The organism is Sphingomonas flavescens, assembly GCF_030866745.1.
Taxonomy (GTDB): Bacteria; Pseudomonadota; Alphaproteobacteria; order Sphingomonadales; family Sphingomonadaceae; genus Sphingomicrobium; species Sphingomicrobium flavescens.
The window spans coordinates 1,879,243-1,934,755 of sequence record NZ_CP133016.1; the positions used below are offsets into that span (position 1 = coordinate 1,879,243).

Here is a 55,513-nt window from a genome sequence, read left to right on the forward strand (position 1 = left end):
TGGCCCTGGCAAACGGCGGTCAAGGCCATGTTTCTCGAACGCGTTGACGTCGTCGCGCATTACGAGCGGGAGGTGCACAGCCCGAGCACGGCGCTGAAGCTGCCGAGCGTCATCGCTCTGCGGCAGTTCGTGCGGCCGAACGAGTATCCAGCGTTCACCCGCTTCAACCTGTTCCTGCGCGACAAATTCCAGTGCGTGTACTGTGGGACACGGAAGGAGCTGACCTTCGATCACGTCATCCCGCGCGCTTATGGCGGGCGCACGACGTGGGAGAATGTCGCGACCGCCTGCGCCCCGTGCAACCTGCGGAAGGGCGGCCGCACTCCGGTGGAAGCGCATATGCACATCATGCGCGAACCGATCCGCCCGACCAGCTGGCAGCTGCAGGAACATGGCCGCGCCTTCCCGCCCAATTACCTGCACCAGAGTTGGCGGGATTATCTCTATTGGGACGTCGAGCTCGAGGCATAGGCGCTTGCGCGGGAATGACCGGAACTGACTTGTTCTTTGGAGCCGTGGCACTGTTTGCTGCGCTAAAGCTCGTGTTCGGGCTCCGGAGTGGAGTCACGTGGTACTCGACCGGGTGGGTATTCCGCGAAAAAGAACCGTCAAAATTTTGGACGAGCACCACGGGTGCGGCCGCGGCGTTGCTCGCATCGTTGACAGCACTATACTTCTTAGCGCGCCGTTAACCATCTTTGCGTAGCGCTATTCCCGATGGACATTCGTTATCCTGAGCCTGACGAGCGACGGCGCATTCTGGTGGTGGAACCCAATCGGACCAACCTCGGCGTGATCGCCCGCCGGCTGGCTGAGGCCGGCTATCGGGTGACGACTGCCGACAGCGGCGCGACAGCCATTGCGGAGCTGTACCGCCTGCCGATCGATCTGGTCCTTGCCGAGTTGAACATGCCGCGGATGAGCGGAGCGGAATTAGCTCGCGCGATCCGCGGCGAGGTTCAATGGAACGAGCTGCCGATCATGCTGATCACCGGCAAATCGGATCCCAAGGGCGCCGTTAACGCCTATGAGAGCGGCGCGGACGATGTGATCCTGAAGCCCTTCCACTTCGAAGTGCTGCTTGCGCGGATCGAGCGGCGCATCCAGCGCGCGCGGGCGGTCAGACGACTGCAGGAAGACAATGCGGCGCTGGATGCGCGCGTGGTCGAACGCGCGATCCAGATCGGCGAGCTGAAGGACGCGCTGGCTAACGCCCGGCGATGAACTCGCGCACGGCCGGCGCCACATCGCCGCGCTCCAGCGCCATGGCCAGATTGGCAATCACAAACCCCGCCGCGCTGCCGCAATCGTAACGCTGGCCTTCGAAACGGAAGGCATGGAACGGCTGCTGGCCGATCAGCTTGGCCATGGCGTCGGTCAGCTGGATCTCGCCGCCCGCGCCGCGCTCCTGCGCGTCCAGCGCGCGCATGACTTCGGGCTGCAAGATGTAGCGTCCGGGGAGCATCAGTCTCGACGGCGCCGTGCCGGGCGCGGGCTTTTCGACGAGTCCACGGATTTCGGTCAGCGGTCCATCGGTCGCGCCCGGATTGACGACGCCATATTGGTGGGTCTGATCCTCGGGCACTTCGAGCGCGGCAACAAGATTGCCGCCGACGCGATCATACGCCTCGACCATCTGCGCGAGGCAATTGGGCGTGCCGTACATCAGCTCGTCGGGCAGCAGCACCGCGAACGGCTCGTCGCCGATAATGTGCCGCGCGCACCACACCGCGTGGCCAAGGCCGAGCGGCTGCTGCTGGCGGACCGTCACCACCTCGCCGAAGCTGGCGTTGCTGGGCTCCAAAATGTCGAGGCTCTTGTTCTTGCCCTTGAGCGTCGCCTCCAGCTCGAAGGCCTGGTCGAAATAGTCGACTAGCGAGGACTTGCCGCGGCCGGTGACGAAGATCAGCTGCTCGATCCCCGCCTCGCGCGCTTCGTCGACCGCATATTGAATGAGCGGACGGTCGACGACCGTGATCATTTCCTTGGGAATGCTCTTGGTGGCGGGCAGGAGACGCGTGCCGAGGCCAGCGACCGGGAAGACGGCCTTGCGAACTTTGGTCATTTCGGTGTGCTTTGTCCCATCTGATTGGACGTCGGGTCGGCACCGGCGGGAAGCGAGGGCGCCATCCCGCCGGCGGGTGGCGGCAGGTCGAACGGGTCGGATTGGCGTGGCTGCGAACGCTTGACCAGCTCATCGACGCGCTCGGGCCGGGCATAGGCCGGTGCGGTCAGGAGCTGTTCGGGTGTCGGCGTCGTGCGGGCCATCAATGGCTTGACCGGAAGCGCATGGCCAGGCGCCGGCTTCAGGCTGGCTTCGCGACCGCATCCGGCCATTGCCAGCAGGCTCCCGATCACCACAATCCGCTTCGCCGTCATGGGGTCCGAGTAGCCGCTCGCCGCTCGATGCGCTAGCGCATGCAGATGCGCATACTTCCAATCGCCGCCGCTGCCCTCCTGATCACCGCATGCCAGCAAAAAGCGGAAGCGCCGACTGCCGCGAACGAAACTGCCAATGCCGCCGACGACACGGGCGGGGTCAAAGGCGTCCACCGCGACAATGCCGGAAAGCTGCCGCCCGACGCGCCGTTCACGGATGGCGCGGGGAAGACGGTGCGGATTGCCGACTTCAAGGGCAAGCCCGTGCTGGTGAACCTATGGGCCAGCTGGTGCGCGCCGTGCGTCAAGGAACTGCCGACGCTCGACAAGCTGGCGTCCAGCGGGAAGATCGAGGTGCTCGCAGTCAGCCAGGACACGGGTCCGCAGGCGTCGGTCGTGGCGTTCCTCAAGGAGCACAAGATCGCGACGCTCAAGCCCTATCATGATGAGAAAATGGGGCTGTCGGGCGCGCTCGGGCCGGATGTCGTTCTGCCGACGTCGATCCTGTTCGATGGCAACGGAAAGGAAGTCTGGCGCTACGTCGGCGACCTCGACTGGACGAGCGCCGAGGCCGCTAAGCTTCTCGCGGAAGCGGGCGCGGCGCCGTCAGCCGGCTAATTAGTCGTCCGTCGATCGCGGCGAGGCCTAGCGCAATCAGGCCGAGGCCGAGGAAGTCCTGCGGCGCCAGCGTTTCGCCGAGGAACAGGGCTCCGAGCAGGATCGCGACCGGCGGCACGAGCAGGGTGACCAGCAGCGCATTGGTCGCGCCCGAGGTTTCGATAAGCCGGAAATAGAGCACGTAGCCGAAGGCCGTGCACAACAAAGCGAGCGCGGTAATCGCGGCCCAGGCGCTGAGCGGCGGTAACGGCTGCGTCCAAGGCTGATCGAAGAACATCGATATCGGCAGCATGATGACCGCCGCGGCAGTCATCTGACCGGTCGTCACGCTGAGGGGCGAGATGCCCTGACGGCGGAAGCGGCGTGCCCAGACTGCGGCTAGCGCATAGCTCAGCGAGGCGGCGACGCAGGCGACCTGTGCAAGGCCGCTGGTGCCGAGGTTGGACAGCAGGGCCGGCCCGATCATCGTCGCAACGCCACCGAAGCCGAGCAGGACACCCGCGATCTTGCGCGGCGTCATGCGCTCGTCGCTGGTCAGGAAATGGGCCACGACGACACCCCAGATCGGCGTCGTTGCGTTGAGGATCGACGCCAAACCGCTGGCGATATGCGTCTGGCCCCAGCCGAACAGGGTGAAGGGCAGCGCATTGTTGAGCAGCGCGAGAAGGAAAATCGAGCCCCAGGCGCTTGCCGGCAGGCCGAGGCGCTGGCCCTTGAAGCGCAGGAACAGCCACATCGCCGCGGCCGCGATCGTCACGCGGAGCCAGACATAGGTCAGCGGATGCACGTGCTTCACGGCGACGCCGATGAAGAAGAAGGCGCCGCCCCAGATCACTGCCAGCACGGCGAGAATCAGCCAGTCGGTGCGATTCATCTGCGTGCGGATCATGTGCCGGTCTTGCGGCACGATGGGCGCGGTGGCTTCCGCCTGCTTGCGGTCAAACGCGTGAGGATCGATGGGCTTCATGGCCCGTCCAAACTACGGTGCGTAGCCATAAGGCCGCCAACAAATGCGCGGCGGCGGGCAATAAGCTGAGCTTATCTAGTCGCGGAGCAGTTCGTTGATGCTGGTCTTGGATCGCGTCCGCTCGTCCACGCGCTTGACGATGACCGCGCAGGCGAGGCTCGGTCCGCCGTCCTTGCCCGGCAGTGACCCCGGGACGACCACCGAATATTCGGGCACGCGGCCGTAATGGACCTCGCCCGAAGCGCGGTCGACGATCTTGGTCGAGGCGCCGAGGAACACGCCCATCGAAAGTACTGCGCCGCGCTCGACGATCACGCCTTCGGCGACCTCCGAGCGTGCACCGATGAAGCAATCGTCCTCGATGATCACCGGCCCGGCCTGCAGCGGCTCGAGCACGCCGCCGATCCCGGCGCCGCCGGAGATGTGGACGTTGCGGCCGATCTGGGCGCAGCTGCCCACCGTCGCCCAGGTGTCGACCATCGTCCCCTCGCCGACGCGGGCGCCGATGTTGACGAAGCTCGGCATCAGTACTGCACCCGGCGCGATGAAGGCGCCGCGGCGGACTATCGCACCGGGCACGGCGCGGAAAGCGGCCGTCTGAAAATCGCTTTCACCCCATCCCGCGAACTTCGAGGGCACTTTGTCCCACCAGTTTGCGCCGCCGGGCCCGCCGGAAATTGCTTCCATCGGGTTAAGCCGGAATGAGAGCAGCACGGCCTTCTTCAGCCATTGCTGGACGACCCACTGACCGCCACTCTTCTCCGCAATCCGCGCGTCGCCGCTGTCAAGCGCGGCAATAGCGGCATCGACGGCCGTACGAACGGTACCCTTGGTATCGCTACCTAGTGATTCGCGATCTTCCCAAGCTTGATCGATGACTGCCTGCAGATCGCTCATTCGCTCGTCTCCAAAATGCTGTGCAGCCATTCGCCCACATCGGTCACCCGAACGTCGACGATGGCATCTTCGTAGCCGTGGCTACCGCGCTCCGACCCATTGTCCACCCAAACGGTGGTCATGCCGAGCTGCTTCGCGGGCGCGAGGTTGCGCACCATGTCTTCCGCCATCAGCGCCCTAGTCGGCTCGATCCCGAATTGCTCAAGGAGCTTGCGATAGCCGTGGAGCTCCGGCTTGGGCGCCAGATCGGCGGCGAAGATGTCGTGCAGATGGTCGACCTCCGCCGCCACGCCCAGCCGGTCCAGCACCTTCCACGCGTAGTCGGCGCTGCCGTTGGTGTGGATGAACTTCCGTCCCGGCAAGCGCGCCATGGCGGCGATCAGGCGGTCGTCGCGAGCGACGCGGTCTAGCGGGATGTCATGAACATCGACCATGAAGTGGTGCGGGTCGACGTCGTGATGTTTCATGAGCCCCGCGAGCGTGGTGCCCGATCCGTGGAAGTGCATCTTCTGGACCCGGCGCGCCTCGACCGGATCGACGCCTAGCAGCCGCTCGATGTAGGCCGTCATTCGCTGATCGATCAGCTCGAACAGCCGGCAGTCGTGCGGGTACAGGCAGTTATCGAGATCGAAGATCCAGTCGCGGATGTGGGCGAAACGCGGGTCCATCGCGGCGCCCTAGCGGCGCACGAGGCGGAGGCCTAGCGCCCGCGCGAATTCCGATAGTCGGTCATGGTCAGCGGGGCGGGGCAGCCCGAGATCCGGCGATCGACGGCCATGAAGATCTGGCCCGGCGGTAGCTTGTTCAGCGGCACCGCGTGCGGCGTCGAGCCCATCTTGCGAGCGAGCGACATCGGCGTTTCGGGGCAATTCTTCGCTTCAGGCGACGGGTTGATAACGGGCGTGTCCCGCACTGGTTGGGCAGCGCCGGACGCGGCGAACAGGGCGGTTACCAGCAGGAGCATGATGTTTCTCCTCGTCCATGCCGCCTTACCAATTTTTGCCTAGACGGTGAAGCTCTCGCCGCAGCCGCAGGCGCCCTTCGCGTTCGGGTTTTCGAACACGAAGCCCGCAGCGAAATCGTCCTCGCGCCAGTCCATGGTCGAACCGATCAGGTAGAGGACGCTAGCGCCGTCGACGTAGAAAGTGCCGCCAGGCGTTTCGATCTTCTCATCAAACTTCTGCTCCTCGGTCACATAATCGACCGAGTAAGCGAGGCCCGAGCAGCCGCGGCGGGGCGTCGACAGCTTGACGCCGATCGCGCCGTCGGGTGCGCGGCTCATCAGTTCGGCGATCCGTGCTTCCGCCGACGGCGTCAGCGTGATCGCGGCCGGGCGCGCGCGGACTTTGGTTTCCTGGTTCATAGCATTCCCAATTCGAGCCGCGCCTCGTCGCTCATCTTCGACGGGTCCCACGGCGGATCCCAGACGAGATTGACCACCGCATCGCGGATGCCGGGTACCGCCATGGCGCGCAGCTCCACTTCCTGCGGCAGCGATTCGGCCACCGGGCAGTGCGGCGTGGTCAGCGTCATGGTAATGGTCGCGTCGCCGTCCTCGCTGACCTCCACATTGTAGATGAGGCCGAGCTCGTAGATGTCGACCGGGATTTCCGGGTCATAGATCGACTTCAGCACCTCGACGACCGCAGCCTGCAGGTCGCCGCCAGGCCCTCCAGCAGTCTCGTCCTTCTCGCCCGAAAGGAACCCGGCGAGATAGTCGCGCTTGCGCTCGAAGGTCTCGGTGACCGTCTCGGGCACGCGGCCGCGCGGCGGCGGGGTCACCGCGTCGACTTGCTCGGTCTCAATCTTGCGTTCTTCGTTCACCGCGAAAAAATCCGTTTCACCTGTTCGATCCCGCGCACCAGCGCCGCGACGTCGCTGCTGTCGCTATGCGCCGCGAAGCTTGCCCGCGCGGTCGCCTCGACGCCCAGCCAGCGCATCAGCGGCTGCGCGCAGTGGTGGCCGGCGCGAACCGCGACGCCCGCATCATCCAATATGGTGGCGGTGTCGTGCGGATGCACCCCGTCCACGTTGAAGCTGACAATGCCGGCGCTGTCCTCCGGCCCGTAGACGGTGACGCCGCCGATCTTCGCCAGCGCAGCGCGCGTCTCCGCGACCAGCGCGGCTTCGTGCGCGTGGATTGCGTCGAGCGACAGGTGCGACACCCAATCGATCGCCGCGTGCAGCCCGACTGCGCCAACGATGTGTGGCGTGCCCGCTTCGAATCGCGCCGGCGCGTCAAGAAAGGTCGTTTCCTCGAAAGTCACGCGGTCGACCATAGCGCCGCCGCCCTGCCAGGGCGGAAGGACGTCGAGCAGCTCGGCGCGCCCCCACAGGCAACCGATGCCGGTCGGCCCGTAAAGTTTATGTCCGGAGAAGGCGTAGAAATTGGCATCGATCGCCGCGACGTCGATCCCGATGCGCGGCGCAGCCTGGCAGCCGTCAAGCAGCAGCAACGCGCCCTTGGCATGCGCGATCTCCGCCGCGCGCCCCGCGTCGAGGATAGACCCCAGCACATTCGACACGTGCGCGAAGGCGACGACGCGATGGCGCTCAGTCAGCATCGCCTCGGCAGCGTCCAGATCGATGCGGCCGTCGGCGGTCAGCGGAACGGCATCGACCTGGTAACCGGCCAGCTGCCACGGGACGATGTTGCTGTGATGCTCCAGCTGCGAGACGAGCACGCGGTTGCGACCGTCCTTGGGCAAGGTGCGCGCCACGAAGTTGATCGCTTCGGTCGCTCCCCGCATGAAGGTGATCTCGTTCGGCTGCCCGCCGATTAGCGCGGCGGCGGCAGCGCGCGCCGCCTCATAACGGCCGGTCATTTCCGACGAGCGCTGATACACGCCGCGGTGCACCGTCGCGTAATCGCGCGCATAGGCTTCGGTGATCGCGTCGATCACCGCTTGCGGCTTCTGCGCGGTCGCCGCGCTGTCGAGATAATGCCAGTTCTCGATCGCCGGGAACTGGTCGCGCACGTTGAGCGCGCTGTTGATGCGGCTGGGCGCGTTCACACGACTCTCCGCAATGCCGCGCGCGCAGCCTCGCAGATTGCGTCGCTGTCGTCGGCGCTGTCCCACAAGCCCATGACGAAACCTTCGAGCAGCAAGGCGCGCGCGCTCGCCGGGTCCATCCCGCGGCTTTCGGCGTAGAACAATTGCATCGGGTCGAGCTCGCCGACGGTCGCGCCGTGCGCGCACTTCACGTCGTCGGCGTAAATCTCCAGCTCGGGCTTGCAATTGGCCGTCGCGCCGCGGTCGAGCAGCATGGCTTTGACCGACTGCTCACCGTCGGTCTGTTGCGCGTTGCGCGCGACTGCGACCTTGCCAAGATACGAGCCGACCGCGTTCCCATTGAGCACGCTGCGGATGACCTGGCGCGACGTCGCCGCCGGTTCCTGGTGGCGAACGGTGGTGACGATTTCCAGCGTCGCCGTGCCGGTGCCAATGTTCGCCGCGTTGAGGTTGAACGCCGCGCCTTCGTGCAACGTCACATCCAGTTCGACGCGTCCATATTCCTGCGCGGTGTTGAGCGCGAACAGCGAATATTCCGCGCCAGCCCTAATCGTAATTTGCGCGCGCCGGACCTCGATGTTTTCGCCATTTGGAAGCCAGATTTGCTGCAGCTTTTGCTGCGCAGCAATTTGCAGCGTTTCTGGCGGCGAAAGATCGCGCCAGACGGACGCGAGCGCGTCGATATCGGCGTAGCGAAATGCTTCGTCGCGGCGGGTTGGCAGCGCAGTCATGCGCGCCTCTTCATCAGCCGGCGCAGCTTCTTGTCGCGCTGCTTTTGGCGATCTGGCGCCATCAATCCGTACAGCGCATCGAGCGCCAAACCGGCGGCGATGGCGACCGCCACGATGCTCGCAATTTTACCGGTGTCGGTGAATTGCTCGAACACGAAATCCACAAGCGCGATCGCGCCGACCATCATCACCAGCAGCGCCGTGTCCGCGACCGCGCGACCGGGATTCCCGCGCACGGCATAGATCGCGAACATGAAAGCAATGCAGCCGAGGATGATGACGAACGTCGTCACGCCGCAGCCTCCGCATAGCCTTCGCGCTCGAGCTCAAGCGCCAGCTCGGGGCCACCGCTGCGCTCGATGCGACCGGCGCGCAGCACGTGCACGCGGTCGGGCCGGACGTAGTCGAGCAGCCGCTGATAGTGTGTGATCAGCAGCACGCCCTTGTCGGGCGCGCGCATGATCTGGTTGATGCCCGCGCCGACCGCCTTCAGCGCGTCGATATCGAGGCCGCTGTCGGTCTCGTCGAGCAGCGCGAACCTGGGCTGCATGATGCCCATCTGCACCATCTCGGCACGCTTCTTCTCGCCGCCCGAAAAGCCGACATTGACCGGCCGCTTGAGCATCTCCGTGTCCATGCCCAGCAGCGCCGCCTGTGCGCGCGCAAGCTTGATGAACTCGCCGCCCGAAAGCTCCGGCTCACCGCGCGAACGGCGCTGCGAATTGAGGCTCTCGCGCAGGAACTGAAGATAGCTGACGCCCGGGATTTCGACCGGATATTGGAAGCCGAGAAAGAGCCCCGCCGCCGCGCGCTCATAGGGTTCGAGAGCAAGCAAGTCCTGTCCGTCGAACGTCGCGGTGCCGCCGGTCACCTCGTAGCCGGGACGTCCGGACAGCACGTAGGCAAGCGTCGACTTGCCGGAGCCGTTCGGCCCCATGATCGCGTGCACTTCGCCCGCGGGCACTTCGAGCGATACGCCTTTGAGGATCGGCTTGTCGGCGACGCTCGCCTGAAGATTGGAAATGTTCAGCACTATTTGTCGGACCTTCCGGCCGGGCAATTGGAAAGGAAATAGCGGCGCATCGTGTCGGTCGCGTCCTGCCGGATCGCCTCCAGCATGCGCTGATCGTTGAGCGCCTTCTGGCGGTCATCGAGCGCGGCCTGTTGCAGATCGAGCTGGCGTTCGGCCTGCTTCTGCTCCGCGGTTTTGGCGGACGCTGATTCGCGCAGTGCGCGGCGTTGATCGTTAAGCGCCAACCGCGCATTCACGATGGCCTCCTGCTCCTTGTAGGTCGCAAGCAAAGCCGAACTGCGCCGCGCGGCTTCGGACGCAAACGCCGGATTGGCGGTGACGCGGTCGCAGCGGGTGACCGCCTGATCGAGCGCATCCAGGTCGGCCGAAACTGCAGCGAGGACAAGGAGGGGCATCATCCCACGCTCCCTTCGAGACTGATGCCGAGCAGCTTCTGCGCCTCCACCGCGAATTCCATCGGCAGCTGCTTCAGCACCTCGCGGGCGAAGCCATTGACGATCAGCGCCACCGCCGCTTCCTGGTCGAGACCGCGGCTCATCGCGTAGAAGAGTTGGTCCTCGCTGATCTTCGACGTCGTCGCTTCATGCTCGATCGTCGCGGTCGGGTTCTTGACCTCGATATAGGGCACGGTGTGTGCGCCGCAGTCGCTGCCGAGCAGCAAGGAATCGCACTGGGTGAAGTTGCGCACGTTTTCGGCGCGCGGGAGCACGCGGACGAGGCCGCGATAGGTGTTGTTCGAACGGCCCGCGCTGATGCCCTTCGAGACAATCGTCGACCGCGTGTCGGCGCCGATGTGGATCATCTTGGTGCCGGTGTCCGCCTGCTGACGGTTGTTGGTCAGCGCCACCGAATAGAATTCGCCGACGCTGCCATCGCCCTTCAGGATGCAGCTCGGATATTTCCAGGTGATCGCGCTGCCGGTTTCGACCTGCGTCCAGGACACTTTCGAGCGGTCGCCGCTGCAAAGCGCGCGCTTGGTGACGAAATTGAAGATGCCGCCCTTGCCCTCGGCGTCACCGGGATACCAGTTCTGGACCGTGGAGTATTTCACCTCCGCGTCCTCATGCGCAAAAATTTCGACCACCGCGGCGTGAAGCTGGTTCTCGTCGCGCATCGGCGCGGTGCAGCCTTCGAGATAGCTGACGTAGCTGCCCTTGTCGGCGACGATCAGGGTGCGCTCGAACTGGCCCGTATTCTCGGCATTGATGCGGAAATAGGTCGACAGCTCCATCGGGCAGCGGACGCCCTCGGGAATGTAGACGAAGGTTCCGTCGGAAAAGACCGCGCTGTTGAGGCAGGCGAAGTAATTGTCGCGCTGCGGAACGACGCTGCCGAGGTATTTGCGGATCAGTTCGGGATGCTCGCGGATCGCCTCGGAAATCGAGAGGAAGATGACGCCCGCCTTGAACAATTCCTCGCGGAAGGTGGTGGCAACGCTGACGCTATCGAACACCGCGTCGACCGCGACCTTGCGCGCGCCTTCGACGCCGGCGAGCACCTTCTGCTCCTCGATCGGAATACCGAGCTTCTCGTAAGTCCGGCGGATCTCCGGATCGAGCTCGTCGAGCGAGGCGAGCTTCGGCTTTGCCTTGGGCGCCGCGTAATAATAAGCGTCCTGATAATCGATCGCCGGGATGTCGAGCTTGGCCCAGTCGACCTCCTCCATCTCCAGCCACGCGCGGTAGGCCTTGAGCCGCCAGTCGAGCATCCATTCGGGCTCGTTCTTCTTGGCGGAAATGAAGCGGACGGTATCTTCGTTCAGGCCCTTGGGCGCGAATTCCTGCTCGAGGTCGGACGCGAAGCCCCACTCATAATCCTGAGCGATCTTTTCCTTGAGCTCGCGGTTCTTCACGGCCTCGTTCATCGCGCGAGCTCCGTAAGAGACACCGCATCGAGGGCGCCGCGGACGGCGTTCGAAACCACGCCCATGTGCGGCTTGACCCTGCACTGCGCGTCGAGCGCACAGCCGGACACGTCCTCGTGGCCACTGCACTGGGTCATCGCGATCGGACCTTCGACCGCTTCGACGATATCGGCGAGGCTGATCTCCGTAGCGGGACGTGCGAGCGTGAAGCCACCACCGGCGCCGCGGACGCTGCTCAGCAGGCCGTGGCCTCCAAGCTGCCCCATCAGCTTTTGCGCGGTCGGCAAGGGCACGCCGGTCTCGCCAGACAGCTCGGTCGCGCTGAGGCGCGCGCCCACGGGACGGCGGGCGGCGGCGGTCATCAGCACGACCGCGTAATCGGCGAGGTGGGAGAGTCGCATGGTGAATTCGGAGCTTTCCAGTCCGATTTAGTGGGTTGCGCCGTGAAACTCAACCGCGCAGACGAGCGGCGTGGCTCTTTATCCGCTCCTCAGCCCGCTGATCTTCCGCCTCGATGCGGAGCGGGCGCATCGTGCGACGATCTCGCTGCTCAAGCGGCGCGGCGGCAAGGGCGAGCCGCCAGCCACGCCGGAGCTGGAAACGAGCGTGTCTGGCCTCACCTTTTCCAATCCGGTCGGACTGGCGGCGGGATTCGACAAGGACGCCGAGGTCTTCGGCCCGATGCTCGGACTCGGCTTCGGATCGGTCGAGGTCGGCACGCTAACGCCGCGGCCGCAGCCGGGAAACCCGAAGCCGCGGCTGTTTCGGCTGGTCGAGGACCAAGCGGTGATCAATCGAATGGGCTTCAACAGCGGCGGGCAGGACGCGGCACTTGCGCTGCTCCGCAAGCGATATCGGACTCGCGGCATCGTCGGCGTGAATGTCGGCGCCAACAAGGATAGCGCGGATCGCATTGCCGACTACGCTCAGGGCGTCCGCGCAATGTCTCCCGTCGCGGACTATCTGACGGTGAACATCAGCTCGCCGAACACGCCGGGGTTGCGGCAGCTGCAGGACGAGGGTGCGCTGCGCGAGTTGCTGGCGGCAGTCCGCGAAGGCCGCCAACCGGGCGGCCCGCCGCTGTTTCTGAAAGTTGCGCCGGACCTTGAGGAAGGCGACCCGATCCGCATTGTTCGCGCGGCGCTCGATCACGGCGTCGATGCGCTGATCGTCGCCAATACTACGGTGTCGCGTCCGAAGAGTTTGCGCTCGCGTTTTGCGGCCGAAAGCGGGGGGCTGTCCGGGGCGCCGCTGGCGGCGCTCGCGCACCGACAGTTGGAGGCTTTCTACAGCGTGGCGGGCAAGGAACTGCCGCTGATTTCGGCGGGCGGGATCAGCGATGCCAACGATGTCTGGTGGCGTATCCGCTCGGGCGCGAGTCTGGTGCAGCTCTACAGCGCGATGGTTTATCGCGGGCCGGGAATTGCGCGCCGCATCACGAAAGACTTGCAGCGCATCCTCGCGAGCAGCCCGTTTGCCAACATTGCCGAGGCGGTCGGGACAGGGTAGCGCTCCTGCCCATGCGTACACTGCCGATTGCCGCCGGACTGCTCGCCCTCACCATCGCCAACGTTCTTCCGGCCCAGCCGGCGGTAATTACTCCCGGGCCGGTGACGGCGCCGAAGGGCATGGTCAGCGCTGCCGACCCGCGCGCGGCATGGGCTGGTGCGCAGATCTTGCAGCAGGGCGGCTCGGCACTGGATGCTGCATTCGCGACGTTGATCGCGCTGACCGTCGTCGAGCCGCAGAGCTCGGGCATCGGCGGCGGCGGCTACATGGTCTATTCGCCACGCGGCGGACCGGCAGTGACATTCGACGGCCGCGAGACAGCGCCGCACGCGGCGACCAACACCTGGTTCTTCAAGAATGGGCAGCCGATGCCGACGCGGGAAGCGATTCCGGGCGGCAAGAGCGTCGGCGTGCCTGGCAATCTGCGCATGATGGCGCTGGCGCACAGCCGCTTCGGCAAGCTGCCGTGGGCCGCATTGTTCCAGCCGGCAATCAAGCTTGCCCGCGACGGCTTCGTCATGACGCCGCGCATGAATCGCGCGCTCGCCTCCTCCATCGAAACCGGTGCGATGTCGGCCGAAGCGCGTGCGCTTTACTACGCCGCTGACGGGACGCCGAAACCTGCGGGAACACTCATCCAGAACCCCGCACTTGCGAAGTTTCTGGGCGAGGTTGCGGCACGCGGCGCTGACAGCTTCTACGTCGGCCCCAACGCGCAAGCCATTGTCGCCACGGTCAACGGCTCGCCGCGCAATCCTTCGCAAATGACGACGGGTGATATCGCCACCTACGATGCGAAAACCCGTGCTCCAGTCTGCGGCATGTACAGGGGCTATAAGATCTGCGGGATGGGCCCGTCGTCGTCCGGCGGCACGACCGTTTTCACCATCCTCAAGCAGCTCGAGCGCTTCGATATGACCGCGCTCGGTCCCAACTCTCCGACCGCATGGCACCTCATCGCGGAGTCGATGCGCCTCGCTTACGCCGACCGCGATCAGTTCATCGGTGACCCCGGCTTCGTGTCCGTGCCGGTCGCGGGGTTGATCGAAGCCAAATACCTCGCTCGCCGATCTGCGCTGATTTCACCGGATCGCACGATGACGAGCGTCACCGCAGGCTCGCCGCTGGGCGCGCCGAAGTTCGTCTGCAAAGCGGTGCAGCCCGTTGAGCGCGGCACGTCGCACTTCGTTGCCGTCGACAGTCAGGGCAACGTCGCATCGGATACTTCGACCATCGAAAGTCCGTTCGGGTCGGGGCTCATGGTCAACGGCTACTACCTCAACAACGAACTGACCGACTTCAATATCGAGCCGATGAAGGACGGCTGCCTCACCGCCAACCGTGTCGAAGGCGGCAAGCGCCCCCGCAGCTCGATGAGCCCGACAATCGTTTGGGGGCCGGATGGCAAAATCCGGCTCGCTGTGGGCGCAGCCGGCGGCGCGACGATCCCGGCGCAGGTCGCGAAAGCGATCATCGGCGTGCTCGACTGGCACCTGACCGCGCAGCAGGCGATTGCGCTGCCGACCATTTTCGCGCCTGGTGGCGACACCGTGTACGTCGAAAAGGGCACGTTCCTCGAAACGATGGTGCCGCAGCTGCAGGCGCTGGGTCACACGAAGATCGATTACCGCCAGCCGATTTCCTTCAAGGCGAACGCGATCGAATGGGCTAACGGCCGCTGGGCCGGCGCGGCCGATCCGCGCAGCGAGGGTGTCGCGGTTTCGCAATAAGGGGGCGCATGGCTCGACAACTCGAACGGTTCGACAATCTTGTCTCGCTCTTTCTGACGCGGGCGGCTGAGAAAGGCGATGCGCCTTTTCTGTGGGCGAAGCGCGACAAGATCTGGTCGTCGACCAGCTGGGGCGAGGCCGCGCGGCAAGTCGCGGCGCTGGCCGAACATCTGAAGAGCATCGGTTTGCAGCCGGGCGACCGCGTGGCCCTCGTAAGCGAAAACCGGCCCGAATGGCTGATCGCCGACCTCGGCATCATGGCCGCCAGTTGCGTGACGGTGCCGACCTACACCACCAACACCACGCGCGACCATGCGCATATCCTGGGAAACAGCGGCGCGCGCGCGGTTATCGTTTCGAATCAGAAGCTTGCCAAGAACCTGATCCCCGCGGTGCTGACGTCGAGCGAATGCCACCACGTGATCGGCATCGAGGACATCCGATCAGGCCAGGTGCCCGACTGGGTGAACATCCACCAGTGGAGCGAGCTGACCGCCGGCAGCGCCGACGTGGAAGGACTGCGCGAGCGGGAGAAAGCGGTCGGGCGCGATGACCTCGCGTGTATCATCTACACCAGCGGCACCGGCGGCGCGCCGCGCGGCGTGCGCATCCATCACGGCTCGATCCTGCACAATCTGGAGGGATGCACCGACATCATCTCCACAGACTTCGGCTGGGATGATGAGGTGTTCCTGTCCTTCCTGCCGGCTAGCCACGCTTACGAGCACACCGGCGGGCAGATGTTCCCGATCGCGCTGGGTGCGCAGATCTATTACGCCGAGAGCCTCGAAAAGCTCGCTGCCAATATCGAGGAAGTGCAGCCGACGATCATGGTCGTGGTTCCGCGGCTGTTCGAGATGCTACGCGCGCGCATCCTGAAGTCGATCCAGTCGCAGGGCGGACTGTCCAACTATCTGCTTCATCGCGCGCTAAAGATCGGCGCGGACAAGGCGAATGGCGGGTTGAAACCATGGGACTGGCCGATGGACGGCATCCTGTCGCTCACCCTCCGCCGCAAGATTCGCGAGCGCATGGGTAAGCGCACCAAGGCCTGGGTGTCGGGCGGCGCGCCGCTCAATCCCGAGGTTGGAATCTTCTTTCAGTCGCTCGGGATCACGTTTCTGCAGGGCTATGGGCAGACGGAAGCAGGGCCGCTGATCAGCTGCAACCGGCCCAGAGCCGGCATCAAGCTCGATACGGTCGGCCCGCCCGCAATGAACACTGAAGTGCGCATTGCCGAGGACGGCGAGATCATGGTGCGCGGCGAGAACGTCATGCACGGTTACTGGCGCAACGAGGAAGAGACCGCGCGCGTCCTGAAGGACGGGTGGCTCGCGACCGGGGACGTCGGCCACCTAGACGCCAAGGGCCGCATCGTCATCACCGACCGCAAGAAGGACCTGATCGTCAACGACAAGGGCGACAACGTTTCGCCGCAGCGGATCGAAGGGATGCTGACGCTACAGCCCGAAATCGCGCAGGCGATGGTCTACGGCGACCGCCGTCCCCATTTGGTCGCTTTGCTCGTTCCGGAGCCGGACTTCGCCGGCAAGCCCGATCTCCAGGCGCGGCTGCAGAAAGCGGTCGACCGCGTCAACGCCGATCTGTCGGTGATTGAGCGCATCCGCCGCTTCATCATCGCCGACGAAGGCTTCACGATCGAGAACGAACAATTGACGCCGTCGCTGAAGATCCGGCGCCATATCATCGGCAATGTGTACGGCGAGCGGCTGGACGCGCTCTACAAGCGTTAGCTGCCCGGCCGGGTGTAGGGGATGAAGTCGCCCCACACGCAGCTGCCGACCATCATTCCGCTAGTAAGATCGACGACCTGCGCGATGTCTCCGCGGCACGGATCGGAACTGCCGACCTGGCGAGTCACCAGTGTATAGTGCCCGCTCGCCAGTCCGTTGCATGACCCCTGCGGGTGATTGACGTACGTCCGGCTCGCGCCGTCACGGAACAGGATCGTATTGTCGTCGATCGGCCGCATGTCCGTCGCGCGATAGCGCGGCAGGCACGACATCGGCTTGCCGGGAACCTTGCCGAGCAGAAGTTGCTCGTATTCATGCTGTTTGGCTGCCGTACGCGTCGGGCCTGGGCCGAACCCCGCGGAGCAGGACGCCAACAGGCTGCTGGCGACAAGAGCAGAGATCACACGCATTCTCGACCTCCTCTGAACCGCCCTCATGCGGTTCGACATCCGTTACAGCGCCGGCCCCTATGAACGGAAGCTGTCTTTGTCCTTCCGCAACGCAGCGAACGCTTGCACGTCCTTGGCCCGAACGAAGGGATTGGTTGCACGTTCCTGTGCAACCGTCGTCGGGACCGTCATTTCCGCATTTGCGCGCAGGGCCTGGACCTCGGCGAGGCGAGCCGCAATCTTGGCGTTTCCGGGTTCCGCATAAGCCGCGAAGAGTGCGTTCGACAACGTATATTCATGCGCGCAATATAGCCTCGTCCCGTCGGGTAATGCGGAAAGCCGCCGCAGCGATTCGAACATCTGCGCCGGCGTTCCCTCGAACAACCGACCGCAACCCATCGCGAACAATGTGTCACCTACGAAGGCGATGCCGTCGGCATCGAAAATGATCGCTATGTGACCGAGCGTGTGGCCTGGAACGGCGACCACGCGGCCGACGTGGCCTCCGAGACGGACCTCGTCACCCTCCGACAGTTCGATATCTCGACCCGGGATATTTTCCGTCGCGGGCCCGGCGATGCGGGCATCCGTCGCTTCTTTAACAGCCAGGTTGCCGCCCGTGTGATCGGGGTGCCAGTGTGTGTTCCACACCTGGCCGATCGACCATCCGCGGCGATCCGCTTCGGCCAGAACCGGGGTCGCGTCGCCAGGATCGACGACTGCGGTCTCGCCGCTTTCATCGTCGTGGACGAGCCAGAGATAGTTGTCGCTAAAGGCCGGGACGGGGACGACCTTTAGCATCACCAGCTGCCGGTGTTCGGCATCGAAGCCCACGGCTCCGCTGCGGGCAGCGCGCCGCCCTTCTGAAGCAGTTCGATCGAGATGTTGTCCGGCGTGCGAACAAAGGCCATGTGACCATCGCGCGGCGGCCGGTTGATCGTCACCCCGGCGTCGGCGAGTCGCTGGCAAGTGTCGTAAATGTCGTCGACCTGGTAGGCGAGATGGCCGAAGTTGCGGCCGCCGCCATAGTCTTCGCGGTCCCAATTGTGGGTCAACTCGACTTCACCGCCATCGTCCCCCGGGGCGCCCAGGAAAATCAAGGTGAAACGACCACCCTCATTGTCCATTCGCCGGCGCTCTTCGAGGCCAAGCAAGTTGAAAAAACGGATGGTGGCTTCGGGGTCGGTGACCCGCAACATAGTATGGAGAAAGCGCATGCATCCTATTTAGGCGAAGGCGACTCGATTTTCACCGTCGGAGTCACACCCAGCATTTCGATCGCCTTCGCCGCAGCTTTGCCCGCCGGGCCATTGGGATCCCCGGCCGCGGCCTGCGCCCAATAGCGGCGCGCACCTTCGTCGTCGCCGGTGAAGTCGGCGACATGCCCCGCTTCGAACAGGATTGTCGGATCGGAGGGAGCCAGCGCAAGCGCGCGGCCAACGGCCAGTTTCGCGGTCGTGGCATCGCCTTCGCGGATCGCGAGGCCCGCTGAAAAATACCACAAGAACGGGTCGCCTGAGATGGTTGCCGCTGCCTCGCTAGTCCGGGCGCGCGCAGTCTTTAGATCGTTTTGCGCTTCGGCCGCGCGGGCGCGGTCGAGCAGCGCTTCCCCACGCTGTTCGGCTTCTAGGCCCGGAAGCGCCAGCGCCTTGTCGAGATCGAAGGCCGCCTTCCCCGGCTGGCCGGCGGCGATCCAGAGGTTGCCTGCCGCAGCGTACAAACGCGCAGTCTTCGGATCCTTGTCGATGGACGCCTTCGCCGCTTCTTCAAACCCTTGGGCGGCCCCCGCATCGTCGCCCGCCTTTTGCGCGGCGAGCGCCCGGCAAACGAGCGCTTCGGGCGTCACGACGTCGGGACAGGGCGTGGCCGCGGCAGCGGCAACAGCGGCGAGGAAGAGGATCAAGAATTGGACTCCAGCAGTTCGGCCACGGTACGCAGGATCGCGTCGATCTCGTGCGGTTCCGACAGGCGGTGACCGCCGCCTTTGATGATCGTCAACTGGACGTCTGCTGAACGAAGGGCGGCAAGCGTTCGCATGGCAATCTCGACCGGGACATCCCGGTCATGCTCGCCGTGGATCAGCCGCACCGGGCATTCAACGTTGATAGCATCCTTAAGCAGGCGCAACCGCTGGCCGGATTCCCAGAATCCCGGCGCGATACCGGCCGCCTCTGCGGCAACAGCGTCGGTGAAACCCCAATCTGTGAAGTCGGGCGCCGCGGCAATGCCGACCAGCGCCTTGATTCGGTTGGGCCGGTCAAGCGTCGCATGTAACGCCAGCCACCCGCCCATGGACGAGCCGATAATTATGAGCGGACCGCTGGTTAGCGCGTCGATAGCGGCCAACACCTCCGCCAGCCATCGGTCGAGCGTGCCGTCCTCGAACCGTCCGGCGCTTGAGCCGGTCCCCGAATAGTCCAGACGCAGCATGGCCAGACCGCGTCGGTCGGCGAAAGCGTCCAAGGCCAGCGCCTTGGCCCCCTCCATGTCGGACGCATAGCCGGGAAGAAACAGAAGCGTTGGCGACGCGCCCTTGCGCAACCGATAAGCGATCGATCGGTTGGCGACTTGGATATAGGCAGGCTCGTCAGCGTCCATGAGTCGGCTCGTAGCGGAGGTGCAAGTCTCGATGAAATACCGGAAACTCGGCAGCAGCGATCTCGAAGTCTCGGAAATTTCGCTGGGGTCGTGGCTGACCTACGGCGTCGGGGTCGAAGCCGACAAGGCGCGGGCATGCCTGGAAGAGGCGTTCGAGCAGGGCATCAACTTCATCGACACGGCTAATGTCTACGGCCGCGGCGCTGCGGAGACCTTTCTCGGCAACGCGCTGCAGGGTCGGGCGCGCGACAGCTATGTGCTTGCGACCAAGGTCTATTTTCCGATGAGCGACACGGATCGCGGCCTGTCTCGCGCGCAGATCGAAAAGCAGCTGGACGCGTCACTGCAGCGACTGCGGACTGACTATGTCGATCTCTATCAATGTCATCGGTACGACAGCGAGACGCCGCTTGAGGAGACGATGGAAGCGCTCACCCGCGCGGTGGACAGCGGCAAGGTGCGGTACATCGGCTTTTCAGAATGGCCCGCTGACAGGATCCAGGCCTCGCTCGAGATGGCGGGCGTCGCCAAGTTCGTCTCCTCACAGCCGCAATATTCGCTTCTCTGGCGTGACCCTGAGGATGAGGTAATTCCCGTCTGCGCGGCAAACGGCATTTCGCAGATCGTCTGGTCCCCCCTCGCGCAGGGCGTCCTCAGCGGAAAATATGACCCTGACCAGCCGCCACCCGAAGGAAGCCGCGCGACTAGCGATGAAATGGGCGGCTTCATCAGCTGGTTGATGAAGCCGGAAATCCTCCGCGCCGTGCAGCGGCTAAAGCCGATCGCCGAGGAAGCGGGATTAAGCCTACCGCAGTTCGCGCTGGCCTGGATCCTTCGTGAGCCCAACGTGGCCTCGGCGATCATCGGCGCCTCTCGCCCCAGTCAAGTGCGAGAAAACGCAGGGGCGTCGGGCGTGGTCATCGACACGCAATTATTCATGCGCGCCGAGCAGATTGTCGAAGAAGCACGGGCCGGTGCCGGCGTCTAAAGCAGCAGTCGTGGGCGAACCGCCGAAGCTCGCCGAGCCCCCGTCGCAGCGCTCGCCCTACCGGCTCCCGGCGCAACGGGCGTTTCCTCGGTGGTGACGGCGTGAGGTCGACGCCACGGTCGACTACGTCGCGGTGGTAGAAACGGTCCGGGCGGATGCCGGATGGTCGGCGCACGTCGCCGTCATGACCCTGCTGTCTGCCGGCATCGCCGTTCTCGGCTTGCTTCTGTCCTCCCCGGCGGTGGTGATCGGCGCTATGCTTATTTCCCCGCTCATGGGGCCAATCATCGGGGTCGGCTTCGCCCTGGCGACGTTCGATACGGACGAGATCCGGCGCGCCCTGTGGGCGATCTTCCTTGGCTCGCTGCTGGCGGTTGCCATCTCCGCGGCCATCGTGCTGCTCTCCCCAATCCAAAGCGTAACGGCGGAAATTGCCGCCCGGACGCGGCCTAATCTGTTCGACCTGATGATCGCCTTGCTGTCCGGACTCGCGGGCACCTATGCCGTCATTCGCGGCCGTCACGGTGCGATTGTCGGCGTCGCGATCGCCACCGCGTTGATGCCGCCGCTGGCGGTGATGGGCTTTGGGCTCGCGACCGGCAATTGGCGGGTGCTGAGCGGTTCATCACTGCTATTCTTCACCAACTTGATGACCATCGCAGCCGCCGCAGCGGCGCTGGCGCGCCTTTATGGGTTCGCCACGAATCTTTCGCCGAGTCAGACGCGGCTGCAAGCAGTGATGCTCGTTGGAAGCCTGGTCCTGCTCTCTATCCCTCTCGGATTGTCTCTCCAGCGTATCGCTTGGGAAGCGCTTGCCACTCGCGAGGCGCGCGAAGCGGTGGCTAAGCCCTTCGGCGGTTCGGCGCGCGTCAGCGATCTTCAGGTCAAATTCGGCACAGCGCCCCTTAAGATCGAAGCCACTGTCCTCACGCCAACCTACATCCATGCCGCCGAACAGACGGTAAGTGCGGAGCTTCAACGCACATTGGGCGAGCGGGTGGATCTCATCATCGACCAGGTGCGCACATCTGACGGAGACGCTTCATCGGTGGAAATTGCGCAGGCGAACCATGCCGCGGAACAACGCGAAGCCAGCCGGCTGATGCGGGAAATGGCAATGCTCGCGGGCGTGGAGCCGGATCGGGTGCTGATCGACCAGACCCACAAGATGGTCGAAGTGCGTGCCGCGCCGCTGCCGGGGGCGAACCTTGAAACTTATCGAGAACTGGAACGGCGAATGGCTGCCGCGGAATCGGGCTGGCAGGTGCATCTCGTTCCCCCGTTCGCGTCTCTTCCAAACATCAACGATGGCCCCGATCGGGAGCAAAATGTCCAGACTGCCGCCTGGGCAGCATCGCGGCTGGGCTTGCCCGTGAGGCTGGGAGGATCAGGCGAAGACATCGACAAGATCGAGAAGCAGCTTCGCGACGCCAAGGTTGCTGTAGTTCGGGCAAGCGGGCGGAGCCCGGAACTCGCCTGGGCCGGGGAGACGATCGGCAGGCCTTAGTCCGCGCTTCCGAAGTCCCTTCGCTGCAGGCGCAACACCCAGCGCGCAACTTCTTGATCGAATTTGGCCAAGTCGAAATGCTGCGGATCGTCGTGGGCCAGCGGGATGCCGCGGTCGATGTTGGCGTGGAAGCCAGGCACCATCCATTGGCCTAATCGGGCGCTCGCCAGAACGTATAGCAGGCCGAGCGTGCGGTATTGCCGGTCGGTGAAACCGGGGTGGGGCCCGATTCGATCGTTCTTAGGCGGGCCGTCGGGGTCGGCGCGGCGCGGCTGCAGGTTTTCGATGTGCAGGAACCGCCCGCGCGCGGCCTCGCCGACCGCGCGTTCCAATTTGGTCGCCCGCCAGCCTACCTCGAAGTCATGGCCGACGGACACCCGTCCAAGGCGGTCGTTGAAGATGTGCGCAACGGCGTCCTTGCCGAGGAACTGATTGATGTCGTTGTACTTCACCGAACGGTCGAAGTTAGGCGCGAACGGCTCCGTGCCGATATACGGCGAGCTGGTGTCGTGAATGACGAAATAGGCGGCGCGGCGATGATCGGAGGTTTCCGACACCGGGCTCGCGGCGGGGAGCGGGATGCGTGCCGCTCGGAGCGCTGCGGCGAGTCTCACGAAATCGATCTGCGGCCGTTCACCGACAAGCCGCTCGAGAGTCGGTGGCAGCGCAGCTTCCGGCAGCGCTGCGCCGCCGGGTTCAACGTGGCGCAGCAGGCAGCGGGCCTGCTCCTTCGGCGTGCCCGCGAAGGTCAGAGTCACATGGTCGAAGCGGCAGTCGACCGGCGGTGCCGGTTTGGCGGGCGGTGCGAACAGCTGGGCGGCTGCAAGGAGGAGCGGGGCGAGCATCAGATGGCCTTCGAGCTGCGGCGGGACGGGGACACGAAAATCTCCTCGATGGGCAGGGAAAAGAGTTCGGAAATGCGGAAGGCGAGCGGCAGGGAGGGGTCGTACTTGCCGGTCTCGATCGAATTGATGCTCTGGCGCGAGACCTCGAGCCGGTCGGCCAGCTTCTGCTGACTCCAACCGCGTTCGGCGCGCAGCGGGCGGAGGCGATTTTCCATCTGTAAAGCTTACTTTACGTCTGCGTCGCGCTTGTCAAATGGCGCCGCTCTCACCGCGGTTGAGACAGGCCAGCCGCCTCGCTACATGGCCTGCACCATGACCAAGATGTTCAAGATCGCCCTTCCCGATGGCTCCGTCAGGGAAATGCCTGAAGGGTCGACGCCGGCGGACGTCGCGGCGGCGATCGGGCCGGGGCTCGCCAAGGCGGCGCTGGCGGCCAAGATCGACGGCGAGGTGCGCGACATCATGCGACCGTTCGAGGGCGACGCGAACCTCGCGCTGATCACTTCGCGCGACGAGAAAGACGCGCTGGAGCTGGTTCGGCACGACTTCGCACACGTGCTGGCCGAAGCGGTGCAGAACATCTTCCCGGGAACGCAGATCACCTTCGGTCCCGCGACTGACGACGGCTTCTACTACGACTTCGCGCCCGCTCCCGGCCGTGGCCCTTTCACCGAGGAAGATCTGCCGGTGATCGAAGAAGAGATGCGGCGCGTCATTGCGGCCGACAAGCCGCTGGTCCGCGAAGTGTGGGACCGCGAGCGAGTGCGGCAGTTCTTCATTGAGCACGGCGAGGCATTTAAGGCCGAGTGGGTGATGGAGCTACCCGAGGGCGAGCCGATCACGATGTATAAAACGGGTCATGGTCCGGCCGACTGGATCGACCTGTGCCGCGGCCCGCATTTGGCCTCGACCGGCAAGCTCGATCCGAACGCCTTCAAGCTGACCCGCGTGTCGGGCGCCTACTGGCGCGGCGATCCCAAGAACCCGATGCTGAGCCGGATCTACGGGACGGCCTGGCTGAACAAGAAACAGCTCGACGCCTATCTCGTCCGACTGGAGGAAGCGGCCAAGCGCGACCACCGCAAGATCGGGCAGGAGATGGACCTGTTCCACCTCCAGGCCGAAGCGCACGGCAGCGTGTTCTGGCACCCGCACGGGTTCACCATTTACCGAGCGCTGGAAGCGTACATGCGCCGCCGCATCGACGAGGCGGGCTATCGCGAGATCAAGACCCCGCAGCTGATGGACGCGCGGCAGTGGGAGAAGAGCGGCCACTGGGGCAAGTATCGCGAGAACATGTTCGTCGTGCCGGACGAGATTCCGAGCACCGACGAAGATGCGCCGATCCTGTCCGGCGATGCGGACCTGATGGCGCTGAAGCCGATGAACTGCCCGGGGCACATCCTCGTCTTCAAGCAGGGTATCACGAGCTACAAGGAACTGCCGATCCGCTTCTACGAGAACGGCAGCTGCCACCGGAACGAGCCGCACGGCGCGCTCCACGGGCTGATGCGCGTCCGCCAGTTCACGCAGGACGACGCCCACATCTTCTGCCGGGAGGATCAGGTCGTCAGCGAGGCGCAGGCGTTCTGCGAGCTCGCCGCGCGCGTCTACAAGGACTTCGACTTCACCTATGAAATCAAGCTCGCGCTGCGCCCGGACAACCGGTTCGGCAGCGACGAGGATTGGGACAAGGCCGAAGAGGAGCTGCGCCAGGCCGTGAAGGCTGCCGGCATGGCGACCGAGGAATTTGGCTGGGAAGAACTGCCCGGCGAGGGGGCCTTCTACGCGCCCAAGCTCGAATGGCACCTTAAGGACGCGATCGGCCGGACCTGGCAGGTCGGCACGCTGCAGTCGGACCGGGTGCTGCCCGAGCGGCTCGACGCGACCTACGTCGGTGAGGATGGCCAGAAGCATCGCCCGATGATGTTCCACCGCGCGATCTTTGGGTCCTACGAGCGGTTCATCGGCATCCTGATCGAACATTATGCGGGTAAGTTCCCGCTTTGGCTGGCGCCGGTGCAGGCGGTGGTCGCGACGATTGTCTCGGATGCCGACGGCTACGCGGAACAGGTCGCTTCGAAGTTGCGGGGGGCAGGGATTCGCGTCGAGACCGACCTCCGCAACGAGAAGATCAACTACAAGGTGCGCGAGCACAGCCTGGCCAAGGTCCCGCTCCTCCTGGTCGTCGGCAAGCGCGAGGCCGAGGAAGGCACGGTCGCGCTCCGGCGGCTGGGCAGCGACGAGCATCAGAAGATCATGAGCCTCGATGACGCGGTTGCGATGATGCGCGCCGAGGCCGTTCCGCCCGACTTGGCCTGACGCGCCTTCGCCACACATCGTGGCAAAATCGACTCGCTTTTGCGCGCCTGCACTTTTCATTGTGCGGCCGAGTGCATAAGTCGACAGTTCCACAAGCAGAACGGAGACTCGACTATACCACCGCCCTATCCGCGCCGAGGACCGGCGCCGCCGCAATTTACCGGCCCCCGCTACAATGAGTTCATCCAGTCCCAGAAGGTCCGGGTGATCGACGAAAACGGGGAAAACCTGGGCGTGATGTATACGCGCGAGGCATTTGAGCAGGCGCAGGGCGTCGGGCTCGACCTCGTCGAGATTTCTCCCAATTCCGACCCGCCGGTCGCCAAGTTCCTCGATATCGGCCGCTTCAAGTACGAAGCCCAGAAGAAGGCGAACGAGCAGCGCAAGAAGCAGAAGACGCAGGAGATCAAGGAGATCAAGATGCGTCCGAACATCGACGACCACGACTACGACACCAAAATGAAGAAGGTGTTCGAGTTCCTGGAGGATGGCGACAAGGTGAAGGTCACCATGCGCTTCCGCGGTCGCGAGATGGCGCATGGCGAGCTCGGCATGGCAGTTTTGCGCCGCGTGCAGGAGCAGACGGCTGAGACCGCCAAGGTTGAGGCCCACCCGCGCATGGAAGGCCGCCAGATGCTGATGGTGCTGGCACCGAAGTAACAGCGGGCGGCACGTCCGCCCCCTTACTTACACGGCTGTTGCTAAATTGCTTCACCGCTGCGGATTGTTGATTTCTCGCACGGCCCATCTTCCCTTGAAGCCGCGTTCAGGTTTAGCCTCATTCCACGACCGGGCGGCCCCGCCCGATTGGGGGAGAGAGATTGATGATCCGCAAGTCCGCCTTGCTGATGACGACCGCCATGGTCGCCGTCGCGACTCCGGCTTTTGCCCAGAATAACGATACCCGCGTTCAGCCGACGCAGGCTTCGCCGACCGAACAGGCGGCTGTGACACCGCAGGCGCAGGCTGCCGCCGACGCGCCGCAGGACGTCATCGTTATCACCGCCCAGGGCCGTAAGCAGGTTCTGCAGGACGTGCCGATCGCGGTCACGGCGGTCGGCGCGCAGGAAATGCGCAACTCTGGCGCAACCGATATCCGTCAACTCAACCAGCTCGCGCCATCGCTGCTCGTGTCATCGACCGGCAGTGAGGCGAACGGCTCGGCTCGTATCCGCGGTATCGGCACGGTCGGCGACAACCCGGGTCTCGAAAGCTCGGTCGCGGTATTCGTCGATGGCGTCTACCGCTCGCGTTCGGGCATCGGCCTCACCGAACTTGGCGAAATCGATCACGTCGAGGTTCTGCGCGGCCCACAGGGCACTTTGTTCGGCCGCAACGCTTCGGCCGGCCTCATCAACATCTTCAGCAAGCCGCCCTCGTTCACGTTCGGCGGCTACGGCGAAGTCACTGTCGGCAATTACAACCTTCGCCGCCTTGCCGGCGGCGTGACGGGGCCGCTGTCGAGCACGGTCGCGGCCCGTCTCGACGCCGTGTACGTGAAGCGCGACGGTTTCTACCGCGACCCGGCTAACGACACGCGCGTTAACGACCGCAATCGCTGGTTCACGCGCGGTCAGATCCTGTGGAATCCGACCGAAAACATGTCGATCAAGCTGATCGGCGACTACACGCATCGCGACGAAAAATGCTGCGGCGCGGTCTACGTCGACAACAGCGTTAATCCGAACATCGGCAACCTCAACGAGATTGCCAACCCGCTGATCCAGCCAGGGTCGAACCCGGCCAGAACCAACGACAGCGGCAACAATATCGTCAACGTCCTTCGCGACCTCGGGCAGAACCTCAATGCACTGCATTCGGGCTATGACCGCACTCTCTCCGTCACGCCGGGCCGCAGCTACGGCGGCAAAACCAAGGACTGGGGTCTGTCTGGCCAGATCGACTACGACATGGGCGGCGCCAAGCTGACCTCGATTACCGCTTATCGCGACTATGATGCATCGCAGGGCGGCGATCTCGACTACAGCACGGTGGACATCCTGTACCGCCCCGCCGACGGCAATGCCGCACGGCGCTTCAAGACCTTCAGCCAGGAACTCCGGCTGCAGGGCAAGACGTTGGGCGAAAAGCTCGACTGGCTCGTCGGCGGTTATTTCGCGGATGAGCGCCTGACCCTGACGGACAATTTGCGTTTCGGCAGCCAGTATGGCCGTTTCGCGACCTGCCGGATCGTGTCGCCCGGCGGTCTCGCCGCGCTCTATTCGCCGACATCGCCCGCCTGTCTCGCCGCGCGTCCGGCAGTCTTCGGTGCGGCGTCGCCGCTGATCTACGCGGCGTTCGACAATCTCGACCGCATGAACAATGTCGGCTCGACGCTTGACGTGTACAATCAGAAAAGCCGCAATTTCGCGCTCTTCACGCACAACATCTTCCACGTGACGCCGAAGCTCGATCTGACCGTCGGCCTGCGGTACACCACCGAGCGCAAGAAGCTGGACGCACTGTTCGGCAACAACAACACGGCTTGCCCGGCCAACCAGGCCCTGCTCGGCAACTTCATCAATCCGAACAGCCCGGGCTTCAGTGCAGCGCTGTTCTCCGTGTCGAACGCGCTGCTGTCGCTGTCTTGCCAAGGTAATGCGACGTCCGAACTGAACGGCGTGCGGATCTTTGACACGCGCAAGGAGCACAAGCTCACCGGGACCGGCGTCATTTCATACAAGCCGACCGAGGACAGCCTGATCTACGGCAGCTTCTCGCGCGGCTACAAGGCGGGTGGCTTCAACCTCGACCGTTCGGCGCTCAAGTTGCCCACCGTCTCGTTTGCGAGCGTCGGCGGTGCGCAGGCGCTAGTCGGCAACCTGCAGTTCGATCCGGAAATTGTCGATGCTTGGGAAATCGGCGGCAAGTTCTCCGCCCGTGGAATTCTCTTCAACGTCGCCGCCTTCCGGCAGCAGTTCAAGAACTTCCAGCTGAACACGTTCGACGGATCGGTCTTCATCGTTCAGAACGTCAACGGTTGCGGGACCAGCCTGAATGGCCTCGACCGCGACAACAGCACGGCGCCGGGTTCGGCCAATTTTGTCGCACCCGTGATTGCGCCGGGTTCGGCTTACAGCCTGAACCCTGCCGCACTGACCGGCACCTGTCCGTCTGGCGACGTCGGCTACGGCGTTCGCTCGCAAGGCGTCGAGCTGGAAGCAAGTTTCAGCCCGATGCGCGACCTGCGCGTCAACCTCGGCTTCACCTACGCCAATACCAAGTACCGCAATAATCTGGTCGGTACCGATAATGGCGCGCCGCTCAATCCGGCGCTTCGTGTCCTGCCGGGCAACAACATCTCGAACGCGCCCAAGAGCGTCGGAACGGGGGCGATCTCGTACACGCCGCGCATCGGCGGAAGCGGGCTGACCGGTCTGTTCTATGTCGATGCGCGCGTGACCAGCAGGTACAACACCGGCTCCGACTTGTTCCCGCAAAAGGGTCAGAAGGGCTATTCGCTGGTGAACGGACGCGTGGGTATCCGTGGCCCGAACGAGTCCTGGGCGATCGAGCTGTGGGCGCAGAACCTGTTCAACAAGGATTATGCGCAGGTCGCGTTCAACTCGCCGTTCCAGCAGGGTGGTTCGACTCAGCCACCGTACGCGGCCGGCTTCACGCACGCACCGTTCATCGATCCGCAATTCCCGGGCGGACGCCAGCTGTTTTCGATGTTCCTGTCGGAGCCGCGGACCTTCGGAATGACGCTGCGCGCCAAGTTCGGTGGCCGGAAGGTGGAGCCGTATGTTGCGCCTCCTCCACCTCCACCTCCGCCTCCGGCCCCCGCGACTCAGACGTGCCCTGACGGCTCGGTGATCGAGGCGACCGCGGCCTGCCCGGTTCCGCCACCCCCACCGCCCCCGCCGCCACCGGCGCCGGAGCGTGGCAACTAGGCTTCGTAAGTAAGCAGGAAGAAGGCCCCGTCTCGCGATGGGGCCTTTTTTTATGCGGCCTTGGCGCGCCCGGGCTGTGCAGCGGCTTCAATCAGGGCGTCGCGCAACCGCTCGCCTTGCGCCGCCGTCAGCTTCTTGCCCCCTGCCGTTAGATAGAACACGTCGACCGCGCGCTCCCCATAGGTCGCGATATGTGCCGAATGGATATCAAGTCTCTGCGCGTGAATGGCGGCGGCCAATCCGGCGAGAAGGGCGGGCCGGTCGCGCGCATGCACTTCGACGACCGTCGTCCGCGTCGATGCGCGGTCGGCAATCGTGACCGAGGGCGCGACATCAAACGTCACAGCGCCCCGGCGATGTCCGCCCGGCAACGGCGGTGGCGCTTCCTCGTCCAGCGCCGCCACGACCGACTTGACCAGCCGTGCCCTCAACCGCCCATCGGCATAGGGTTTTCCCCGGCCATCGAGCACGAGCAGATTGTCGAGCGCCATGCCGTCGCGCGTCGTGTGAATGCGCGCGTCGATAATGTCGGCGCCGGCCGCCGCCAGACCCGCGCAGATGCGATAGAAGAGTGCCTCGCGGTCCGGCGTGAAGATGCTGACCCGGGTCGCGCCCGTGCCTGGATCGTCCTCGACGACGACGTCAGGGCGCGTCGTGCCGATGTGAGCGGCGGCGGCCGCGATCTGGAGCGCATTGGCTACCTGCCAAGCCGCGGGTTCGGCCAGCCAGTAGCTGTCGGGCAGGCGCCGGGCATGCGCTCGCGCGGCGCCTGCGGTCCACCCTAGCTCGGCGGCGAGCTCCCGCTGACGCTGTTGGACCAGCTCCGACCGGCCATGCTGCTTGTGGCCAAGTCGCAAGCGCTCCTCGGCGGCCTCGAACAAGGTGCGCAGCAGTGTTCGCTTCCATTCGTTCCACACCCCCGGTCCCACGGCCCTGATATCAACGACCGTCAGGATCAGCAGCAGCCGCAGGCGTTCCGGACTTTGCACCTGATGGACGAAGTCCTCGATGGTCTGGGGGTCGGTCAAGTCGCGCTTGAACGCGGTCGAGGAGAGAAGCAGGTGATGCCTGACTAGCCAGGCGACGGTTTCCGTCTCGGCGCTGTCCAGGCCAAATCGCGGACATAGCTTTCGGGCAACCTCGGCGCCGATCACGCTGTGGTCGCCGCCACGGCCCTTCGCGATATCGTGCAGCAGGACGGCGACGTACAGGACGCGGCGCGAAGCGATCTGCTTGATGATCGCGGTAGATAGCGGATGATCGTGTTTCAGCTCACCCCGTTCGATCGCCGCGAGCAGGCCAAGCGCGCGGATGGAATGCTCGTCGACCGTATAATGGTGGTACATGTCGAACTGCATCTGCGCGACGACACGGCCGAAGTCGGGCACGAATTGGCCGAAGACCCCCGCCTCGTTCATCCAGCGAAGCACCAGTTCAGGCTGCACCCTGGACGTCAGCACCTCGAGGAATAGCTGGTTGGCGCGTGGGTCGTTGCGGACCTCCCGCTTGATCAGCTTTGCGTCACGGCTGGCGGCCCGCATCGCTGCCGGATGGATTTCTAGCTGCTCGCGCGACGCCAGTGCGAACAGTTCGAGCAACCGGATCGGATCATCTCGGAAGTATGAATCGCTCGGGATGCTGATCCTGCCTCGGTCGAGCACGAAGCCGCCAAGCCGCTTGGGCCGCCGGCGGATGGTGGGAAGGGCGAAGCGCAGCCCCTTCTTTCCCATTTGCTCGTCAAGCTGGGCGAGGAACACGCCGGTCAGGTCGCCAACCGTTTTGGCGTTGAGAAAATAGAATTGCATGAAGCGCTCGACCGCGGCTTTCCCCGGGCGGTCGGCGTAGTGCATGATTTCGGCAATGCGCGGCTGATAGTCGAAATTGAGCCGTTCCTCGGCGCGGCCGGCCAGCTCGTGCAGATGGCAGCGCACCGACCACAGGAACCGCTCCGCACGGTCGAACCGGCGAAATTCCGCCGCGCTGAGCAAACCGGCCTTCACAAGGTCCGCCGGACGCTGGACCCCATGCACGTATTTGCCGATCCAATAGAGCGTATGAAGGTCGCGCAGACCGCCTTTGCCGTCCTTGACGTTGGGCTCGACCACATAGCGGCTGTCGCCCATCCGGATGTGACGCGCGTCCCGCTCGGCAAGCTTTGCCGCGACAAAATCGGCTGCCGAGCCAGCCACGATTTCCTTCTGAAAACGCCGAACCGCAAGATCAAAGACCTTCTGATCGCCCCACAGCCAGCGCGCTTCCAGAAAAGCGGTCCGCACCGTGATGTCGTCCTTGGCCGAAGCGATGAGTTGGCTCACCGACCGCACGGAGTGACCGATTTTGAGCTTCAGGTCCCACAGCACGCGCAACAAGGCCCCGGCGATTTGCTGTTGCGCGGGTGACGCAGCCTTCGCCGTCATCAACATCATGTCGAGATCGCTGTACGGCGCCATCTCCCCACGGCCGGTTCCGCCTACCCCGACGACCGTAATCCCGCCTGCATCTGCACTGGCCATTCCCCGGCATATGAATTCGAATGCCAGACGAACGATTTGATCGTGCAAGAAACAGGTCGCGCGCGCGGCTGCTCGTCCGTTTCCGGGCTCTTCCCTCAAGCGCCGCGCAATTTCGGTTCGGCCGCCTGCCAGTGCTTCGGTCAAAATTTCCGAGGCGATCCCGGGATGCAATGCTTCGTCCGCATCAGCCAAGCGCGCGGCGATCGCGCGCCGATCGATGATCGCGCGGGGCGCAGTGACCGCCTCTAAGCCGTGGGACACCATGACTTCCCATGCCATGCAACGGTCGCAGGTCTCAACGGCTATCGACCGCCGGGAGATTTGGCCGTTAGACTGGCGGCATGACCAATGAGCAAGCGCAGGCGGTGTTGGCGGAGGTATTCGCGCCGTTAGCGGTGGAGCAATTCCTCGCGGCAATCGGACGGTCGTGGTTCGCGCTGAAGGGCAACGCGGATCACCCGCGAGCGCGTCTGTTTGGTTCCGATCCAAGCGACACGATGCTGAGCGGGGGCTATCGTTCTCATCCGCAAAAGCTCGATTTTCATTCGCCGGCGCCGAGCGGCGCCGCGCCGGTCTTGCGGCAAGCCGCCGATGCCGCAGACTTCCAGTCGATCATCGGCGAGTTTCACGAGCGCGGCTACACGGTGCGCATTCCCGATGTGGTCGAACTCGCGCCGGCATTGCAGCGCTTCGTGCGCGCACTCGAAGTAATCATTCGGCAGCCGGTCAAAGCCTCCATATTCTGGAGCGCGGCGGGCGCGCGGGCGATCGTTCACTACGACAAGCCGCACAACATCATCATTCAGCTGACCGGCCAGAAGCGTTGGTTCATCTCCACCGACCCGCCCGGACTCCAGAACAAATGGACGCAAGTCGGCGAGGCGCCACCGCACCTGCAGCGCCACCAGGTCCTCGACGTCGATCCCGGCGACCTCATCTATATTCCCGGCGGCACGCCACACACGGTGGAGTCGACCACTGAGTCGCTGCACCTCGCGATTGTCTTTGACCCCGTCACGCTGCGCGAAGCGATCATCGCGGCAATCGACCTGTTGTCGGACAGCGATCGCAGCTTGCGCGAAGTCGTGCTCGGGCGGCCCGAGGGCCTTGACCCGGGCAGACTGGCTGAGACGATCATGCCCGCGCTGGACCGCCTGCGCGAAATTAGCCGCTCACCGGACTTCATCGCGGCTGCAATGGAACTTCGCGCGTCCCGCGCGACGGCGGACCTGCCCCAGCTGGCGAGGCCGATGGCTCCCGTGACCGTCAACAACGACACCCGCGTTCGACACACGCCGCTGGCGATCGGTCACCTGCGACACGCGGGAAGCTCGCTCGATTTCGCGGTGCCCGGCGAGCATATCGCCATCCACCCGGGGGTAGAGCCCGAGCTACGCTATATTGCATCGAACGAAGCCTTCCGCGTCGGCGAGCTACCCGGCGCAGCTGCTGGCGACGTGAAGATCGCGCTCGTCTCGAGACTGATCCAGAGCGGCTTCCTCGAGGTCGACGGCTAGTCTGCGCCGCGCGCCAGCCGCTTCAATTCGTAGATCTTCTCGAGCGCTTCGCGCGGGCTCAGTTGGTCGGGTTCAAGGGCGTTGAGTGCCGATGCCAGCGGGTCCGGCTGCGGCTCGCTCGCGACCGCGGCGAACAGCGGGAGATCGTCGAGGCCGGCGGCGATCCCGCCCGTGGCGTCACGGCCTGCCTCGAGCTTGGCTAGCACCGACCTGGCGCGGCTGACGACCGACGGCGGCAGGCCCGCGAGCTTTGCGACCGCAATGCCGTAGCTGCGGTCGGCAGCGCCATCGGCGACTTCGTGCAGCAGCACCAGGTCGCCCTTCCATTCCCGCGCGCGGACGTGATGGAGCGAGAGTCGGTCGAGCCTTCCGGCTAGGCGGGTCAGCTCGTGATAATGGGTGGCGAACAAGGTGCGGCACTGCACGTCGTCGTGCATCGCCTCGACCACCGCCCAGGCGATCGCGAGGCCGTCGTAGGTCGACGTGCCACGACCGATTTCGTCAAGGATGACGAGGCTCCTGGCGCTGGCCTGGGCGAGGATGGCGGCTGTTTCGACCATCTCGACCATGAAGGTCGACCGGCCGCGCGCGAGATTGTCCGACGCGCCGACGCGGCTGAACAGCCGGTCGACGATGCCTAGTTTCACCCGCGTCGCCGGAACGAAGCTCCCCGCTTGCGCGAGCACGGCGATCAGCGCGGCCTTACGAAGAAAGGTGGATTTGCCCCCCATGTTCGGGCCGGTGATCAACCACAGCCGATCGTGCGCACCCATGCTGAGGTCGTTGGCAACGAATCGTTCACCGGCCTCGGCCAGCGCACGCTCTACCACCGGATGGCGGCCGGCTTCGATTTCCAGACAAGCTTCGTCGGTCAGCTCGGGTCGGCACCAGCTGCCTTCCGCGGCCCGGTGCGCATGACTGGCCGCCACGTCGATGCGGGCGATCGCTTCCGCGGTGGCGGTGATCTGTGACGCGGTTGTGAGTGCTTTCCGGGTCAGCTCCTCGGCATGCGAAGCCTCGGCAGAAAGCGCGTGGGCACCTGCCTCGATCACCCGGCTCGCCTCTTCGTGCAACTCCGGCGAATTGAAGCGCACGACCCCGGCGAGCGTCTGGCGATGCGTGAACCCGCTGTCGGGTTGCATCAACCGGTCGGCGTGGCGCGCCGACACTTCGACATGGTAGCCGAGCACCGCATTGTGCCGGATCTTCAGCGAGCTGATCGTGGTCGCGTCGCGATATTTGGCTTCCAGCGCGGCGATCGCGCGGCGCCCATTCGACGCTGCGCTTCGCAACGAATCGAGGTCCGCATCATAGCCCTCGGCGATGTATCCGCCCTTCGACGCGTCGAGCGGCGGTGCTGGGACAAGTGCGCGGGTGAACAAGTCGGTGAGACCCGCGTGCCCGCCGAGCCTGGGCAGCAACGCGTCGAGCAACGTCGGGCGGTCGGGTTGATCGCCGAGTTCCTGCTGCAGGTTCCCCGCCGCGCTCAGGCCGTCGCGCAGCAGCGCCAGATCGCGCGGGCTGCCGCGGCCTGATGCGAGACGCGCGAGGGCGCGTGCAAAGTCCGGCATGGCCTTCAGCGCGCTCCGTACCCGCTCCCGTCGGATCGGATCGGAGTGCAGCCATGCAACAAGCGCCAGACGCTGCTCGATGGCGGAGCGATCGGTCAGCGGCGCCGCAATGTCTTCGCACAAGAGCCGCCGGCCGGCCGCCGTTTGGCATCGGTCGATCTCACCGAGAAGGCTGCCCGCTACGGTGCCGCCGACCGACCGCGTCAACTCAAGGCTCTCGCGGCTGGCCGCGTCGATCGCCATGTGGCCCGCCCGCGCAATCCGTCGCGGCGCATCGAGCAGTATGCCGGCGCTCTTCTGCGTGACGTCCAGATACGCCAGCAGCCCGCCCACCGCTGCCAGCTCCGCACGGCCCGGCGAACCCAGCCCGTCGAGCGTCGCCAGCCCGAAGCGCGCCTTGAGTGCGCGCTCGCCGGAAAGGCTGTCGAAGCCACCCTTGCCGGCGGTCGTGCGGATGCCGGGCACCTTGTCGTCGGCGATTGTTTCGGCAGGCGACAACCGCGCCAGTTCGGCGGCTAGTTCTCCCGGTCCACACGCAACCAGCTCGAAGCGCCCGGTCGAGATGTCAGCGGCAGCGACCGCCCATTCTTCGCCGGCCCGCCCGATTGCCGCCAGCCAATTCGCCGACGCGGACTCGAGCAACGTCTCCTCGGTCAGCGTGCCGGGTGTTACCAACCGGATGATGGCGCGATCGACGAGCGCCTTCGACCCACGTGCCTTGCGTGCCTCGGCCGGGCTTTCCGTCTGCTCCGCGATGGCCACACGATGGCCCGCCTTGATCAGCCGCGCGAGATAAGATTCTGCCGCATGTACCGGGACGCCGCACATCGGGATCGGCTCGCCGGCGTCCTCGCCGCGCTTGGTGAGCGCGATGTCCAGGCACGCCGAAGCCGCTTTCGCATCATCGAAGAACAGCTCGAAGAAATCGCCCATGCGGTAGAACAGCATGGCATCGCCCGCCTCTTCCTTGAGGCGTTTGTACTGGGCCATCATGGGCGTTGGAGCGTCGGCGCGGGCCATGGCCAAACCGTAGCCGCTGCGTTGCGTCCAATCGACCCTTCATTGCGCGCGAGCGTGACTCTTGCGCAGCGAGCGGTCTAAGGCCCTGACCATGTCGGAAAGCAACGTCAAATACACCGAGCAGGAAGCGCTCGACTTTCACTCGCGCGGCCGGTCCGGGAAGCTGGAGATCGTCGCCACCAAGCCGATGGCGACGCAGCGCGACCTGAGCCTTGCCTATTCGCCGGGCGTTGCCGTGCCGGTGCGTGCGATCGCCGACAATCCGACCTGCGCCTACGACTTCACCGCCAAGGGCAATCTGGTCGCGGTCATCTCGAACGGCACCGCTATCTTGGGTCTCGGAAACCTCGGCGCGCTGGCCTCGAAGCCGGTGATGGAAGGCAAGGCGGTGCTGTTCAAGCGCTTCGCTGACGTCGACGCCATCGACATCGAAGTGAAGACCGAGGACGCGCAGCGGTTCATTGACGCGGTCGAGCTACTCGAGCCGAGCTTCGGCGGCATCAACCTCGAGGACATTGCCGCGCCCGACTGCTTCATCATCGAGCAGACGCTGCGCGAGCGGATGAACATCCCGGTCTTCCACGACGACCAGCACGGCACCGCGATCATTACCGCCGCCGGCCTCATCAACGCGTGCCTGCTAACCGGCCGCGACCTCGCCGACATCAAGGTGGCGGTGAATGGCGCCGGTGCCGCCGCGATCGCCTGCACCGAGCTGATCAAGGCCATGGGCGTCCGCGGCGACAACGTCCTCATGTGCGACCGCAAGGGCGTCATCCACAAAGGGCGGAACGACCTCGACCAGTGGAAATCGGCGCATGCAGTCGAGACCGACAAGCGTACGCTTGCCGACGCGGTCGACGGCGCGGACGTGTTCCTCGGCCTCTCGGCGGCGGGCGCGCTGAAGCCCGAGATGGTGAAGACCATGGCCAAGGAGCCGATCATTTTCGCCATGGCCAATCCGGATCCGGAAATCTGGCCGCCGGATGCGCAGGCGGCGCGGCCCGACGCGATCATCGCTACCGGCCGCTCGGACTTCCCGAACCAGGTCAACAATGTCCTTGGTTTCCCCTTCATCTTCCGTGGCGCGCTCGACGTGCGCGCGACGGCGATCAACGACGCGATGAAGATCGCCGCTGCCGAAGCGCTTGCTGAGCTGGCGCGCGAGCCTGTTCCGGAAGAAGTGGCAGCAGCCTACGGCGGGCGTTCGCACAGTTTCGGACGCGACTACATCATCCCGGCGCCCTTCGATCCCCGGTTGATGGAAGTGGTTGCATCGGCGGTTGCGGAAGCAGCGGTGACGAGCGGCGTCGCGCAGCGGCCAATCCCGGACATGGCGGCGTATCGCCGCCAGCTCAGTGGACGCCTGAACCCGACGGTCGCGGTCATGAGCCTGGCGTATGAAAATGCGCGGCAGAATCCGAAGCGTGTCTTGTTCGCCGAAGGCGAGGAGCCGAACGTCCTCCGCGCCGCAATTGCGTTCAAGGAAGCCGGTTACGGGACGCCCGTGCTGGTCGGGCGCGACGATGTTTACGACCAGCTCAAGGAGATGGGCGTCGAAAATCCGAAGGATTTCGAGGTTCTAAACAGCCGCAATTCGCCCCTTGTCGGACGCGCGGTCGACTACATCTACGCCAAGCACCAGCGGCACGGCATGCTGCGCCGCGAGGTCGAGCGACTGGTCAATCAGGACCGCAATTATTTCGCCGCGGCGATGCTGGCGATCGGCGAAGCCGACGCGATGATCACCGGCACCACCCGCCCCTTCAGCCAGTCGCTGAAGCAGGTGCGGCTGGTGATCGAGGACGAACCCGACGCGACGCCGTTTGGCGTCAACGTTGTGGTCGGGCGCAGCCACACGATCCTCATTGCCGACACTGCAGTCACCGAGCGTCCCACGGCCGAACAATATGCAGCGATTGCGCTGCGCTCGTCGGCCTTCGCGCGTCGGATGGGGATCGAGCCGCGCGTGGCCTTCATCAGCTACACGACGTTCGGCAACCCGCCGGGCATGCACGTCGAAGGGCTGCGAGACGCGGTGTCGATCCTCGACGGGTTCAATGCCGATTTCGAATATGAAGGCGAAATGGCGCCCGACGTCGCGCTCAATTACGAAATGCAGAAGCGCTACTACCCGTTCTCGCGTCTGTCGGGGCCGGCCACCATTCTGGTCATGCCCGGCCTGCAGTCGGCCAGCCTGTCGACCAAGCTGTTGCGCGAGCTAGGCGGCGAGAGCGTCCTTGGTCCTTACATGCTAGGCCTGGAGCATCCGGTGCAGATCGCGCCGATGACGGCGAGCGCGTCGGATCTTGTCATGCTGGCGGTGCTGGCCGGCGGCGACGCGCATGCGCGACACCAGCGGGTGAAGGCCCGGACTAGATCCGCTCGACGGAGCTGATCGGCTCCGCGTCGCGCAGCGCGGCGATGATTGCGTGCAAGTGCGCAAGGTCGTGCACCTCGATGTCCAGGTGGAAGGTCTGGAAGCTCCCGTCGCGGTGGGTCAGCTGAAGGTTGATGATGTTTGCGTGCTTGGCGCCAAGGATGCTCGACATGGTGCCGAGCGCGCCTGGAATGTCGCGCAGGATGATCGCCAACCGCGCCGCGCCACCGTCCGAGCCCTCGCCCCAGCTTAGGTCCAGCCAGTCGGCGTCGACGCCGCTCGCCAGCGTGTCGCAACCGATAACGTGGACCTCGATTTCCTCGTCCTCGCGGCGAAGACCGACGATGCGGTCGCCCGGGATCGGGTGGCAGCATTGGGCGAGGTGATAGGCAACGCCGGGCGTCAGACCCTTGATCGAGATTGCCTGGCGCTGGCCGAGCGGTCGCGGGGCGACGTCTCCGCCGGCTGAACCCGGCATCAGCGTTTCCATCAGGTCTTCGTCGCTCACCCGCTTGCGCGCGATGGCGATCATCAGCTCATCCTGATTCTCGATCTTCAGCTTCTTGAGCGCGCGCTTCAGCGCATCCTTGTTGAGCTCGGCAGGCAGGCGCGCGACGATCTCGTCGTAAATCTTCCGGCCGAGCTGGATGGTCTCGTCGCGTTCCTTGTGACGGACGAAGCGGCGCACGCCGGACCGTGCCTTGCCGGTGGTCACGAAGCGCAGCCAGCTCGGCTGCGGGTGCTGCGCTTCGGACGCGAGAATTTCGACCTGGTCGCCATTCTCCAGCATCGTCCGCAGCGGCACCACACGGCCGTTCACCTTGGCTCCCACCGTGCGGTCGCCGAGGTCGGTGTGTACCGCATAAGCGAAGTCCACCGGTGTCGCGCCCTTGGGCAGCTGGATCAATTCACCCTTCGGCGTAAAGGCGAAAATGCGATCCTGATACATCGCCATCCGCGTATGCTCGAGCAGCTCTTCCGGACTGTCGGCATGGTCGAGGATTTCGACGAGGTCATCGACCCACGGGATGGTCAGCTCGCCCTGCGGTTTGCCTTCCTTATAGGCCCAGTGCGCGGCCAAGCCGCGCTCGGCCTGCTCGTGCATCTCACGACTGCGGATCTGGATTTCGATCCGCATCTTCGAATCATGGATGACCGAAGTGTGCAGCGAGCGGTAGCCGTTGCGCTTAGGCGTAGAGATGTAATCCTTGAAACGCCCCGGAACCATCGGCCAGCGGCTGTGGATCAGCCCGAGCGCGCGGTAGCAGTCGGCCACGTCGTCGACGATCACGCGAAACGCCATGACGTCCGACAATTGCTCGAAGCTGATGTGCCGCTCGGCCATCTTTTTCCAGATCGAGTAGGGGTGCTTCTGACGGCCGAAAACTTCGGCCTCCAGCCCATTGTCGGCGAGGTAGAGCTGCAGGCCAAGGCCGATGCGGCTGACGAGATCGCCGCCCGCCTGCGTCAGTTGCTCGAGCCGCCGCATGATCGAGGCGTAGGCGTCGGGTTCCAGCTCGCGGAACGCCAGCGTCTGCATCTCAGTCATCATCTCGTACATGCCGATGCGCTCGGCGAGCGGCGCGTAGATATCCATCGTCTCGCGGGCAATGCGGCGGCGCTTCTCTTCGGACTTGATGTGATGGAGCGTCCGCATGTTGTGGAGGCGGTCAGCCAGCTTCACCAGCAGCACACGGATGTCGTCGCTCAGCGCCAGCAGGAACTTGCGAAGGTTCTCCGCGGCGCGCTCGTTCTCCGACTGCGCCTCGATCTTGCTCAGCTTGGTGACGCCATCGACCAGCCGCGCGACGTCCGTTCCGAACAGTTTCTCGATCTGTTGCGGCGTCGCCAGTGTGTCCTCGATCGTGTCGTGGAGAATCGCGGTGGCGATCGTCTGGTCGTCGAGCTTGAGGTCGGTCAGGATCCCCGCGACCTCGATCGGATGGCTGAAATAGGGGTCGCCGGAGGCGCGTTTTTGGGTGCCATGCGCCTGCATCGAGAAAACGTAGGCCCGATTGATCAGCCCCTCGTCCGCATCGGGATCGTAGGAGCGGACTTTCTCGACCAGCTCATATTGCCTCAGCACCGTTCTAAGATGAGGGGAGCCGGCGGCTTTGTGCAAGTGCGAAAGAACAAAGTTGCGCGGAGCAACTGTCTTTGATGCAGTTTTTGTGCTTCAAATCGAGTCTCTGGGGAGACGCGTATGCCGGGTGACACACTGACGGCGGGTATCGATTCATTTCGGCAGGCCGCGCTTGCCTGTCCGCTCCCGGCAGCGGTCGAGCTGATCGGTGAAAAATGGGCGTTCCTGATCCTTCGCGGCGCGCTCAACGGGCTAAGGCATTTCGAAGAGTTTCAGGCCGGGCTCGGCATTGCCCGCAATATTCTATCCGACCGGCTCGGCAAGCTCGTCGCGGGCGGCATTCTCGACCGCGAGGCCGATCCCAATGACGGGCGGCGGGTAATCTATACCCTTTCGGCCAAGGGCGAGGACCTGCTGCCAGTAGTGCTCGCGCTGCGGCAATGGGGAGAGAAGTGGGGCTATGGGACGATGGATTTGGCGCTGGCCGACCAACGCGATCGCAAGCCCGTCCGCCGTATCTGCGTGCTGTCGCATGACGGCCGCGAATTAAGCCTCAGCGACCTGACGTGGATCGAGCGCAAGGGCGATGCACATCTCCGCACGGCGGCGGAGTGATCACTCCATCCCGAGGATGTGATCGCGCAACGCTCGCGCGTCGTGCAGCGCGTTGTGCGGTACCCGGCTGTTCGCCGCGGTGCTGAAGCCGCCCAACGGCAGGAACTGAAATCGCATCGAGGGGACTTCGACCATCTGTCCCGGACCCGTGACCAGCAGCGCGCTGAACTGCGCAATATCTTCCGGCCAGTCGGCAACGACCAACGGTTCGGGATCGCCGGACAGATAGTGGGCGACGGTTCGCGCAGCGTCATCGCGGCTCATTCGCGGTGACCGATGACTTTCCGGGACCATGTCCAGGTAAGGCAGCACGTGACGCTCTACCCAGGGGTCCAAATCGCCGTCCCATGCGAGAGTGAGATAGAGTTCCTCCCCGTCGTCAGGCACCAAGGCGAGGCTGAGCAATGCGCCGCCCCAGCCGTTATATTCGGTATCGAGGAAGTAACGCATCGGGCGTCTCTGGACGAGCGCCGCCGAACGTTCCAGTCTCCGCCATCCAACAGGGGGAATCATCGATGCGAATTGCAATGTTGCTTGGCGGCGTGGCTTTCATGGCAGCGGGGGCGCTTCCGGCGAAAACGCCCGACCGCGCGCGAATCGCGGCAACGGTGGCGCAGCGGCACGACGCCACGGTGAAGGCGCTGCAAGACTGGATCGCACTGCCGACCATTGCTGCAGAAAAGAGAAACGTCAGTCAGGGCGCCGAATATATGCGCAAGCTCGCGCTGGACGCGGGCTTCCAGCAGGCGAAAATTATTCCCACCGACGGTGTGCCCGGCGTGTTCGCAACCCTGGACGCGGGCGCGAAGACGACCGTCGGCATCTACTTCATGTATGACGTGAAGCAGTTCGACCCGGCGGAATGGAGCAGCCCGCCGCTCGAAGGACGCCTGGTCGACCGGCCGGGCGAGGGGCAAGTCATGGTCGGTCGCGGCGCCAGCAATCAGAAAGGGCCTGAAATGGCCTTTCTCGCGGCGGTGAAGGCCTTCCAGGCGAGTGGACGCAAGCTGCCGGTGAACCTCGTGCTGGTCGCGGAAGGCGAAGAGGAGGTGGCCTCGACCAACTTCGCGCAGGTGGTGGCCAACCCCGAAGTCCGGGCTGCGCTTTCCAAAACGGTTGGCGTGTTCATCCCGGAATCGGGGCAGTCGAAGGATGGCAGCGCGAACATCGTGCTCGGCGCCAAGGGCGCGGTTGAGTTCCAGATGGTCGTCGGCGGCGAGACATCGGACAAATATCCGAAGGCCGACCTGCACTCCTCCAACTATGCGCGGATCGAGAATCCGGCGTGGCGGCTTGTGAAGGCGCTCAACACGCTGGTTGCCGACGACGGGCACACGCCGGCGATCGACGGCTGGTTCGAGCATGTGCGTCCGCTGACGCCGCGGCAGAAGCAGCTGATAGCAGAGGGTGCGGCCCGCAATCCGGAGGCACAGGTCAAGCAGCAGCTCGGCGTCGGGCGGTGGATCAATAACGAGCCCTATGTGACCAGCCTCGAACGCTTCGTGTCGCAGCCCACGGTGAACATCCAGGGTCTCGTCAGTGGTTACACCGGTCCGCAGGGCAAGACCGTTCTCCCCTCGCGCGCAGAGGCGAAGCTCGAGTTTCGGCTGGTGCCTGACCAGACCAAGGAAGAGGCGGTGGCCAAGCTGAAGGCGCACCTCGCCAAGCGCGGCTTCGACGATGTGCGGGTCACGATTTCGGGCGGTTATGGGCCGAACGAGAGCGATGAAAACAGCGTCCTCGTCCGGGCCCAGAAACGGTTCTTCGACGACGCAAAGATCCCCTACTCCATCAGCCCGCGAAGTGCCGGCAGCTGGCCAGGCGTAATCTTCACCGCCGCGCCGCTGAGTCTGCCCGCTTCGCGCTTCGGCACCGGCCGCGGCGGCGGTGCGCACGCGCCAAACGAGTGGTTCCTGATCAAGAGCGCGGATCCGAAGGTGAACGGGCTGGACGAGGCGTCGTTGGCGTTCGTCGACTTCCTCTACGTCATCGCCGACGAGGCAAACCGCAAACGGTAGCGCCTAGCGCGGCTGCGCGCCGCAGGTGTCGGTCGGTAGCGGCCGGCCCTTGCGGCAGCGCTCCAGCATTGCCCGGTACTGCTTGCCGCGTTCCTCGTCCTGCTTGCGAAGCTCGCGCCCGCGCTTCTCGTCGGCTTCCGACTGGCTCGTGGTGGCTGCATCGACGCCGGCCGAGACCGCCTTGACCGGCAGGGTCGCCACATCGACGGCGGTCTTGGCGATGGTGCCGACGACGCAGCCCGTCAGGGCGAAGGGAAGAGCCAACAGGACGAACACATTACGCATGAGGGTCGTCATGCCCGCCTTGCTGGCTCGTGCAACATCAAAGCGACGAGAAGAAGGCCCACATCAGGTCGTTCGCACTGATCGCCTTCGATGGCTGCTTGCGGCCTTGCTGTGATCCACCGCCCGGCCAGCTATGCCCGCCGGTCTCGGTAACGCATAGCTCGACCGGTGCGCCGCCGGGTTTGGCCGCGTGGCGGTCGCAATAGGCTCCGTCCACGGTCAGCACCCGGCTCGCTTGCGGGTTTGCCTTGTTCAGACGAACCCATTTGCTTTGGGTGGCCGGAACCGAGACGAAGTCGGTGTCGGCAAGGCCGATGCCTCGTCCGCCATTGAATGGAACGTTCGGGTCGTTGGCCGCGTGGAACTGGATGACGGCCACGGGGTGCGAAGGGCGGCAGAACGTCGTGTTGTCCGTGCCTTCAACCGGCGCGATCGCGCGGATTTCCGGTGCCTCGCAGGCCAGACGCCAGCTCATCATCGCGCCATTGGACATGCCGGTGGCGAAGATTCGCCTCGGATCGATCTGCGCCTGACGCTCGACACGGGCGATGACGGCGCGGATGAAGCCGACGTCGTCGACGTTGCTGCTTTGCGCCCGGCCGCAGCAAGTGCCGGCGTTCCACGTGGCCAGCATCCCGCCGGGAAAGCGTGACGTCCCGTTGGGAAAGACCGCGATGAAGCCGGCCGCTTCCGACTTGCTGATCAGGCCGTATCTTGCATCGTCTGCCTGAAAGCTGGCGCTACCGCCGCCGCCATGCAGGGCGATCAGCATGGGTACCGGTTGTCCGTGATAGCTGCGCGGGACATGCACCAGATAATCGCGCGTAAGCCCGTCGTCGACGAAGCTGAAGCGATAATTGCCGGGTGCGCGCACGGGGGTTGCGCTGGGGTCGGCGGGATGTCCGGCGCGGGCCGACATCGACTCCTGGAACACGGCGCGGACCCGGCCGGTTCGCTGTGCTGTCGCTGCTCCGCCCAAAGTCAGGCCAACCCCCGCCAAAATTGCCAATCCGGAAACTAGTCTCGAAGCCATGCGCCACCCCTTTTGTCGCCATCATCTTTTGTTTCGGATGCTGAACGACCGGTGAGGGGTAATGTTAGGTGCCGTTCAGGCAGCGAGCTTTCACTAGCCGGCATTCATCGCGGCATTGGCCAGCTCTTCCGCCTGCATCAGCAATGACTCATCGGCTTCCGCGCCAGGCGGCAGCGACTCGCGCCCAATAATGACCATCAGCGGGACGGCCATTGGCGTGATCCGCCCCGTCTCGACGTGCAGCATCGTCGCCGAAGCGCGATCGACCAGGCGGACCAGCCTGCCAAGCTCCGTCATCCTTCGGCGCGCGTCCTCCCACGCAGCCTTCAGGAGAAGATGTTCGGGCTCGTACCGGCGGAGCACGTCGTAGATGAGGTCAGTCGAGAAGCTGACCTGGCGCCCCGACTTCTTTTTGCCGGGGTGGTGTCGCTCGACGAGGCCGCCGATGACCGCGACTTCGCGAAAGGCATTCCGGAGCAGGTGCGAGCTTTCGACCCAATCGATGAACTCCTGCTCGAGGATGTCGGCTGAAAAGAGCGATTTCGGATCGGTGATTGGCTCCAGGCCGTAGCAGGCAATGGCATAGTCGTTAGCGACGAAGCCGAGCGGTTTCAGCCCCGCTTTCTCCATGCGCTTGGTCAGCAGCATGCCCAGCGACTGGTGCGCGTTCCAGCCGTCGAAGCTGTACGCGACCATGTAATATTGCTTCTCATGCTTGAACGTCTCGACCAGCAGCTGGTGGGGTTCGGGCAGGACCGACCGCTCAGACTGCACTTCCAGCCAGTCGCGCACGTCGTCCGGGAAGCGGCTCCAGTCGTTGCGGTCGCACAGCATGTGCCGCACGCGGTTGGCGAGGTGCGTCGACAGCGACATGCGCTGGCCGCCGTAGGTCACGATCCGTGCCTGCGCGGAGGAGGCGCGGACGATGATGTCGGTTTCCTTGAACTGCTCGACTTCCAGGCTCAGGCCAGAGAAAAAGAAGTGGTCGCCGGGCGAGAGCGTCGAAGCGTAGCCTTCCTCGATCGTGCCGAGTTTGCGGCCGTTGCGGAAGCGAACGGTCATCAGCGGCTGCTCGACGATGACCCCGGCGTTGAGGCGGTGCTGCTGCGCGATCTGCGGGCGGGCGATGCGCCACATTCCGCCGGGCTCAGGCACCAGGCGACGGAAGCGGTCGTACGCCTTAAGCGCGTATCCGCCGGTGGCGATGAAGTTCAGCGTCTCCTCGAACGTCTCCTGTTTCAGGCCCGCATAGGGCGCGGCGGATCGGATCTCGGCGAGCAGCTCATCCTGCTGAAACGGCGCCGACACGGCCATCGCCAGGATGTGCTGGGCAAGCACGTCGAGCGCGCCGGGGCGGAAGATCTCAGGGTCGAGCTCGCCGTCCTCGACGGCATCCAGCGCAGCACGCGCTTCCAGATATTCGAAGCGATTGCCGGGAACGACGATGCCCTTGCTCGGCTCGTCCAGCCGGTGATTGGCGCGGCCGATGCGCTGGAGGAGGCGCGAGCTGCCTTTGGGCGCACCCATTTGCACGACAAGATCGACGTTGCCCCAGTCGATACCGAGGTCGAGGCTCGCGGTGGCCACCAGCCCGCGCAGACGTCCGTCGGCCATTGCGTTCTCGACCTTGCGCCGCGCCTCGACCGCCAGGCTGCCGTGGTGAACACCGATCGGCAGCGCATTGTCATTCACCGCCCACAGGTCCTGGAAGATCAACTCCGCCAGACTGCGCGTGTTGCAGAAGACGAGTGTCGTCCGGTGCTGCTCGATCAGCTGCATTACCTCGCGCGCCGCATGGCGGCCGGAATGGCCGCCCCAAGGGATGCGGTTCTCGGGGATCAGGATCGACAGGTCCGGCTCGGCGCCGGGATCGCCGAGAACGATGTCGACCTCTTCCATGTCGGCGTCCGGCGCCAGCCAGGATCGGTAGGCGTCGGGGTCGCTGATCGTCGCCGACAACCCGACGCGCCGAAGGCCCGGCGCGAGCTTCTGCAGCCGCGCCATCGACAGGGACAGAAGGTCGCCGCGCTTCTCTTTGGCGAAGCCGTGGAGTTCATCCACCACGATGGTCCGCAGGCCCGCGAACATCGTTGCGGCCTCGGGATAGCTCAGCAGCAGGCTGAGCGATTCGGGCGTGGTCAGCAGCACCTGCGGCGGCTTCACCCGCTGCCGTGCCTTGCGGTCAGACGGCGTGTCGCCCGTGCGCGTCTCGACACGGATCGGCAGGCCCATCTCCTCGATGGGACCGATCAGATTGCGTTGAACGTCGACGGCGAGCGCCTTCAACGGCGATACGTAAAGCGTGTGCAGCCCCTCTACGGGCTCTTCTGCCAGCTCGCAGATCGTCGGCAGGAAGCCCGCCAGCGTCTTGCCCGCGCCCGTCGCCGCGACGAGCAGGCCGCTGCGGCCGCGCCGCGCGAGTTCGAGCATTTCAAGCTGGTGGCGGCGGGGCCTCCAGCCCTTCCCCTCGAACCACCTGCTGACTGCGTCCGGAAGGTTCAGAGCTGGTCGGTCCCGTCGCGTCGCCGCTGTTCCTCCTCGCGATACAGGTCGCGGGTGCCGGCCTCGGTTTGGTTCGTGGTCTTGTCGGCGCGGCGACGCATCACCAGCCAGATCAGCGCAATTAGCAGGACCACGGGGCCCACGATGTTCACGATGCCCCAAAGCGATTCGTCCATTTTGTTGTCCTCCCGCGGGAACCCTGTGGATGTTCGACCTATATAGCTCGCAATGCCCCGCATCGGTTCCTGGATCGAGCCCCACCCCGAGGGCATCTACGTGCGGCCCGCGGATGCGTGGGTCGATCCGTCACAGCCTAAAGACCGTGCGCTCGTCACCCACGGCCACGCCGACCATGCGCGCGGCGGACACAGCAAGGTCCTCGCAACGCCTGAGACGCTGGCGATCATGGAATGCCGCTACGGTCCGCAGCCGGGCGGCCAGCCGATCGCTTATGGCGAAAGCATCCGCGTCGGTGATGTCGACGTCAGCTTCGTTCCAGCGGGCCATGTCCTCGGCTCCGCGCAGATCGTGCTCGAGCACAAGGGCGAGAAGGTGGTCGTATCCGGCGACTACAAGCGCCGGTCCGACCCGACCTGCCCGCCCTTCGTGCCGGTGCCGTGCGACATCTTCATCACCGAGGCGACGTTCGGCCTGCCGGTCTTCCGCCACCCCGACACGGGCAGCGAGATCGATCGGCTGCTTCACCGCCTGCACAGCGACCCCGAGCGCTGCGTCCTCGTCGGCGCCTATGCGCTAGGCAAGGCGCAGCGGATCATCACCGAACTGCGCGAGCGCGGGCATCACGATCCCATCTATTTCCACGGCGCGGTCGAGCGCCTGTGCAAGCTCTATGAAGAATTGGGTGTGCCGCTGGGCGATCTTCGTCCCGCGACCGGTGCATCGAAGGACGAGCTTCGCGGCAAAGTCGTCATTGCGCCCCCCAGCGCGCTTAACGACCGCTGGTCGCGCCGCCTGCCCGACCCGGTGACGGCGATGGCGTCCGGCTGGATGCGCATCCGTCAGCGCGCCCGCCAGCGCAATGTGGAGCTACCGCTGATCATCTCCGACCACGCCGACTGGGACGAGCTCACCACCACCGTCCGCGAGCTCGCACCGGGAGAGGTGTGGATCACCCACGGCCGAGAGGAGGCGCTAAAGCACTGGTGCATGACGCACCAGATCAAGGCCCGCGAACTGAACCTCGTCGGCTACGAAGACGAGGACGATTAAGCCGGGCTGAGTGCGCGCCTCAGGGCCGTCTTCGCACGGTCGCGGTCGATTACGAGTGCGGCCGTCTGGATGATGAGGTCCACCAGCAATAAATCGCGATAGGTCGGCTCGCGCGGCTCGCGATGATACATCGCAAAGGTCCCGAGCACATCGCCGCCATGGGTCAGGATGGGGATCGACCAGCAGGCCCGCAGCCCATGCGCGAGGGCCAGATCACGATAGTCTGCCCACAGCGGATCGTTGGCGATGTCCGACACGTAAACCGCAGAGCCGTTGTAGGCGGCGGTTCCGCAGGATCCCGCGCAAGGCCCGATCTCGAAGCCGTCAATCGCTTCGCTGTAGGCGCGAGGCAGGCTCGGTGCGGCGCCGTACCGCAGATGCCGCCCGTCGGCGTCGAGGAGAAGGATCGAGCCAAGCACGCCGGTCGACGAGCCCGATTCCACGATGCGGATCAGCTCACCGAGCGTCTGCTCGAGCGGGCTGTCGTTGATCGCCAGCCCGAGTACTTTTGAATGCGCGACACGAAGCATTTCGCCGCGCTTCTGATCGGTGACATCGTGGCCCTGGATGAAAATGCCCTCGGGCACCGGCTGAAACACGAGGTCGAGCACCAGCTCCTCGGGCGTCAGGTCCGACCGCACAACGGTCATCGGCATGGCACGCGCAACGAACGCCTCGCCCGATCGCGCGACGCCGAGCAGAATGTCGTCGATCCCTTGATCGTCCAGCTCGGGAAAGGCTTCGTTGAACGCTTTTCCCGCCAGGTCGCTTCGGCCGACGAGTTTCTTGAACGCTTCATTGGCGACGAGAAAGCGCAGATCCTTGCCGCCGACCAGCGCCATGAAGCCGGGCGCGTGGGCGAACATCGAGCCGAGTCGCTCGACCTCGCCGGCATACTGGGCGTGCTGCTCCAGCATGCCGGCATCATACAGCAATCCCATCGCTGCGTCACGACCGGCCGAACTTGGCTGCCCGACGGAACAGCGCTGCCGAGGCAAGGAACAGGCCGGCGAAGACGCTGGTGCCGATGAGCTCGCGCGAATGCGGCACGAACGGCTCGTCGGTCGGGTTCATCACCGCAATCAGGAAGGCGATGCCCAGCGATGCGGCCGTCGCAAGCATTGCCGTCGACATGCCGGCCGGCTTGCCGTGCGTAACGACTGAACCGGCGATGCCGATGGCCAGCGCGCCGAAGAATAGCAGGTTCGCCGGATTATCCTCGCTGCCGACTATGCCGACCGCGAGATTCACCCACGTCACCAGGAAGGCGCCGAGAAGCGCGAGGGCCGCGCCGGTGCGATAGGAAGCGTTGGAGGACGCGCGGACGGCAAGTTCGAGCAAGCCCCCGACGATCCCGAACAATGCCGCCGCAAAGATGAAGTCGCCCGGCGACCAGTCCACGCCTTCTGCATTCAGCTGCATCGCGACGAACGGAGCGGCGAGCAGCGCGACGGCGCCGCCCCAGCCGATGAGGCGCCACGGCACTCCGCGCCGACCGCCTGGTTGAACGAACTCCGCCATACTTGCCTCCAGCATTGATTGAGGCTTCACATGATCACAAAGGCCGGTGAGCGGCATGAGCAAAGGCTGAGATTATCCTGAAAAGCGCGCGCGCCTGCTATCGCTTCGGCCAATTCAGCCTGGATGCGGCTGACCGGCGGCTGTGGCGGGACGGTGAGGCGGTGGAGCTTAGCTCCCGCTATCTCGATGCGCTTGTCCTGCTCGTCCGCCAGGCGGGAACGCTCGTCACCAAGGACGACTTTCTTGACCAGGTGTGGGCCGGCGTGCCGGTCACCGACGAGGCGCTGACGCAATGCATCAAGTCGCTGCGGCGGGCGCTGGGCGACGATGCGGCGCGACCGAGCTTTATCGAGACGGTGCCCAAGCACGGCTACCGGTTCATCGCGGCCGTCGAAGGCGGCGTCGCGCGACGGCCGCCTGCCTTGCCCATTCGCGAGTCCTGGCGCGACACCTTGCTGCTCGCCGCGGCCGGAACCGTCGGCGGCGGCATTGCCGGCTTCTTCGGCGGCATCTTTTACGGTTTCCTGGGCGCCTCGCGGCCGCTGCAGCCCGGCCTCGGCGCGGTCTCGGTGCTGCTGGTCATCATGTGCCTGACGATCGCGGTCGGGCTGATTGGCGGCGCGGGCGTCAGCTTCGGGGTCGCGATCGGCCGAAAGCTGTCGGCGCGAGACTGGCACACCGCAACAATCGGCGGGGCATTAGGTGGGTTGATTGTGGGTGCGGTCGTCAAGCTGCTGGGGCTGGATGCCTTCAACCTGCTGTTCGGCAGGTCGCCGGCGGGAATGACGGGGGCGCTCGAAGGACTGATACTGGGCGCGGCCGTTGGGCTCGGCATCTGGATCGCCTCGCGAATGCCCGGTCTGCGGCGGAGCGCCGCCATCGCGGCAGGCTTCGGGGCGCTCGCCGGATTGATCATTCCGCTGCTCGGCGGGCGACTCATGGGCGGCAGCCTCGTGCTGCTCGCGCAAACCTTTCCCGGCTCGCGCCTGCGGCTCGATCAGGCCGGCGCGATCCTCGGCGAACATGGCTTCGGCCGCGTCAGCCAGATGGTGTCAGGCGCGTTTGAAGGCGCGGTGTTCTGCGCGGGCGTCGTCGCTGCGACGATCCTTGCCGAACGCAGCCTGAGACCGCCCAGCCGGTCCTAGTGCTCGGCTTCGACCCGCTCGACGCCGGACTTCGCCAGCTGCTCGTCGATCTGCCCGATCAGGCGATCGAGTCCCGACTGATCGCCAGCCTCGGCTCGCGCGACGAGCACGTCCTGCGTGTTCGATGCGCGGAGCAGCCACCAGCCATCACCGGTCTTCACGCGCACGCCATCGGTCGCATCGACCGTCGCGCCGTCCCCGGACAGCCGGTCGCGGACTTCATCGACGATCGCGAACTTGCGGACTTCGTCGACCTGGAAGCGCATCTCCGGAGTCGCTACCGACACAGGCATCGCGTCCATGATTTCCGTCAGGCTCTTACCCGACGCCGACACCGCTTCGATTAGGCGGACCGCCGCGTAGAGGGCGTCGTCGAAGCCGAACCAGCGGTGCTTGAAGAAGATGTGGCCGCTCATCTCGCCCGCCAGCGGCGCGCCGGTTTCCTTCATCTTCGACTTGATGAGGCTGTGCCCGGTCTTCCACATCAAAGGTTCGCCGCCAATTTCGGCGATGCGGTCGAACAGAACCTGGCTCGCCTTGACGTCGGCGATGATGGTCGCGCCCGGCTGCTCTTTCAGGATCGGCTCGGCAAGGATCATCAGCAACTGGTCGCCCCAGATCACGCGGCCCTTGCTGTCGACCGCACCGATGCGGTCGCCGTCGCCGTCGAAGGCGATGCCGAAGTCGAGCTGCTTATCGGTCACCAGCCGCTTGAGATCCTCAAGATTCTTCTCGACCGTCGGGTCGGGATGGTGGTTGGGGAAGGTGCCGTCGACCGTTGTGAAGATGGCATAATGCTGCCCGGGCAGGCGCTGGATCAGCTCGTCCAGGACCGGGCCCGCGGCGCCGTTGCCGGCGTCCCAGCCGACGCGGTAGGCGTTGCCGGAGAAGCCTTCGAGCAGCCGTTCCACATAGCGCTCACGAATCTGAACTTCTTCAGTGTCGCCCTGACCGTCGAGCCAATCGCCCTGCGCGGCGCGGCGCCCGAGCGCCTGAATTTCCTGCCCGAACACCGACCGGCCCTTCAGCAGCATCTTGAAGCCGTTGTAATTGGCCGGGTTGTGGCTGCCGGTAACCTGGATCCCGCCGTCCACGTCGAGCGTGTGCGTAGCGAAATAGAGCATCGGCGACGGGCCCATGCCGGTCAGTACCGCATCGACACCGGATTCCGTCAGGCCCCGCACCAGCGCCGCTTCGAGCATGCCGGAATGCGTGCGGCCGTCGCGGCCGACGGCGATGCGCGTCGCGCCTTCGTCGCGCGCTAGCGAACCGTAGGTCCGGCCGAGCGCATAGGCGTCGTCTTCGGTCAGCGTGTCGCCGACGATGCCGCGAATGTCGTATTCACGAAGGATGGTAGGATTGAAACGATGGGTCATGGCGCCGCCCTAGCGCCTGATCGGCCCCTCAACCAGTGGCGGCGAGTTGCTGTCCCTCGTCGGCACCGGGGATTCCGAGCCCGGCAATCATCTCGCGCAATTCCTGACGCGCGGCGATGTGGCCAAGTCCGACTTCACCGATTTGCTGCAGATCGAGCAGAGTCAGGCCCTTTGGGAATAATTCGCGATAGATTACGCGCTCGCCGAGGCCCGGGATGACGCGGAAGCCGACGCGACGGGCCAGTTCGTCCATCGCGGCGCCCACGCGCTTGAGATTGTGCGACTCAATGTGCTGCAGGCGGTTGCGCAACACGACCCAGTCGACGCTCTTGCCCGTGTTCTTGGCGCGCTGCGTGCGGCTGTTCCAGATCAGCTCGGCGTAGAAGCTCGGCTTGGTGATCTTGTAATTTTCCGGGTGAACCTGGCCGATGAGGTCGAGGTCGACGAAGCTATCGTTCATCGGGGTGACCAGCGTGTCCGCCTTGAGGATCGCGGCGCGCGCGACGGGGTCGTCGCGGCCGGGCGTGTCGATGACGATCACGTCGACGTCGCCAGACAGCCGCTCGATCGCCGAGGTCAGGCCGGCCTCGGTCTGATCGTCAAGCACTGCGTAGGTCGCCTGCGGGAGCTGCTTTTCCAGCCGACGCATCGTCGCGTCGCGGTTCTCGAGATAGCGCGTCATGGTCCGCTGCCGGCTGTCGAGGTCGAGCGCGCCAACGCGGTGACCGGAAGCGGCCAGCGCAACCGCGGTGTGCACCGCGGTCGTCGACTTACCGGTCCCGCCCTTTTCGTTGGCGAAGACGATGAAATGCGGCTGGCTCATGCTTGATATTTCCCCCGGCGCAGGTGCAAGCGCCGCCCGTCCGGAGATTAACGGAGGCGGGACAGGCGTGCAAATTGTTCGTGAATCGAAAGACTTGGAAATCGCCCGTGCGGAATGGGCCGATTACCGGGTCGCCTTCGTGCCGACGATGGGCGCGCTGCACGACGGTCACCTGGCGCTGATTGCTCGCGCCAAGGATCAGGCGCAGCGCGTCGTCGTGTCGATCTTCGTCAATCCGCTCCAGTTCAACGATCCCGCGGATCTCGATCGCTACCCGCGGCAGGAGGAAGAAGACCTCGCCAAGCTGCGCGAAGCGGGCTGCGACCTCGCCTGGCTGCCGATCGCCAGCGAATTCTATCCGGACGGCTTCGCCACGACCATTCACGTGTCAGGCGTCAGTGATCGCTGGGAAGGAGAACACCGCCCCGGCCATTTCGATGGCGTCGCGACGGTCGTCGCCAAATTGTTCGTCGATGTGGCGCCCGATGTCGCCTTGTTCGGTGAAAAGGACTTTCAGCAATTGGCGGTCATTCGAAGAATGTCGGCAGACCTCGGGCTTGGTGTCGATATCGTGGGTGTCCCGACGGTGCGCGATGAAGACGGTTTGGCCCTGTCTTCTCGCAACGCGCTGCTTTCCACTGATGAGCGGGAGCGTGCTGTCGCCCTGCCGCAGGCGTTGGAAGCAGCGCGTGAGGCTATCGCTGGAGGTGCGTCAGTCGCGGAGGCGCTGCGCTCAGCCAAGCAGTCGCTGATCGACGCTGGCTTCCTAAAGATCGACTATTTCGCGCTGGTGGACGACGCAACGCTGGAGCCGCTCGAGGCCATGGAGGAAGGATCGCGCCTCATCGCCGCGGCGTCGATCGGCGACGTGCGGCTGATTGATAATCTCGCCGTTTGAACATGGTTGAATCGCGTTAACCATTTATTTGCCCTTCGCCGACCACTCTCGTCTCACCAAGGGGACTGAGGGGAATACAAATGGGGGCAATTAGTCAGAAGAGCGCGGAGTTCCTGCTGCGCAGCCGTCTTGCGGATGCGGAAGCTGGTGATGTCGACGCGCTGTTCGAGCTGGGCGTGACGTTTTCAACCGGCCGCGGGGGGCTGACGGTCGATCTGGTCGAAGCGCACAAGTGGTTCAACCTCGCGGCGCTGTCGGGCTGCACGCGTGGTCAGGAATGCCGTGCCGAAATCTCGCTGGAGATGACGGCCCGCGAAATCGCCGAAGCGCAGCGTCAGGCCCGCGCCTGGCTCGCCAGCACCGGCTACCAGCGCCGCGCCGCGTAATTACCGAACGAGGACGGTGACGGCGCGGCCGAGACCCGGTCGCTCCTTGCCCCAGCTTGTGATCGACAGCTGGGCCGCAGGCACACCCATCAAGATCAGATAAGCGCGCACCGCGTCCGCCCGCTGGGCGCCCACCGCGATCGCATGGTCGCGGGTGTCCGTGGTGTCGCCATAGCCTTCCACGCGCACCACGACTTCAGGATGCCGCCGAAGCCATGCCGCCTGGGCGGCGAGGGTCGTGCGAGCCGGGACGCCGAGGCCGACGCTTTCCGCGCCGAAGAAGATGGTTGTCCCGCCGGACTGGGCGGCGAATTCGGTCCGCTGGGCGTCGATGCCCTGCGCAATTGCTTCCGCAGGCGGTGGCCCGGTGCGCTTGCGCAAGCCGGGGAGCTGCGCCTGTGAAGCGGCTGCCACCGTCAGCGCGGCGACGAAAAGAATGAGCTTCTTCATTGGTCGATCACCCTCGACCAGGCGGGGTCGGATCCGTCCTGCGGGATGGTCATCACCCGTGGCTGGCTGCCGTCGAGCGCGACGCGCGCCAGGCCAGAACGCCCGCCCGCGCCGGCGCGCTGGAATATCAGTTCCCGACTGCTCGCCGCCCAGCTGGCACCCTCGTCGGCCGGCCCGTTGGTCAACGCCCGCTCGCCAGTCCCGTCGGGCTTGATGATCCCGATGCTTCGCCCATTCTGCGCGCGGCGGGTAAAGGAAATCCACTTGCCGTCGGGACTCCACTGCGGCGCGGCATACCATCCGCTGCCGAAGCTGATCCGGCGCTGGCCCGTGCCGTCGGCATTCATCACATAAAGCTGTTGCGATCCGCTGCGGTCGCTTTCGAAGACGATCTGGCTTCCGTCGGGGGAGAAGCTCGCGCTCGTATCGACGCCCGGCGCTGTGGTCAGGCGCTGCGCCGCGCCGCCCTGCGCGCCGACCACATAAATGTCGGCATTCGGTCCGCTCATCATCGAGAAGGCAATCCGGTTGCCATCCGGCGAGAAGCGCGGCGCAAACGTCATCGCCTCGGTGTTCAAGACTGGCCGCTGGTTGCCGGATGCGACATCGATGATGCGGACGGCGGGCCGGCCATCGGCGTAGCTGACGAATGCGATCTGCTGCACCTTTGGCCCGATGTCCGGGGTCAACACCATGGCGCCGCCCGCGGTGAGATAGCGGTGGTTGTAGCCGTCACTGTCCATCAGCGCGATGCGCCGCGTGCGGCCGTCGCCGACGCCGCTTTCGGCGACATAGGCGATCTGCGTGTCGAACATGCCCGGCGCCCCAGTGATCGCGGTGTACGCCAGGCCCGAGCACTTATGCGCGGCGCGGCGCCAGTCGTTGGCGCCGACGATGAAGCCCTTGCGGCCGAGCTCGCGCCCCTTCTGCGTGTCGTAGACGTAGCAGCCGACCGTCAGCCGCCCATCCGACCGTGACTGGACGAAGCCGGTCACCAGCGCCTTCGCCCCCGCCGAACGCCACTTGGGGAAACTCGGCGCGGTGACTTCGGGATAGGAATAATAATCGTCGCGGTTGGGCTGCAGCGGCATGACTTCCGCGGTCTGGCG

55 protein-coding genes (2 of these 55 running past the window's edge) are annotated in these 55,513 nt (G+C 65.0%); 19 read left to right on the forward strand and 36 right to left on the reverse strand.

The window, feature by feature from the left end:
* Together QU596_RS09675 and QU596_RS09680 are read left to right on the forward strand one after the other, a co-directional pair.
* Positions 1-471 carry the 3' portion of an HNH endonuclease gene (locus QU596_RS09675; RefSeq protein WP_308517975.1) on the forward strand. It extends 96 nt beyond the left edge of the window, so 471 of the gene's 567 nt are visible here — the last part of the coding sequence; its start codon lies beyond the left edge, outside the window; the stop codon is at positions 469-471.
* 246 nt (positions 472-717) lie between these two features.
* Positions 718-1,224 (forward strand): response regulator, encoded by a 507-nt coding sequence (locus tag QU596_RS09680; RefSeq protein WP_308515312.1) that lies wholly within the window; start codon positions 718-720, stop codon positions 1,222-1,224.
* Here QU596_RS09680 and QU596_RS09685 read toward each other — a convergent pair.
* Together QU596_RS09685 and QU596_RS09690 are read right to left on the reverse strand one after the other, a co-directional pair.
* A complete protein-coding gene (locus QU596_RS09685; protein ID WP_308515313.1) occupies positions 1,208-2,065 on the reverse strand; it encodes a UTP--glucose-1-phosphate uridylyltransferase in 858 nt (285 codons plus the stop codon). The genes QU596_RS09680 and QU596_RS09685 overlap by 17 nt on opposite strands.
* Positions 2,062-2,379: a hypothetical protein gene (locus tag QU596_RS09690; RefSeq protein ID WP_308515314.1), complete on the reverse strand. Its 318-nt coding sequence runs from the start codon at positions 2,377-2,379 to the stop codon at positions 2,062-2,064. The genes QU596_RS09685 and QU596_RS09690 overlap by 4 nt, the downstream gene beginning before the upstream one ends.
* A gap of 45 nt (positions 2,380-2,424) precedes the next feature.
* Here QU596_RS09690 and QU596_RS09695 point away from each other — a divergent pair, with 45 nt between their 5' ends.
* Complete coding sequence (locus QU596_RS09695) at positions 2,425-2,997, forward strand: TlpA family protein disulfide reductase (RefSeq protein ID WP_308515315.1); 573 nt, start codon at positions 2,425-2,427, stop codon at positions 2,995-2,997.
* On the opposite strand, the gene QU596_RS09700 is transcribed toward QU596_RS09695, so the two are convergent.
* The 13 genes from QU596_RS09700 to QU596_RS09760 form a co-directional block, all read right to left on the reverse strand.
* Positions 2,954-3,964, reverse strand: coding sequence for a DMT family transporter (locus QU596_RS09700; RefSeq protein WP_308515316.1), 1,011 nt, complete (start codon positions 3,962-3,964; stop codon positions 2,954-2,956). The two genes, QU596_RS09695 and QU596_RS09700, sit on opposite strands and share 44 nt — an antisense overlap.
* Positions 3,965-4,039: 75 nt before the next feature.
* Positions 4,040-4,861, reverse strand: a complete 822-nt coding sequence (gene dapD / locus QU596_RS09705; protein ID WP_308515317.1) for a 2,3,4,5-tetrahydropyridine-2,6-dicarboxylate N-succinyltransferase — start codon at positions 4,859-4,861, stop codon at positions 4,040-4,042.
* The gene (locus tag QU596_RS09710; RefSeq protein ID WP_308515318.1) at positions 4,858-5,529 is read right to left on the reverse strand and encodes a pyrimidine 5'-nucleotidase; all 672 of its coding nucleotides are present in this window, start codon (positions 5,527-5,529) and stop codon (positions 4,858-4,860) included. The genes dapD and QU596_RS09710 overlap by 4 nt, the downstream gene beginning before the upstream one ends.
* 32 nt (positions 5,530-5,561) lie before the next feature.
* Positions 5,562-5,825: a hypothetical protein gene (locus QU596_RS09715; protein ID WP_308515319.1), complete on the reverse strand. Its 264-nt coding sequence runs from the start codon at positions 5,823-5,825 to the stop codon at positions 5,562-5,564.
* Positions 5,826-5,864: 39 nt separating this feature from the next.
* The gene (locus QU596_RS09720) at positions 5,865-6,224 is read right to left on the reverse strand and encodes a HesB/IscA family protein (RefSeq protein WP_308515320.1); all 360 of its coding nucleotides are present in this window, start codon (positions 6,222-6,224) and stop codon (positions 5,865-5,867) included.
* Positions 6,221-6,685, reverse strand: a complete 465-nt coding sequence (locus QU596_RS09725; RefSeq protein ID WP_308515321.1) for an SUF system Fe-S cluster assembly protein — start codon at positions 6,683-6,685, stop codon at positions 6,221-6,223. Before QU596_RS09725 ends, QU596_RS09720 begins: the two co-directional genes overlap by 4 nt.
* Positions 6,682-7,875, reverse strand: coding sequence for a cysteine desulfurase (locus QU596_RS09730; protein WP_308515322.1), 1,194 nt, complete (start codon positions 7,873-7,875; stop codon positions 6,682-6,684). The genes QU596_RS09725 and QU596_RS09730 overlap by 4 nt, the downstream gene beginning before the upstream one ends.
* Entirely contained in the window at positions 7,872-8,606 is a 735-nt protein-coding gene (locus tag QU596_RS09735; RefSeq protein ID WP_308515323.1) for a SufD family Fe-S cluster assembly protein, read from the reverse strand. Before QU596_RS09735 ends, QU596_RS09730 begins: the two co-directional genes overlap by 4 nt.
* A complete protein-coding gene (locus QU596_RS09740) occupies positions 8,603-8,899 on the reverse strand; it encodes a hypothetical protein (RefSeq protein WP_308515324.1) in 297 nt (98 codons plus the stop codon). The genes QU596_RS09735 and QU596_RS09740 overlap by 4 nt, the downstream gene beginning before the upstream one ends.
* The gene (gene sufC, locus QU596_RS09745) at positions 8,896-9,639 is read right to left on the reverse strand and encodes a Fe-S cluster assembly ATPase SufC (protein ID WP_308515325.1); all 744 of its coding nucleotides are present in this window, start codon (positions 9,637-9,639) and stop codon (positions 8,896-8,898) included. The genes QU596_RS09740 and sufC overlap by 4 nt, the downstream gene beginning before the upstream one ends.
* The gene (locus tag QU596_RS09750) at positions 9,639-10,037 is read right to left on the reverse strand and encodes a hypothetical protein (RefSeq protein WP_308515326.1); all 399 of its coding nucleotides are present in this window, start codon (positions 10,035-10,037) and stop codon (positions 9,639-9,641) included. Before QU596_RS09750 ends, sufC begins: the two co-directional genes overlap by 1 nt.
* Positions 10,034-11,503 (reverse strand): Fe-S cluster assembly protein SufB, encoded by a 1,470-nt coding sequence (gene sufB, locus QU596_RS09755; RefSeq protein WP_308515327.1) that lies wholly within the window; start codon positions 11,501-11,503, stop codon positions 10,034-10,036. The genes QU596_RS09750 and sufB overlap by 4 nt, the downstream gene beginning before the upstream one ends.
* Entirely contained in the window at positions 11,500-11,904 is a 405-nt protein-coding gene (locus QU596_RS09760; protein ID WP_308515328.1) for an RrF2 family transcriptional regulator, read from the reverse strand. The genes sufB and QU596_RS09760 overlap by 4 nt, the downstream gene beginning before the upstream one ends.
* Before the next feature lie 70 nt (positions 11,905-11,974).
* Here QU596_RS09760 and QU596_RS09765 point away from each other — a divergent pair, with 70 nt between their 5' ends.
* From QU596_RS09765 to QU596_RS09775, 3 genes are read left to right on the forward strand one after another with little or no spacing between them, the layout of a single operon-like run.
* Positions 11,975-13,012: a quinone-dependent dihydroorotate dehydrogenase gene (locus QU596_RS09765; protein ID WP_308515329.1), complete on the forward strand. Its 1,038-nt coding sequence runs from the start codon at positions 11,975-11,977 to the stop codon at positions 13,010-13,012.
* An 11-nt stretch (positions 13,013-13,023) separates the two neighbouring features.
* Entirely contained in the window at positions 13,024-14,742 is a 1,719-nt protein-coding gene (ggt, locus tag QU596_RS09770) for a gamma-glutamyltransferase (protein WP_308515330.1), read from the forward strand.
* 8 nt (positions 14,743-14,750) lie between these two features.
* On the forward strand, positions 14,751-16,496 hold the full coding sequence (locus QU596_RS09775; protein WP_308515331.1) for an AMP-dependent synthetase/ligase: 1,746 nt from the start codon (positions 14,751-14,753) through the stop codon (positions 16,494-16,496).
* Here QU596_RS09775 and QU596_RS09780 read toward each other — a convergent pair.
* From QU596_RS09780 to QU596_RS09800, 5 genes are read right to left on the reverse strand one after another with little or no spacing between them, the layout of a single operon-like run.
* On the reverse strand, positions 16,493-16,906 hold the full coding sequence (locus QU596_RS09780) for a hypothetical protein (RefSeq protein WP_308515332.1): 414 nt from the start codon (positions 16,904-16,906) through the stop codon (positions 16,493-16,495). The two genes, QU596_RS09775 and QU596_RS09780, sit on opposite strands and share 4 nt — an antisense overlap.
* A gap of 57 nt (positions 16,907-16,963) precedes the next feature.
* Entirely contained in the window at positions 16,964-17,686 is a 723-nt protein-coding gene (gloB, locus tag QU596_RS09785) for a hydroxyacylglutathione hydrolase (protein WP_308515333.1), read from the reverse strand.
* Positions 17,686-18,102, reverse strand: a complete 417-nt coding sequence (locus tag QU596_RS09790) for a VOC family protein (RefSeq protein ID WP_308515334.1) — start codon at positions 18,100-18,102, stop codon at positions 17,686-17,688. Before QU596_RS09790 ends, gloB begins: the two co-directional genes overlap by 1 nt.
* Before the next feature lie 5 nt (positions 18,103-18,107).
* The gene (locus QU596_RS09795; protein ID WP_308515335.1) at positions 18,108-18,788 is read right to left on the reverse strand and encodes a tetratricopeptide repeat protein; all 681 of its coding nucleotides are present in this window, start codon (positions 18,786-18,788) and stop codon (positions 18,108-18,110) included.
* Positions 18,785-19,483 carry an alpha/beta fold hydrolase gene (locus tag QU596_RS09800; protein ID WP_308515336.1) on the reverse strand — a complete coding sequence of 233 codons (699 nt, stop codon included), beginning with the start codon at positions 19,481-19,483 and terminating at the stop codon, positions 18,785-18,787. The genes QU596_RS09795 and QU596_RS09800 overlap by 4 nt, the downstream gene beginning before the upstream one ends.
* Here QU596_RS09800 and QU596_RS09805 point away from each other — a divergent pair.
* Positions 19,482-20,471 carry an aldo/keto reductase family protein gene (locus QU596_RS09805; RefSeq protein ID WP_308515337.1) on the forward strand — a complete coding sequence of 330 codons (990 nt, stop codon included), beginning with the start codon at positions 19,482-19,484 and terminating at the stop codon, positions 20,469-20,471. The two genes, QU596_RS09800 and QU596_RS09805, sit on opposite strands and share 2 nt — an antisense overlap.
* 184 nt (positions 20,472-20,655) lie before the next feature.
* Positions 20,656-21,978 (forward strand): DUF389 domain-containing protein, encoded by a 1,323-nt coding sequence (locus tag QU596_RS09810; protein WP_308515338.1) that lies wholly within the window; start codon positions 20,656-20,658, stop codon positions 21,976-21,978.
* Here the strand turns inward: QU596_RS09810 and QU596_RS09815 are convergent.
* Positions 21,975-22,823: a hypothetical protein gene (locus tag QU596_RS09815; protein WP_308515339.1), complete on the reverse strand. Its 849-nt coding sequence runs from the start codon at positions 22,821-22,823 to the stop codon at positions 21,975-21,977. The genes QU596_RS09810 and QU596_RS09815 overlap by 4 nt on opposite strands.
* Positions 22,823-23,038 (reverse strand): helix-turn-helix transcriptional regulator, encoded by a 216-nt coding sequence (locus tag QU596_RS09820; protein WP_308515340.1) that lies wholly within the window; start codon positions 23,036-23,038, stop codon positions 22,823-22,825. Before QU596_RS09820 ends, QU596_RS09815 begins: the two co-directional genes overlap by 1 nt.
* Positions 23,039-23,135: 97 nt before the next feature.
* On the opposite strand from QU596_RS09820, the gene thrS reads away from it, so the two are divergent.
* From thrS to QU596_RS09835, 3 genes are all read left to right on the forward strand, one after another.
* Positions 23,136-25,145, forward strand: a complete 2,010-nt coding sequence (gene thrS, locus QU596_RS09825) for a threonine--tRNA ligase (protein ID WP_308515341.1) — start codon at positions 23,136-23,138, stop codon at positions 25,143-25,145.
* 114 nt (positions 25,146-25,259) lie between these two features.
* Positions 25,260-25,805 (forward strand): translation initiation factor IF-3, encoded by a 546-nt coding sequence (gene infC, locus QU596_RS09830; protein WP_308517976.1) that lies wholly within the window; start codon positions 25,260-25,262, stop codon positions 25,803-25,805.
* Between the two features lie 164 nt (positions 25,806-25,969).
* The gene (locus QU596_RS09835) at positions 25,970-29,038 is read left to right on the forward strand and encodes a TonB-dependent receptor (RefSeq protein WP_308515342.1); all 3,069 of its coding nucleotides are present in this window, start codon (positions 25,970-25,972) and stop codon (positions 29,036-29,038) included.
* Between the two features lie 50 nt (positions 29,039-29,088).
* On the opposite strand, the gene QU596_RS09840 is transcribed toward QU596_RS09835, so the two are convergent.
* A complete protein-coding gene (locus tag QU596_RS09840; RefSeq protein ID WP_308515343.1) occupies positions 29,089-31,830 on the reverse strand; it encodes a [protein-PII] uridylyltransferase in 2,742 nt (913 codons plus the stop codon).
* A 62-nt stretch (positions 31,831-31,892) separates the two neighbouring features.
* Here QU596_RS09840 and QU596_RS09845 point away from each other — a divergent pair, with 62 nt between their 5' ends.
* Positions 31,893-33,068, forward strand: coding sequence for a JmjC domain-containing protein (locus tag QU596_RS09845; protein ID WP_308515344.1), 1,176 nt, complete (start codon positions 31,893-31,895; stop codon positions 33,066-33,068).
* On the opposite strand, the gene mutS is transcribed toward QU596_RS09845, so the two are convergent.
* Positions 33,065-35,659, reverse strand: coding sequence for a DNA mismatch repair protein MutS (gene mutS / locus QU596_RS09850; protein ID WP_308515345.1), 2,595 nt, complete (start codon positions 35,657-35,659; stop codon positions 33,065-33,067). The two genes, QU596_RS09845 and mutS, sit on opposite strands and share 4 nt — an antisense overlap.
* Positions 35,660-35,750: 91 nt before the next feature.
* On the opposite strand from mutS, the gene QU596_RS09855 reads away from it, so the two are divergent.
* The gene (locus QU596_RS09855) at positions 35,751-38,057 is read left to right on the forward strand and encodes an NADP-dependent malic enzyme (protein ID WP_308515346.1); all 2,307 of its coding nucleotides are present in this window, start codon (positions 35,751-35,753) and stop codon (positions 38,055-38,057) included.
* On the opposite strand, the gene QU596_RS09860 is transcribed toward QU596_RS09855, so the two are convergent.
* Complete coding sequence (locus QU596_RS09860; protein ID WP_308515347.1) at positions 38,035-40,125, reverse strand: RelA/SpoT family protein; 2,091 nt, start codon at positions 40,123-40,125, stop codon at positions 38,035-38,037. The genes QU596_RS09855 and QU596_RS09860 overlap by 23 nt on opposite strands.
* Before the next feature lie 117 nt (positions 40,126-40,242).
* Between QU596_RS09860 and QU596_RS09865 the strand changes: the two genes are divergently transcribed.
* Complete coding sequence (locus QU596_RS09865) at positions 40,243-40,737, forward strand: winged helix-turn-helix transcriptional regulator (protein WP_308515348.1); 495 nt, start codon at positions 40,243-40,245, stop codon at positions 40,735-40,737.
* On the opposite strand, the gene QU596_RS09870 is transcribed toward QU596_RS09865, so the two are convergent.
* Entirely contained in the window at positions 40,738-41,187 is a 450-nt protein-coding gene (locus QU596_RS09870; protein ID WP_308515349.1) for a hypothetical protein, read from the reverse strand. It abuts the gene before it with no gap.
* Between the two features lie 65 nt (positions 41,188-41,252).
* On the opposite strand from QU596_RS09870, the gene QU596_RS09875 reads away from it, so the two are divergent.
* On the forward strand, positions 41,253-42,755 hold the full coding sequence (locus QU596_RS09875) for a M20/M25/M40 family metallo-hydrolase (RefSeq protein ID WP_308515350.1): 1,503 nt from the start codon (positions 41,253-41,255) through the stop codon (positions 42,753-42,755).
* A gap of 3 nt (positions 42,756-42,758) precedes the next feature.
* Here QU596_RS09875 and QU596_RS09880 read toward each other — a convergent pair whose 3' ends face one another.
* The 4 genes from QU596_RS09880 to QU596_RS09895 form a co-directional block, all read right to left on the reverse strand.
* Entirely contained in the window at positions 42,759-43,040 is a 282-nt protein-coding gene (locus QU596_RS09880; RefSeq protein WP_308515351.1) for a hypothetical protein, read from the reverse strand.
* Between the two features lie 37 nt (positions 43,041-43,077).
* Entirely contained in the window at positions 43,078-44,073 is a 996-nt protein-coding gene (locus tag QU596_RS09885; RefSeq protein WP_308515352.1) for a CE1 family esterase, read from the reverse strand.
* Positions 44,074-44,166: 93 nt separating this feature from the next.
* Positions 44,167-46,503 carry a ligase-associated DNA damage response DEXH box helicase gene (locus QU596_RS09890; RefSeq protein ID WP_420030911.1) on the reverse strand — a complete coding sequence of 779 codons (2,337 nt, stop codon included), beginning with the start codon at positions 46,501-46,503 and terminating at the stop codon, positions 44,167-44,169.
* A 68-nt stretch (positions 46,504-46,571) separates the two neighbouring features.
* The gene (locus QU596_RS09895) at positions 46,572-46,751 is read right to left on the reverse strand and encodes a hypothetical protein (protein WP_308518021.1); all 180 of its coding nucleotides are present in this window, start codon (positions 46,749-46,751) and stop codon (positions 46,572-46,574) included.
* 61 nt (positions 46,752-46,812) lie between these two features.
* On the opposite strand from QU596_RS09895, the gene QU596_RS09900 reads away from it, so the two are divergent.
* Positions 46,813-47,805, forward strand: a complete 993-nt coding sequence (locus tag QU596_RS09900; RefSeq protein WP_420030975.1) for a ligase-associated DNA damage response exonuclease — start codon at positions 46,813-46,815, stop codon at positions 47,803-47,805.
* Here QU596_RS09900 and QU596_RS09905 read toward each other — a convergent pair.
* Together QU596_RS09905 and QU596_RS09910 are read right to left on the reverse strand one after the other, a co-directional pair.
* The gene (locus QU596_RS09905; protein ID WP_308515354.1) at positions 47,802-48,746 is read right to left on the reverse strand and encodes a GAF domain-containing protein; all 945 of its coding nucleotides are present in this window, start codon (positions 48,744-48,746) and stop codon (positions 47,802-47,804) included. The genes QU596_RS09900 and QU596_RS09905 overlap by 4 nt on opposite strands.
* A gap of 7 nt (positions 48,747-48,753) precedes the next feature.
* Entirely contained in the window at positions 48,754-49,326 is a 573-nt protein-coding gene (locus QU596_RS09910) for a hypothetical protein (protein ID WP_308515355.1), read from the reverse strand.
* 161 nt (positions 49,327-49,487) lie between these two features.
* On the opposite strand from QU596_RS09910, the gene QU596_RS09915 reads away from it, so the two are divergent.
* Positions 49,488-50,471, forward strand: a complete 984-nt coding sequence (locus tag QU596_RS09915) for a winged helix-turn-helix domain-containing protein (protein WP_308515356.1) — start codon at positions 49,488-49,490, stop codon at positions 50,469-50,471.
* Here the strand turns inward: QU596_RS09915 and pgmG are convergent.
* A complete protein-coding gene (gene pgmG / locus QU596_RS09920; RefSeq protein ID WP_308515357.1) occupies positions 50,468-51,847 on the reverse strand; it encodes a phosphoglucomutase/phosphomannomutase PgmG in 1,380 nt (459 codons plus the stop codon). The two genes, QU596_RS09915 and pgmG, sit on opposite strands and share 4 nt — an antisense overlap.
* Positions 51,848-51,875: 28 nt before the next feature.
* Positions 51,876-52,670, reverse strand: a complete 795-nt coding sequence (locus QU596_RS09925) for a division plane positioning ATPase MipZ (protein WP_308515358.1) — start codon at positions 52,668-52,670, stop codon at positions 51,876-51,878.
* A gap of 67 nt (positions 52,671-52,737) precedes the next feature.
* On the opposite strand from QU596_RS09925, the gene panC reads away from it, so the two are divergent.
* Positions 52,738-53,568 carry a pantoate--beta-alanine ligase gene (gene panC, locus QU596_RS09930; RefSeq protein WP_308517978.1) on the forward strand — a complete coding sequence of 277 codons (831 nt, stop codon included), beginning with the start codon at positions 52,738-52,740 and terminating at the stop codon, positions 53,566-53,568.
* Between the two features lie 80 nt (positions 53,569-53,648).
* Positions 53,649-53,954 carry an SEL1-like repeat protein gene (locus QU596_RS09935; RefSeq protein ID WP_308515359.1) on the forward strand — a complete coding sequence of 102 codons (306 nt, stop codon included), beginning with the start codon at positions 53,649-53,651 and terminating at the stop codon, positions 53,952-53,954.
* On the opposite strand, the gene QU596_RS09940 is transcribed toward QU596_RS09935, so the two are convergent.
* Positions 53,955-54,404: an OmpA family protein gene (locus QU596_RS09940; RefSeq protein WP_308515360.1), complete on the reverse strand. Its 450-nt coding sequence runs from the start codon at positions 54,402-54,404 to the stop codon at positions 53,955-53,957.
* Positions 54,401-55,513, reverse strand: the 3' portion of a protein-coding gene (gene tolB, locus QU596_RS09945; RefSeq protein WP_308515361.1) for a Tol-Pal system beta propeller repeat protein TolB. 180 nt of this gene lie beyond the right edge of the window; 1,113 of the gene's 1,293 nt are visible here — the last part of the coding sequence; the start codon falls outside the window, past its right edge; its stop codon occupies positions 54,401-54,403. The genes QU596_RS09940 and tolB overlap by 4 nt, the downstream gene beginning before the upstream one ends.

Bases quoted from the DNA above. Each gene is read 5' to 3' on its own strand.
- QU596_RS09680 (WP_308515312.1), top strand. From the start codon at position 718: ATGGACATTCGTTATCCTGAGCCTGACGAGCGACGGCGCATTCTGGTG.
- QU596_RS09685 (WP_308515313.1), bottom strand. From the start codon at position 2,065: ATGACCAAAGTTCGCAAGGCCGTCTTCCCGGTCGCTGGCCTCGGCACG.
- QU596_RS09690 (WP_308515314.1), bottom strand. From the start codon at position 2,379: ATGACGGCGAAGCGGATTGTGGTGATCGGGAGCCTGCTGGCAATGGCC.
- QU596_RS09695 (WP_308515315.1), top strand. From the start codon at position 2,425: ATGCGCATACTTCCAATCGCCGCCGCTGCCCTCCTGATCACCGCATGC.
- QU596_RS09700 (WP_308515316.1), bottom strand. From the start codon at position 3,964: ATGAAGCCCATCGATCCTCACGCGTTTGACCGCAAGCAGGCGGAAGCC.
- dapD (WP_308515317.1), bottom strand. From the start codon at position 4,861: ATGAGCGATCTGCAGGCAGTCATCGATCAAGCTTGGGAAGATCGCGAA.
- QU596_RS09710 (WP_308515318.1), bottom strand. From the start codon at position 5,529: ATGGACCCGCGTTTCGCCCACATCCGCGACTGGATCTTCGATCTCGAT.
- QU596_RS09715 (WP_308515319.1), bottom strand. From the start codon at position 5,825: ATGCTCCTGCTGGTAACCGCCCTGTTCGCCGCGTCCGGCGCTGCCCAA.
- QU596_RS09720 (WP_308515320.1), bottom strand. From the start codon at position 6,224: ATGAACCAGGAAACCAAAGTCCGCGCGCGCCCGGCCGCGATCACGCTG.
- QU596_RS09735 (WP_308515323.1), bottom strand. From the start codon at position 8,606: ATGACTGCGCTGCCAACCCGCCGCGACGAAGCATTTCGCTACGCCGAT.
- QU596_RS09750 (WP_308515326.1), bottom strand. From the start codon at position 10,037: ATGATGCCCCTCCTTGTCCTCGCTGCAGTTTCGGCCGACCTGGATGCG.
- sufB (WP_308515327.1), bottom strand. From the start codon at position 11,503: ATGAACGAGGCCGTGAAGAACCGCGAGCTCAAGGAAAAGATCGCTCAG.
- QU596_RS09760 (WP_308515328.1), bottom strand. From the start codon at position 11,904: ATGCGACTCTCCCACCTCGCCGATTACGCGGTCGTGCTGATGACCGCC.
- ggt (WP_308515330.1), top strand. From the start codon at position 13,024: ATGCGTACACTGCCGATTGCCGCCGGACTGCTCGCCCTCACCATCGCC.
- QU596_RS09775 (WP_308515331.1), top strand. From the start codon at position 14,751: ATGGCTCGACAACTCGAACGGTTCGACAATCTTGTCTCGCTCTTTCTG.
- QU596_RS09780 (WP_308515332.1), bottom strand. From the start codon at position 16,906: ATGCGTGTGATCTCTGCTCTTGTCGCCAGCAGCCTGTTGGCGTCCTGC.
- gloB (WP_308515333.1), bottom strand. From the start codon at position 17,686: ATGCTAAAGGTCGTCCCCGTCCCGGCCTTTAGCGACAACTATCTCTGG.
- QU596_RS09790 (WP_308515334.1), bottom strand. From the start codon at position 18,102: ATGCGCTTTCTCCATACTATGTTGCGGGTCACCGACCCCGAAGCCACC.
- QU596_RS09805 (WP_308515337.1), top strand. From the start codon at position 19,482: ATGAGTCGGCTCGTAGCGGAGGTGCAAGTCTCGATGAAATACCGGAAA.
- QU596_RS09800 (WP_308515336.1), bottom strand. From the start codon at position 19,483: ATGGACGCTGACGAGCCTGCCTATATCCAAGTCGCCAACCGATCGATC.
- QU596_RS09810 (WP_308515338.1), top strand. From the start codon at position 20,656: ATGACCCTGCTGTCTGCCGGCATCGCCGTTCTCGGCTTGCTTCTGTCC.
- QU596_RS09815 (WP_308515339.1), bottom strand. From the start codon at position 22,823: ATGCTCGCCCCGCTCCTCCTTGCAGCCGCCCAGCTGTTCGCACCGCCC.
- QU596_RS09820 (WP_308515340.1), bottom strand. From the start codon at position 23,038: ATGGAAAATCGCCTCCGCCCGCTGCGCGCCGAACGCGGTTGGAGTCAG.
- thrS (WP_308515341.1), top strand. From the start codon at position 23,136: ATGACCAAGATGTTCAAGATCGCCCTTCCCGATGGCTCCGTCAGGGAA.
- QU596_RS09835 (WP_308515342.1), top strand. From the start codon at position 25,970: ATGATCCGCAAGTCCGCCTTGCTGATGACGACCGCCATGGTCGCCGTC.
- QU596_RS09840 (WP_308515343.1), bottom strand. From the start codon at position 31,830: ATGGCATGGGAAGTCATGGTGTCCCACGGCTTAGAGGCGGTCACTGCG.
- QU596_RS09845 (WP_308515344.1), top strand. From the start codon at position 31,893: ATGACCAATGAGCAAGCGCAGGCGGTGTTGGCGGAGGTATTCGCGCCG.
- mutS (WP_308515345.1), bottom strand. From the start codon at position 35,659: ATGGCCCGCGCCGACGCTCCAACGCCCATGATGGCCCAGTACAAACGC.
- QU596_RS09855 (WP_308515346.1), top strand. From the start codon at position 35,751: ATGTCGGAAAGCAACGTCAAATACACCGAGCAGGAAGCGCTCGACTTT.
- QU596_RS09865 (WP_308515348.1), top strand. From the start codon at position 40,243: ATGCCGGGTGACACACTGACGGCGGGTATCGATTCATTTCGGCAGGCC.
- QU596_RS09870 (WP_308515349.1), bottom strand. From the start codon at position 41,187: ATGCGTTACTTCCTCGATACCGAATATAACGGCTGGGGCGGCGCATTG.
- QU596_RS09875 (WP_308515350.1), top strand. From the start codon at position 41,253: ATGCGAATTGCAATGTTGCTTGGCGGCGTGGCTTTCATGGCAGCGGGG.
- QU596_RS09880 (WP_308515351.1), bottom strand. From the start codon at position 43,040: ATGCGTAATGTGTTCGTCCTGTTGGCTCTTCCCTTCGCCCTGACGGGC.
- QU596_RS09885 (WP_308515352.1), bottom strand. From the start codon at position 44,073: ATGGCTTCGAGACTAGTTTCCGGATTGGCAATTTTGGCGGGGGTTGGC.
- QU596_RS09890 (WP_420030911.1), bottom strand. From the start codon at position 46,503: ATGCTCGAACTCGCGCGGCGCGGCCGCAGCGGCCTGCTCGTCGCGGCG.
- QU596_RS09895 (WP_308518021.1), bottom strand. From the start codon at position 46,751: ATGGACGAATCGCTTTGGGGCATCGTGAACATCGTGGGCCCCGTGGTC.
- QU596_RS09905 (WP_308515354.1), bottom strand. From the start codon at position 48,746: ATGGGATTGCTGTATGATGCCGGCATGCTGGAGCAGCACGCCCAGTAT.
- QU596_RS09910 (WP_308515355.1), bottom strand. From the start codon at position 49,326: ATGGCGGAGTTCGTTCAACCAGGCGGTCGGCGCGGAGTGCCGTGGCGC.
- pgmG (WP_308515357.1), bottom strand. From the start codon at position 51,847: ATGACCCATCGTTTCAATCCTACCATCCTTCGTGAATACGACATTCGC.
- QU596_RS09925 (WP_308515358.1), bottom strand. From the start codon at position 52,670: ATGAGCCAGCCGCATTTCATCGTCTTCGCCAACGAAAAGGGCGGGACC.
- QU596_RS09935 (WP_308515359.1), top strand. From the start codon at position 53,649: ATGGGGGCAATTAGTCAGAAGAGCGCGGAGTTCCTGCTGCGCAGCCGT.
- QU596_RS09940 (WP_308515360.1), bottom strand. From the start codon at position 54,404: ATGAAGAAGCTCATTCTTTTCGTCGCCGCGCTGACGGTGGCAGCCGCT.